General features: G+C 72.5%; 53 protein-coding genes (2 of these 53 running past the window's edge). 31 read left to right on the top strand and 22 right to left on the bottom strand.

The features are described 5' to 3' along the window. On the bottom strand, positions 1 to 370 hold the 5' portion of the coding sequence (locus FVE25_RS15310; protein ID WP_157247497.1) for a TldD/PmbA family protein. 1,124 nt of this gene lie to the left of the window's left edge; the window shows 370 of its 1,494 coding nt (coding positions 1–370); it begins with the start codon at positions 368 to 370; its stop codon lies beyond the left edge, outside the window. Positions 371 to 447: 77 nt separating this feature from the next. Here FVE25_RS15310 and FVE25_RS15305 point away from each other — a divergent pair, with 77 nt between their 5' ends. Together FVE25_RS15305 and fabI are read left to right on the top strand one after the other, a co-directional pair. Continuing rightward, complete coding sequence (locus FVE25_RS15305; RefSeq protein WP_157247495.1) at positions 448 to 1,143, top strand: beta-ketoacyl-ACP reductase; 696 nt, start codon at positions 448 to 450, stop codon at positions 1,141 to 1,143. A gap of 1 nt (position 1,144) precedes the next feature. Next, positions 1,145 to 1,909, top strand: coding sequence for an enoyl-ACP reductase FabI (fabI, locus tag FVE25_RS15300; protein ID WP_157247493.1), 765 nt, complete (start codon positions 1,145 to 1,147; stop codon positions 1,907 to 1,909). 286 nt (positions 1,910 to 2,195) lie between these two features. On the opposite strand, the gene FVE25_RS15295 is transcribed toward fabI, so the two are convergent. Continuing rightward, positions 2,196 to 2,765 carry a hypothetical protein gene (locus FVE25_RS15295; RefSeq protein WP_157247492.1) on the bottom strand — a complete coding sequence of 190 codons (570 nt, stop codon included), beginning with the start codon at positions 2,763 to 2,765 and terminating at the stop codon, positions 2,196 to 2,198. A 286-nt stretch (positions 2,766 to 3,051) separates the two neighbouring features. On the opposite strand from FVE25_RS15295, the gene FVE25_RS15290 reads away from it, so the two are divergent. Further along, the gene (locus FVE25_RS15290) at positions 3,052 to 3,249 is read left to right on the top strand and encodes a hypothetical protein (protein WP_157247490.1); all 198 of its coding nucleotides are present in this window, start codon (positions 3,052 to 3,054) and stop codon (positions 3,247 to 3,249) included. 326 nt (positions 3,250 to 3,575) lie between these two features. On the opposite strand, the gene FVE25_RS15280 is transcribed toward FVE25_RS15290, so the two are convergent. Together FVE25_RS15280 and FVE25_RS15275 are read right to left on the bottom strand one after the other, a co-directional pair. After that, positions 3,576 to 4,427, bottom strand: coding sequence for a hypothetical protein (locus FVE25_RS15280; RefSeq protein ID WP_157247488.1), 852 nt, complete (start codon positions 4,425 to 4,427; stop codon positions 3,576 to 3,578). Positions 4,428 to 4,545: 118 nt separating this feature from the next. Continuing rightward, the gene (locus tag FVE25_RS15275; protein ID WP_157247486.1) at positions 4,546 to 5,493 is read right to left on the bottom strand and encodes an aldo/keto reductase; all 948 of its coding nucleotides are present in this window, start codon (positions 5,491 to 5,493) and stop codon (positions 4,546 to 4,548) included. A 64-nt stretch (positions 5,494 to 5,557) separates the two neighbouring features. Here FVE25_RS15275 and FVE25_RS15270 point away from each other — a divergent pair, with 64 nt between their 5' ends. The 5 genes from FVE25_RS15270 (at position 5,558) to mshC (ending at position 9,627) form a co-directional block, all read left to right on the top strand. Next, entirely contained in the window at positions 5,558 to 6,244 is a 687-nt protein-coding gene (locus tag FVE25_RS15270) for a histidine phosphatase family protein (RefSeq protein WP_157247484.1), read from the top strand. A gap of 9 nt (positions 6,245 to 6,253) precedes the next feature. Beyond that, positions 6,254 to 6,802 (top strand): DUF3090 domain-containing protein, encoded by a 549-nt coding sequence (locus FVE25_RS15265; protein ID WP_157247482.1) that lies wholly within the window; start codon positions 6,254 to 6,256, stop codon positions 6,800 to 6,802. Beyond that, the gene (locus tag FVE25_RS15260; protein ID WP_157247480.1) at positions 6,799 to 7,566 is read left to right on the top strand and encodes an SCO1664 family protein; all 768 of its coding nucleotides are present in this window, start codon (positions 6,799 to 6,801) and stop codon (positions 7,564 to 7,566) included. Before FVE25_RS15265 ends, FVE25_RS15260 begins: the two co-directional genes overlap by 4 nt. Positions 7,567 to 7,756: 190 nt before the next feature. Then, positions 7,757 to 8,413, top strand: coding sequence for an NRDE family protein (locus tag FVE25_RS15255; RefSeq protein WP_157247479.1), 657 nt, complete (start codon positions 7,757 to 7,759; stop codon positions 8,411 to 8,413). Then, complete coding sequence (mshC, locus tag FVE25_RS15250) at positions 8,410 to 9,627, top strand: cysteine--1-D-myo-inosityl 2-amino-2-deoxy-alpha-D-glucopyranoside ligase (protein WP_157247477.1); 1,218 nt, start codon at positions 8,410 to 8,412, stop codon at positions 9,625 to 9,627. The genes FVE25_RS15255 and mshC overlap by 4 nt, the downstream gene beginning before the upstream one ends. Positions 9,628 to 9,697: 70 nt before the next feature. Here mshC and FVE25_RS15245 read toward each other — a convergent pair whose 3' ends face one another. Next, a complete protein-coding gene (locus tag FVE25_RS15245) occupies positions 9,698 to 10,888 on the bottom strand; it encodes a glycosyltransferase (RefSeq protein WP_157247475.1) in 1,191 nt (396 codons plus the stop codon). 157 nt (positions 10,889 to 11,045) lie between these two features. Between FVE25_RS15245 and FVE25_RS15240 the strand changes: the two genes are divergently transcribed. Beyond that, positions 11,046 to 11,636 carry an HAD-IIIA family hydrolase gene (locus FVE25_RS15240; RefSeq protein ID WP_246267041.1) on the top strand — a complete coding sequence of 197 codons (591 nt, stop codon included), beginning with the start codon at positions 11,046 to 11,048 and terminating at the stop codon, positions 11,634 to 11,636. 42 nt (positions 11,637 to 11,678) lie between these two features. Here FVE25_RS15240 and def read toward each other — a convergent pair whose 3' ends face one another. Next, positions 11,679 to 12,158 carry a peptide deformylase gene (gene def / locus FVE25_RS15235; protein ID WP_157247473.1) on the bottom strand — a complete coding sequence of 160 codons (480 nt, stop codon included), beginning with the start codon at positions 12,156 to 12,158 and terminating at the stop codon, positions 11,679 to 11,681. A 178-nt stretch (positions 12,159 to 12,336) separates the two neighbouring features. On the opposite strand from def, the gene FVE25_RS15230 reads away from it, so the two are divergent. The 7 genes from FVE25_RS15230 (at position 12,337) to FVE25_RS15200 (ending at position 21,738) form a co-directional block, all read left to right on the top strand. After that, on the top strand, positions 12,337 to 13,632 hold the full coding sequence (locus FVE25_RS15230) for an MFS transporter (RefSeq protein ID WP_157247471.1): 1,296 nt from the start codon (positions 12,337 to 12,339) through the stop codon (positions 13,630 to 13,632). A gap of 86 nt (positions 13,633 to 13,718) precedes the next feature. Then, positions 13,719 to 15,752: a molybdopterin oxidoreductase family protein gene (locus tag FVE25_RS15225; protein WP_281367850.1), complete on the top strand. Its 2,034-nt coding sequence runs from the start codon at positions 13,719 to 13,721 to the stop codon at positions 15,750 to 15,752. After that, the gene (locus tag FVE25_RS15220) at positions 15,749 to 17,143 is read left to right on the top strand and encodes an FAD-dependent oxidoreductase (protein ID WP_157247467.1); all 1,395 of its coding nucleotides are present in this window, start codon (positions 15,749 to 15,751) and stop codon (positions 17,141 to 17,143) included. The genes FVE25_RS15225 and FVE25_RS15220 overlap by 4 nt, the downstream gene beginning before the upstream one ends. Beyond that, positions 17,140 to 19,557, top strand: a complete 2,418-nt coding sequence (gene nirB, locus FVE25_RS15215; RefSeq protein WP_157247465.1) for a nitrite reductase large subunit NirB — start codon at positions 17,140 to 17,142, stop codon at positions 19,555 to 19,557. Before FVE25_RS15220 ends, nirB begins: the two co-directional genes overlap by 4 nt. Beyond that, positions 19,554 to 19,883 (top strand): nitrite reductase small subunit NirD, encoded by a 330-nt coding sequence (gene nirD / locus FVE25_RS15210; protein WP_157247463.1) that lies wholly within the window; start codon positions 19,554 to 19,556, stop codon positions 19,881 to 19,883. The genes nirB and nirD overlap by 4 nt, the downstream gene beginning before the upstream one ends. Next, complete coding sequence (locus FVE25_RS15205; protein WP_157247461.1) at positions 19,880 to 21,010, top strand: uroporphyrinogen-III synthase; 1,131 nt, start codon at positions 19,880 to 19,882, stop codon at positions 21,008 to 21,010. The genes nirD and FVE25_RS15205 overlap by 4 nt, the downstream gene beginning before the upstream one ends. Next, complete coding sequence (locus FVE25_RS15200) at positions 21,007 to 21,738, top strand: sirohydrochlorin chelatase (RefSeq protein WP_157247459.1); 732 nt, start codon at positions 21,007 to 21,009, stop codon at positions 21,736 to 21,738. The genes FVE25_RS15205 and FVE25_RS15200 overlap by 4 nt, the downstream gene beginning before the upstream one ends. On the opposite strand, the gene FVE25_RS15195 is transcribed toward FVE25_RS15200, so the two are convergent. The 5 genes from FVE25_RS15195 to FVE25_RS15175 form a co-directional block, all read right to left on the bottom strand. Next, entirely contained in the window at positions 21,669 to 21,869 is a 201-nt protein-coding gene (locus FVE25_RS15195; protein WP_157247457.1) for a DUF6186 family protein, read from the bottom strand. The two genes, FVE25_RS15200 and FVE25_RS15195, sit on opposite strands and share 70 nt — an antisense overlap. After that, positions 21,866 to 22,252 (bottom strand): hypothetical protein, encoded by a 387-nt coding sequence (locus FVE25_RS15190; protein ID WP_157247455.1) that lies wholly within the window; start codon positions 22,250 to 22,252, stop codon positions 21,866 to 21,868. Before FVE25_RS15190 ends, FVE25_RS15195 begins: the two co-directional genes overlap by 4 nt. Positions 22,253 to 22,418: 166 nt before the next feature. Beyond that, positions 22,419 to 22,910: a hypothetical protein gene (locus FVE25_RS15185; protein ID WP_157247453.1), complete on the bottom strand. Its 492-nt coding sequence runs from the start codon at positions 22,908 to 22,910 to the stop codon at positions 22,419 to 22,421. 253 nt (positions 22,911 to 23,163) lie between these two features. Further along, positions 23,164 to 24,018, bottom strand: coding sequence for a PAC2 family protein (locus FVE25_RS15180; RefSeq protein ID WP_157247451.1), 855 nt, complete (start codon positions 24,016 to 24,018; stop codon positions 23,164 to 23,166). Between the two features lie 102 nt (positions 24,019 to 24,120). Continuing rightward, the gene (locus FVE25_RS15175; RefSeq protein WP_157247449.1) at positions 24,121 to 24,576 is read right to left on the bottom strand and encodes a universal stress protein; all 456 of its coding nucleotides are present in this window, start codon (positions 24,574 to 24,576) and stop codon (positions 24,121 to 24,123) included. 80 nt (positions 24,577 to 24,656) lie between these two features. Between FVE25_RS15175 and metH the strand changes: the two genes are divergently transcribed. The 8 genes from metH to FVE25_RS15135 all read left to right on the top strand — a co-directional run bounded on the left by metH (position 24,657) and on the right by FVE25_RS15135 (position 35,867). Further along, complete coding sequence (gene metH / locus FVE25_RS15170; protein WP_157247447.1) at positions 24,657 to 28,115, top strand: methionine synthase; 3,459 nt, start codon at positions 24,657 to 24,659, stop codon at positions 28,113 to 28,115. Positions 28,116 to 28,195: 80 nt separating this feature from the next. Beyond that, positions 28,196 to 28,846 (top strand): HAD family hydrolase, encoded by a 651-nt coding sequence (locus FVE25_RS15165; RefSeq protein ID WP_157247445.1) that lies wholly within the window; start codon positions 28,196 to 28,198, stop codon positions 28,844 to 28,846. Positions 28,847 to 28,970: 124 nt separating this feature from the next. Beyond that, the gene (locus FVE25_RS15160) at positions 28,971 to 29,453 is read left to right on the top strand and encodes a cellulose synthase (RefSeq protein ID WP_246267040.1); all 483 of its coding nucleotides are present in this window, start codon (positions 28,971 to 28,973) and stop codon (positions 29,451 to 29,453) included. A 301-nt stretch (positions 29,454 to 29,754) separates the two neighbouring features. Beyond that, positions 29,755 to 30,753, top strand: coding sequence for an ABC transporter permease (locus tag FVE25_RS15155; protein ID WP_157247441.1), 999 nt, complete (start codon positions 29,755 to 29,757; stop codon positions 30,751 to 30,753). Positions 30,754 to 30,812: 59 nt separating this feature from the next. After that, positions 30,813 to 32,582 carry an ABC transporter substrate-binding protein gene (locus FVE25_RS15150; protein ID WP_246267039.1) on the top strand — a complete coding sequence of 590 codons (1,770 nt, stop codon included), beginning with the start codon at positions 30,813 to 30,815 and terminating at the stop codon, positions 32,580 to 32,582. 96 nt (positions 32,583 to 32,678) lie between these two features. Then, positions 32,679 to 33,698 (top strand): ABC transporter permease, encoded by a 1,020-nt coding sequence (locus FVE25_RS15145; protein WP_157247437.1) that lies wholly within the window; start codon positions 32,679 to 32,681, stop codon positions 33,696 to 33,698. Between the two features lie 64 nt (positions 33,699 to 33,762). Beyond that, positions 33,763 to 34,788, top strand: coding sequence for an ABC transporter ATP-binding protein (locus FVE25_RS15140; protein ID WP_157247435.1), 1,026 nt, complete (start codon positions 33,763 to 33,765; stop codon positions 34,786 to 34,788). A gap of 92 nt (positions 34,789 to 34,880) precedes the next feature. Beyond that, the gene (locus tag FVE25_RS15135) at positions 34,881 to 35,867 is read left to right on the top strand and encodes an ABC transporter ATP-binding protein (RefSeq protein WP_157247716.1); all 987 of its coding nucleotides are present in this window, start codon (positions 34,881 to 34,883) and stop codon (positions 35,865 to 35,867) included. A 182-nt stretch (positions 35,868 to 36,049) separates the two neighbouring features. Here the strand turns inward: FVE25_RS15135 and FVE25_RS15130 are convergent, their stop codons facing one another. The 3 genes from FVE25_RS15130 to FVE25_RS15120 form a co-directional block, all read right to left on the bottom strand. Continuing rightward, positions 36,050 to 36,733: a response regulator gene (locus tag FVE25_RS15130; RefSeq protein WP_157247432.1), complete on the bottom strand. Its 684-nt coding sequence runs from the start codon at positions 36,731 to 36,733 to the stop codon at positions 36,050 to 36,052. After that, on the bottom strand, positions 36,730 to 37,908 hold the full coding sequence (locus FVE25_RS15125; protein WP_246267037.1) for a sensor histidine kinase: 1,179 nt from the start codon (positions 37,906 to 37,908) through the stop codon (positions 36,730 to 36,732). Before FVE25_RS15125 ends, FVE25_RS15130 begins: the two co-directional genes overlap by 4 nt. Positions 37,909 to 37,994: 86 nt before the next feature. Continuing rightward, a complete protein-coding gene (locus FVE25_RS15120; protein ID WP_157247430.1) occupies positions 37,995 to 38,855 on the bottom strand; it encodes a RecB family exonuclease in 861 nt (286 codons plus the stop codon). 110 nt (positions 38,856 to 38,965) lie between these two features. Here FVE25_RS15120 and FVE25_RS15115 point away from each other — a divergent pair, with 110 nt between their 5' ends. Both FVE25_RS15115 and FVE25_RS15110 read left to right on the top strand, forming a co-directional pair. After that, positions 38,966 to 40,096 (top strand): site-2 protease family protein, encoded by a 1,131-nt coding sequence (locus FVE25_RS15115; RefSeq protein WP_246267036.1) that lies wholly within the window; start codon positions 38,966 to 38,968, stop codon positions 40,094 to 40,096. A gap of 195 nt (positions 40,097 to 40,291) precedes the next feature. Beyond that, positions 40,292 to 41,929 carry an FHA domain-containing protein gene (locus FVE25_RS15110; protein WP_157247428.1) on the top strand — a complete coding sequence of 546 codons (1,638 nt, stop codon included), beginning with the start codon at positions 40,292 to 40,294 and terminating at the stop codon, positions 41,927 to 41,929. A 7-nt stretch (positions 41,930 to 41,936) separates the two neighbouring features. Here the strand turns inward: FVE25_RS15110 and FVE25_RS15105 are convergent, their stop codons facing one another. The 5 genes from FVE25_RS15105 to FVE25_RS15085 are packed head-to-tail and all read right to left on the bottom strand — an operon-like array spanning position 41,937 to position 46,842. Then, positions 41,937 to 42,761 carry an ABC transporter ATP-binding protein gene (locus FVE25_RS15105; protein WP_157247426.1) on the bottom strand — a complete coding sequence of 275 codons (825 nt, stop codon included), beginning with the start codon at positions 42,759 to 42,761 and terminating at the stop codon, positions 41,937 to 41,939. Further along, positions 42,758 to 43,810 carry a FecCD family ABC transporter permease gene (locus FVE25_RS15100; RefSeq protein WP_157247424.1) on the bottom strand — a complete coding sequence of 351 codons (1,053 nt, stop codon included), beginning with the start codon at positions 43,808 to 43,810 and terminating at the stop codon, positions 42,758 to 42,760. Before FVE25_RS15100 ends, FVE25_RS15105 begins: the two co-directional genes overlap by 4 nt. After that, positions 43,807 to 45,006: a FecCD family ABC transporter permease gene (locus FVE25_RS15095; RefSeq protein ID WP_246267034.1), complete on the bottom strand. Its 1,200-nt coding sequence runs from the start codon at positions 45,004 to 45,006 to the stop codon at positions 43,807 to 43,809. Before FVE25_RS15095 ends, FVE25_RS15100 begins: the two co-directional genes overlap by 4 nt. Continuing rightward, positions 44,987 to 45,865, bottom strand: a complete 879-nt coding sequence (locus tag FVE25_RS15090; RefSeq protein ID WP_157247422.1) for a siderophore-interacting protein — start codon at positions 45,863 to 45,865, stop codon at positions 44,987 to 44,989. Before FVE25_RS15090 ends, FVE25_RS15095 begins: the two co-directional genes overlap by 20 nt. An 8-nt stretch (positions 45,866 to 45,873) precedes the next feature. After that, the gene (locus tag FVE25_RS15085) at positions 45,874 to 46,842 is read right to left on the bottom strand and encodes an ABC transporter substrate-binding protein (protein WP_157247420.1); all 969 of its coding nucleotides are present in this window, start codon (positions 46,840 to 46,842) and stop codon (positions 45,874 to 45,876) included. Positions 46,843 to 46,998: 156 nt separating this feature from the next. Between FVE25_RS15085 and FVE25_RS15080 the strand changes: the two genes are divergently transcribed. Continuing rightward, positions 46,999 to 48,639, top strand: coding sequence for an ABC transporter ATP-binding protein (locus FVE25_RS15080; RefSeq protein WP_157247418.1), 1,641 nt, complete (start codon positions 46,999 to 47,001; stop codon positions 48,637 to 48,639). Next, on the top strand, positions 48,636 to 50,414 hold the full coding sequence (locus FVE25_RS15075; RefSeq protein ID WP_157247416.1) for an ABC transporter ATP-binding protein: 1,779 nt from the start codon (positions 48,636 to 48,638) through the stop codon (positions 50,412 to 50,414). Before FVE25_RS15080 ends, FVE25_RS15075 begins: the two co-directional genes overlap by 4 nt. A 23-nt stretch (positions 50,415 to 50,437) precedes the next feature. Here the strand turns inward: FVE25_RS15075 and FVE25_RS15070 are convergent, their stop codons facing one another. Next, entirely contained in the window at positions 50,438 to 53,101 is a 2,664-nt protein-coding gene (locus FVE25_RS15070) for a LuxR C-terminal-related transcriptional regulator (RefSeq protein ID WP_157247414.1), read from the bottom strand. Between the two features lie 53 nt (positions 53,102 to 53,154). Here FVE25_RS15070 and FVE25_RS15065 point away from each other — a divergent pair, with 53 nt between their 5' ends. Then, the gene (locus FVE25_RS15065) at positions 53,155 to 54,276 is read left to right on the top strand and encodes a DUF4145 domain-containing protein (RefSeq protein WP_157247412.1); all 1,122 of its coding nucleotides are present in this window, start codon (positions 53,155 to 53,157) and stop codon (positions 54,274 to 54,276) included. A gap of 51 nt (positions 54,277 to 54,327) precedes the next feature. Then, positions 54,328 to 54,681, top strand: a complete 354-nt coding sequence (locus FVE25_RS15060) for an effector-associated constant component EACC1 (protein WP_157247410.1) — start codon at positions 54,328 to 54,330, stop codon at positions 54,679 to 54,681. Positions 54,682 to 54,683: 2 nt separating this feature from the next. Here FVE25_RS15060 and FVE25_RS15055 read toward each other — a convergent pair whose 3' ends face one another. Together FVE25_RS15055 and FVE25_RS15050 are read right to left on the bottom strand one after the other, a co-directional pair. Continuing rightward, positions 54,684 to 55,190, bottom strand: coding sequence for a hypothetical protein (locus FVE25_RS15055; protein ID WP_157247409.1), 507 nt, complete (start codon positions 55,188 to 55,190; stop codon positions 54,684 to 54,686). 90 nt (positions 55,191 to 55,280) lie between these two features. Further along, entirely contained in the window at positions 55,281 to 56,387 is a 1,107-nt protein-coding gene (locus FVE25_RS15050; RefSeq protein WP_181019594.1) for a GNAT family N-acetyltransferase, read from the bottom strand. A gap of 54 nt (positions 56,388 to 56,441) precedes the next feature. Between FVE25_RS15050 and FVE25_RS15045 the strand changes: the two genes are divergently transcribed. Next, on the top strand, positions 56,442 to 56,605 hold the 5' portion of the coding sequence (locus FVE25_RS15045; RefSeq protein ID WP_157247404.1) for a tRNA (adenine-N1)-methyltransferase. 685 nt of this gene lie beyond the right edge of the window; the window shows 164 of its 849 coding nt (coding positions 1–164); the start codon lies at positions 56,442 to 56,444; its stop codon lies beyond the right edge, outside the window.

Genomic DNA, 56,605 nt, shown 5'->3' with positions numbered 1-56,605 from the left:
ACGGCGAGACCCAGGTGACGTCTGCGTAGACCGGCTCGGGCGCCAGCTCGACCGGCTCCCGGTTGATGGGCGCGCTCACCTCGGCCACCCGCACCGCCTGCTCGGCCACGCGCGCCGCCGCCTCGGGGGTCAGCTCGATCCCGGAGGCGAAGCCCCACGTGCCGCCCTTGACCACCCGGACGGCGAAGCCGAGGTCGTCGGCGTCCACGGCGCCTTCGAGCCGCGTGTCATACAGGCTCAGGGATTCGCCCCTGATGCGTTCGAGACGGAAGTCGGCATGCTCGGCGCCCAGGTCGTGAGCGCGCTGCAGAGCGGCGTCCGCGAGCTGCCGCAACGGCAGCGCGAGGAAATCAGGGTCGATTTGACGCATGTCAACGATCCTAGCCCTGTGATCTTGTACGCCCCGGACAAGTGGCTACCGGCCGGTAGCCGATAGCGTCTGGTCCCATGGCACGTTCAGTACTCGTCACCGGAGGCAACCGGGGCATCGGCCTCGCGATCGCCCGCGAACTCGCCGCGGCGGGCGATGCCGTCGCCGTCACCTACCGATCGGGCGAACCCCCCGAGGGTCTCTTCGGCGTCCGCTGCGACGTGACCAGCACGCAGGACGTCGAGGCCGCCTTCGCCAAGGTCGAAGCCGAGCAGGGGCCGGTGGAGGTGCTCGTGTCCAACGCGGGCATCACCAAGGACACCCTGCTGGCGATGATGAAGGAGGACACCTTCACCGACGTCATCGACGCCAACCTGACCGGCGCCTACCGGGTCGCCAAGCGGGCCATCCGCCCGATGATGAAGCTCAAGCGCGGCCGCATCATCCTCATCTCCTCGGTCGTGGGCCTGTCCGGCCAGGCGGGCCAGGCCAACTACGCCGCCTCCAAGGCCGGCCTCGTGGGCTTCGGCCGCTCCCTCGCCCGCGAGTACGGCTCGCGCGGCATCACGGTCAACGTCGTCGCCCCCGGCTTCGTCGAGACCGACATGACCGCCGACCTCGACGCCGAGGCCATCGTCAAGAACATCCCGCTGGGCCGCCAGGCGCAGCCCGCGGAGATCGCCCGCGTCGTCCGCTTCCTGGCCGGTGACGACGCCTCCTACATCACCGGGGCCGTGATCCCCGTCGACGGCGGACTCGGAATGGGGCACTGACATGGGCATCCTCGAAGGCAAGCGCATCCTGGTGACCGGCGTGCTGACCGACGCCTCCATCGGCTTCGCCGTGGCCAAGATCGCCCAGGAGGAGGGCGCCCAGGTCGTGCTGACCGGCTTCGGCCGCCTCAGCCTGGTCGAGCGCATCGCCAAGCGCCTGCCGCAGCCGGCGCCGGTGCTGGAGCTCGACGTCCAGAACACCGACCACCTCGACAGCCTGGCCTCCCGGGTCGGCGAGCACGTCGACGGCCTGGACGGCGTCGTCCACTCCATCGGCTTCGCCCCCCAGACCGCGCTCGGCGGCAACTTCCTCAACACCACGTGGGAGGACGTCGCCACCGCGCTGCACATCTCCACCTACTCCTACAAGTCGCTGGCCGTGGCCTGCCTGCCGCTGATGAAGGAGGGCGGCTCGGTCGTCGGCCTCGACTTCGACGCCTCCAAGGCGTGGCCGGTCTACGACTGGATGGGCGTGGCCAAGGCGGGCCTGGAGTCGGCCAACCGCTACCTCGCCCGCGACCTGGGCAAGCAGGGCATCCGCGTCAACCTGGTCGCCGCGGGCCCGCTGCGCACGATGGCCGCCAAGTCGATCCCGGGCTTCAAGGAGTTCGAGGACAGCTGGCCGGAGAAGGCGCCGCTGGGCTGGGACCTGGCCGACACCGCCCCGGCGGCGCGCGCGTGCGTGGCGCTGATGTCCGACTGGTTCCCGGCCACGACGGGCGAGATCGTCCACGTGGACGGCGGTGTCCACGCCATCGGCGCGTAGCGCTCCCTTCCCGTACGGCCCTTGGCGGTCTGTGCGGTCCCTTGGCCCTGGCGTCTGTAAGGCATCCTGACGTCTGTGCGGCTTTCCGGCTTTTGTACGGCGGAGCCGCCTTGCCGCCTCCGCAGTCGTGGGTTGCGCCCGGTCATCGGGCGCTTCTCACGTCGGACGTGGTCCTCGCCGCCACGACGCCCTCGTAGCCACCCGCCGTGCTCAGTCGTCACCCGGCCCTGACGGCAGAAGCCTCCCCAGGCCCGGCACAGGCACTTTCCCAGGCCGGCCCGGCGTCTCAGAAGCCTTCCCTTGACCTCGGCGGCGGGCCGGACGCCTTCCTCGCGGCGTTCCTGCCCGTCCCCCTGGGCTCCCTGCCGCCTCCTCCCGCGCGCACGTTGCGGTACTCGGCCAGGGCGTCGGCCAGTTCCTCCATCGCCCTGTTCTTCGGCGGGGTAATGCACCCAGAGTTATCCGACCTGCCAATATTTCGGGCTATTTCCCGCATTCGGCCCTCGGTGCCGCTGGAAAGCCGGATTCCGGACGCCGACATGCCGCTCGCCTTCGCGAGGACGGCCAGCGGATAGGGACGAGGCCGGACGAAGTGCCGCGCATAGACGAACAGGTCGCGAATCTGTTCATCGAGCTGCTCCCTGGCCCGCACCAGTTGCGTGAGTTTGTAGAGCAATGGGTCGAAAGGCGGGACGCCCTCATGGGCTTCCTTCGCTTCGATGAGTTCCTGTTCCAGGCGAGTTCTGCCCTGCGAAGCCTGGTGCAGTCTTTCAAAGAACGTGAAATCCTTTCCGGTTTCCGGCTCGTCCGGCCACTGGTGGAGCACGCGGATGATGTCGCTGATGATCGAGTCCATCGCCCCTGCTCGATTCTGTTGTTTCGTGCACTGGCTGCACATCCTGGCACGTGGCGCTGGAGCCGGGGCCTGCTGAGGCGGGTGCGGGAATAGGTCTTTCCCACCAGGTGGAAGAAAAGAAATTCCGGAAGAGATCCAGAGCCGGATGACAACGTTCGGGATCTTGTGGCAATTTTGGTGGATGGCGGTCTCATATATCGCCGTCACGACAAAGAGAACGGCCCCCGCCGGTAACGAGGGCCGTTCGGTACCTGTCCTCCTCCTGATGAAAAGAAAGCAGGTCCTCATGACATTACCGGCACGGCACGACGATGGGGAAGACAACGACCGTCCCCGTCGCGCGGAGCGACTGCCACTGCGGTGGGCGGTGATCCTGATCGGCGGTGCGGCGATGGGCATCGGCGGCGGCGTGCTCGCCGGCGTGGCCGTGGGAATCGCCACCACGATCGCCTCGATCGGGCTGCTCCACCGGATTCTCAGGTAGCGGCCGGGGCGCGGCCGCCCGGCGGCCGCGCCCCATCGAGGCGCCCCGCCCCCGGTAGAGGTCGCCCACGGCCCGGACCGCCGCCTGCAAGCAGTCGTCCTGGGTCCCGCGGTCGCCCGCGGCGTCCCTGCCGCGCCGGACGAGGTGCTGACCGAGATCGTGGACGAGGGGTTCCTGCCGCTGGTACGGCAGCGCGGTTAGAAGCCATCCGGTCCGGCGGCGCGGCCAGAAGCCATGTGATACGGCAAGCGCGGACGGGACACCGGTGGGTCCGGCGGTGCAGCTAGAAGCCATGTGCCGTAGAACCCGGTCAGGCCGGTGCGACCTCAGGCCAGGCGGTGCCGGCCGCCCACGCGGGCGGGCTCGAACGGGATGGAGTCGTGTTGCTCCGCCCTGCGCCTGCGCTGGTGGGCCACGCGGGTGGCGAGGATCGCCGAGGCCAGCAGGAGGGCGGTCAGCGCGGTGCCGACGGCGTCGGAGGCCGGCGGGCTGGGCCGTACCAGCCGGCGGTCCTGCAGCGGGACGGCGAGGTCCTCGGCGAACGGGTTGGGCCACAGCAGGTCGATGCGCGGCTCGTCGGTGTCGGCCGTGCGGCGTTCCCCGACGGGCTGCGGGGTGTCGATGAGGTACGGCTCGCTCGGCGGCGGCGGCGTGGGCGCCGCCGTGGGCAGGACCTGGGTCTCCTCGCGCCGGTGGGTGGGCCGGGCGGACGGCGTGGGGGAGGGGCGCGGCTCGCGGGTCGTGGCGGGCTGCGCCGGGCCGGGGGTCAGCCGGTCGAGGACGCTCTGGTCGTCGCAGGCGAGCACCGGCAGGCACACCTCGCTCAGGGTGGTCGGCAGCAGCTCGGAGCTCTTGCCGGGACTGGGCTGCCCGTCGCCGGCCGTGGGAGTGGGCGTGGGGCTGTGTTTGCCGGAGGGCACGGCCCCGCCGACCTTCCCCATGACGTCGCCGGTGGTCTCGTCCACGCCCTTGGTGACCGGCTCGGCGGCCTTGCCCGTTAACCCGTCGACCGTGTCGGTGACCGCGTCGACCACCTCGCACAGGCTGTTGGTGACGCCCGAGAGGAGCCCGCCGCCTTTGGTGCAGTCCTGGACGGCCGCGGCGGCGGGTGCCGCGACCGGAACGGCGGCCAACGCCACGGCGAGTACACCCGTCGTGAATGCGGCCCTGCTCCTCATGCGCCCTCCTACTTCGCCTCGGAGGAAATCTTTATGGACATCACCGCCGAGAGGCAGGTGTTTCTCGGCGAAAGTTGCGATTCGGTATCGACTAGTGATACGCGAGTGGGACTCTCATTCAGTCCGGCGACGAGACGTCGTCCAGGGCCTCCCTGATCTCCCGCGGCAAGATCACGTCCTCCGACAGGAGGATCGCCGAGAGCTGCGCGTGGGTGCGGGCGCCGACGATCGCGGTGGCCACGCACGGCTGGTCGCGCACCCACGACAGGGCCACGGCCAGCGGCGAGACGCCCAGCCCGTCGGCCGCGGTCATCACCGACTCGACCACGCGGCGGGAGCGCTCGTCGAGGTAGGGCCGGACGAACTCGGCGAAGTGCGGGGTGGCGGCGCGCGAGTCGGAGGGGATGCCGGTGCGGTACTTGCCGGTCAGCACGCCCCTGCCCAGCGGCGACCAGGCCAGCATGCCCGCGCCCACGTGCTCGGCGGCGGGCAGCAGCTCCCGCTCGGGCTCGCGGGCCAGCAAGGAGTACTCGGCCTGGGCGGAGGTGATGGGGATGCGGCCGGGCACCGCGCGCTGGGCGATCGCGGCGGCGGCCAGCTGCCAGCCCGAGTAGTCGCACACGCCCGCGTAGACGGCGCGGCCGGAGGTGACGATCGCGTCCATCGCCGCCAGCGTCTCCTCCAGCGGCACCTCCGGGTCGAAGGTGTGCAGCTGCCAGAGGTCGACGTAGTCGAGGCCGAGCCGGTTGAGCGAGGCGTCGCAGGCGGCGATGAGGTGGCGTCGCGAGGCGTCGCGCGGGCGCCGCCCGGCTGGGGTGACCACGGCCTTGGTGGAGATGACCAGCTCGGAGCGGGGCACGGAGTCACGGAGCATGCGGCCGAGCAGCCGCTCGGCGTCGCCGCCGGTGTAGACGTCGGCGGTGTCGACGAGGTTGCCGCCCGCGTCGAGGAACGTGCGCAGCTGCGCCGCCGCGTCGTCGGCGTCGGTGTCACGTCCCCAGGTCATCGTGCCGAGTCCGAGCCGGGAAACCGACAGGCCACTGCGGCCCACATAGCGCTGCTCCATGATCCCGCCAGGGTACCGTCCAGCCGTGTCGAAGATGGGGATAGACGCCTGCGACACTTGCGTGGTGACCACGCTTCTCCTGGCCCGTCACGGGCTGACCGATCTGACCGGTCCTGTGCTGGCCGGGCGTACTCCCGGCGTGCATCTCAGCGAGGCCGGGCGGGCGCAGGCCGAGGCTCTGGCCGGGCGCATCGCCGGGGTCCGGCTGGACGCGATCGTCTCCAGCCCGCTGGAGCGCTGCCAGGAGACCGCCGGGGCGGTGGCGGCCGGGCGCGGCCTCGCCGTACAGACCGATGAGCGGTTCGTCGAGTGCGGCTACGGCGAGTGGACCGGGCGGCCCCTCAAGGAGCTCGCCGAGGAGCCGCTGTGGAAGGTCGTGCAGGCGCATCCGAGCGCGGTGGTCTTCCCCGGCGGGGAGGCGCTGGCGGAGGTGCAGCGGCGCGCGGTGGCCGCGGTGCGTGACTGGAACGACCGGCTGGGGTTGAAGGGTATCTACCTCGTCTGCAGCCACGGAGACGTGATCAAGGCGATCGTCGCCGACGCTCTGGGGCTTCACCTGGATCAGTTTCAACGGATAACATCCGATCCTGCGGCTCTTACCGTGATTCGCTATGCCCCACTGCGTCCCTTTGTTATAAGACTTAACGATATGGGGGAATTGCGGCTCTCCGAGGATTCGGAGGAGAAAGACGGGGGAGAAAAACTCACCGGGAGCGATGCCGCCGTCGGCGGCGGATCCGGGACCACGTAAGGTCAGGCTATGCCGGTCTTCGACTACGACCCACCAGAGAGGTTCGTGGCCGGTGCCTTGGGGCAGCCGGGGGCGCGAGCCTTCTTCCTGCAGGCCCGTGCCGAGGGCAGGCTGACCACGGTTGCGCTGGAGAAGCTCCAGGTCGCGGCGCTCGCCGGCCGGCTCGACGAGCTGCTCGACGAAGTGCTGCGGCGCAGCGGAGGCACCGCCCAGATCCCCGCGATCGCCCCCAATGACCTCAATGACGACGCCCCGCTCGACCTGCCCGTGGACGAGGACTTCCGCGTGGGCACGATGGCGCTGGCCTGGGACTCCGACACCTCCCAGGTCGTCATCGAAGCCCAGGAGGTCGTCGACGAGGAGGACGAGGAGGCTCCCGAGCCCGCCCTGCTGAGGGTGCGGATCAGCGCGGGGGCCGCCCGCGCCTTCACCGCGCGGGCTCTGCGTATCGTCGCAGCCGGACGGCCGCCCTGCCCCTTGTGCGGCCAGCCGCTCGACGCCGACGGACATGTGTGCGTGCGCCTGAACGGATACCGCGGGGGTGAGGCAGCATCGTGAGCAGTGCCCAGGAGAGCGAGCCGGTACTCAAGAGCTCCCCGCCCTCGGCCGTCCAGGACGAGGGAGCGTTGAGGTTGCTGCGCGACGGCCGCCTCGATGTGGCCGGCCGCCTGGTCGAGGCCACCAACATGACCCTGTACTGCTCGGTGACGCTGGCCGGGCGCACCGCGGCCTGCGTCTACAAGCCGGTGCGCGGCGAACGGCCGCTGTGGGACTTCCCCGACGGCACCCTCGCCGCCCGTGAGGTGGCCGCCTTCGAGGTCTCGCAGGCCACCGGCTGGGGCATCGTGCCGCCCACGGTCTACCGCGACGGGCCGTTCGGCCCCGGCATGTGCCAGCTGTGGATCGACACCGAGCACGAGATCGACCTCATGCGCCTGGTCCGCAGCCGCCATCCCGGGCTGCGCCGCATGGCCGTCTTCGACGCGGTGGTCAACAACGCCGACCGCAAGGGCGGGCACCTGCTGCCGCTGCCCGACGGGCACGTGTACGGCGTGGACCACGGCGTCTGCTTCGCCGCCGAGGACAAACTGCGCACCGTCCTGTGGCAGTGGCGGGGCAAACCGCTGGCCAGGGACGCGGTGGCGGTGCTGGCCAAGATCGAGCGGGACATCGAGTCCGGAGCGCTCGGCCGCCGCCTGCGCCAGCTCCTGACCCTGGCCGAGGTCGAGGCCACCTGGACCCGCGTACGCCGCCTGCTCGACACCGGCGTCCACCCCTACCCCTCGGAAGACTGGCCCGCCATCCCCTGGCCCCCCATCTGAGCACCGGAAGCCCTCCCCTGACCCGCCAACCCCCTCCCAGCCACCGGCCTGAGCGTCCTGAACCCCAGCCGACTCCCTGGTCGCCGATTCGAGCCCGCTGCCTCTCCTCCCGAGTCGGCCGGCCACCCCCTGGCTACCGATGTGAACCCCGCCTCCGGCCGGGTTATGGGTGTTTATTACGCTGTGCCCCATGTGCACGGTGATCGTGAGGACCGGTGCCCCCCTGACCCTGATGGGCGTGCGCGACGAGCTCGCAGACCGCCCCTGGGAAGGTCCGGGTGAGCACTGGCCCGAGTACCCCGGTGTCGTCGGCGGCCGTGACCTCAAGGCGGGAGGCACCTGGCTGGCCGTGGACCCCGCCACCCGCCGGGCCGCCGCGCTGCTCAACGGCCGCGGCACCGCCGCCCCCGACAACGTGCGGGTCTCACGCGGCGACCTCCCGCTGAAGGCCCTGGCCGCGGGCGGCCTGCCCGACGTGGACCTCGCCGCCTACGACCCCTTCCACCTGCTCCTCGCCGACGTCTCCGGCGCCCGCCTGTGGAGCTGGGACGGGGTACGGCAGGCCGCCCGCACCCTGCCCGAGGGCGTCTCCGTGATCGTCAACACCGGCCTGGACCCCGGCGACCCCCGCGTCCAGGCCCAGCTGCCCCGCTTCAGCGCCACCACGGACTGGTGGCCCCTGACCGACGGGCCGCACTCCCCGGCGCCGGGCGCGCTGATCCTGCGCCACGACCTGCCCGACGGCAGGCTCTACGCCTCGCTGTCGGTGACCATGGTCAGGCTCTCCGCGGACGCGGTCACCACCGAGTTCCGCGACCTCACGAGCCGGATAGGCTCACAGGCATGAGATCGTGGTCTGCCCCGAATATTGCTGAACTGCCCGGCGAGAGCGTCCCGCTGCGGCTGTACGACACCGCCGCGCGGCAGGTGAGGCAGACCGAGCCGGGCCCCGTGGCCCGCATGTACGTGTGCGGCATCACCCCCTACGACGCCACCCACCTGGGCCACGCCAACACCTACCTCGCCTTCGACCTGGTCGGCCGCGTCTGGCGGGACAACGGGCTCGAGGTCCACTACACGCAGAACGCCACCGACGTCGACGACCCGCTCCTGGAGCGCGCGGAGCAGACGGGCGTCGCCTGGCGTGACCTCGCCGAGCGCGAGATCGAGCTGTTCCGCACCGACATGGAGGCGCTGCGCATCGTGCCGCCGCGCGAGTACGTGGGCGTGACCGAGGTCGTGGACCAGGTGGCCGAGCTGATCGAGCGGCTCAAGCCGTACACCTATGCGCTCGACGGCGACGTCTACTTCAGCAGGGCGGCCGCGCCGAAGTTCGGTGAGGTGTCCGGGTACTCCGAGGAGGAGATGCTGGAGCTGTTCGCCGAGCGGGGCGGCGACCCCGGGCGTGAGGGCAAGCGGGACCCCCTCGACTGGCTGTTGTGGCGGGCCGAGCGGCCCGGCGAGCCCGCGTGGGAGACCGTGCTCGGGCGCGGGCGTCCCGGGTGGCACGTGGAGTGCACCGCGATCGCGCTGGCGAACCTGGGCCCCGGGTACGACGTGGCCGGCGGCGGTTCGGACCTGATCTTCCCGCACCACGAGTGCGGGGCCTCCGAGGGGCACGCGGCCACCGGGGAGTGGCCGTTCGCCCGCTTCTACACGCATGCGGGCATGGTGGCGCTGGACGGCGAGAAGATGTCGAAGTCCAAGGGCAACCTGGTCTTCGTCTCCCGGCTGCGCGAAGGGCACGACCCCATGGCCATCCGCCTCGTGCTGCTGGCCCACCACTACCGCGAGGACTGGGAGTACACCCCGGCCCAGCTCGCCGCGGCCGAGACCCGGCTGGCCCGCTGGCGGGAGGCCGCCGCGCTGCCCGCCGGGCCACAGGCCGGGGAACTGCTCCGGGAGGTGCGGGAGCGGCTGGCCGATGACCTGGACGCCCCCGGCGCGGTGGCGGCCGTGGACGCCTGGGCCGAGCGCGCCCTCAAGGAGGGCGGCACGGACGCCACCGCCCCCGCCCTGGTCCGCGACCTCACCGACGCTCTGCTGGGCGTCCGGCTCTAGACCCCGGCCGAGCCGGCTCAGGAGCAGCCGCCAAGGGGCGGCCGGTCGGGAGCCGGCCCGGGAGAGCCGGTCAGGAGCAGCCGTCCAAGGCGGTCAGGCCCACGGGGCGGCCGTCCAGGACCTGGCGGTAGACGGCCTCGGTCTGCTCGGCGACGCGCGGCCAGCCGTACCGGAGCGTGGCCCTGCGCGCGCCGGCCGCGCCCAGGGCCGCGCGTCCCGCCGGGTCGTCACGCAGCTCGCGCAGCGCCCTGGCCAGGGCCTTCGGCTTCCTGGCCGGGACCAGCACGCCGCACCCGGCCACGGTGTCCAGGTGCCCGCCGACGGCCGAGGCCACGACGGGCACCCCGCAGGCCATCGCCTCGATCGAGACCATGCCGAACGGCTCGTACCACGGCACCGCCACGACGACCGAGGCCGAGCGCATGAGGCAGGGCACCCTCTCGCGCGGCACGCTGCCGATCAGGCTGACCCGGCCGTCGAGGCCGTGGCGGCGGGCCAGGTCGCGCAGCCGGCCGGCCTCCCGGTCCGTCTGCGCGCCGCCGGCGACCACCAGGTCCGCGCCCTGGACCTCGGCCAGCGCCCGGACCACGGTCTCCACGCCCTTGCGCGGCACCAGCCGGCTGATGCACAGCACCTGGAACCCGCGAGGGCGCTCGCCTTCTGGCGCGGGGTGGAAGCGGTCCAGGTCGACGCCGCAGGGCACGACCGCCACCCGGCTGCCGTGCGCGCCCATCGCCCGCAGCTCGGCGACCTCGTCGCTGCACGTGGCCAGGATCGCGTGCGCCCTCAGGGCGATCTCGCGCTCGGCGGCCAGGCGCTGCGGCGGGCTGCTGTCCGCGCCGCCCTGCCAGCGCCGCTTGACGACGCCGAGCGCGTGGTAGGTGTGCACCACCGGGATGCCGTCCGCGGCGGCCAGCGCGGCCAGGCCGCTCATCCAGAAGTGCGCGTGCACGACGTCCGGCCGGGTTCGCGCCCAGCGCAAGGCCAGCCGGCGGGTGAATTCCGGCATGTACCGCGGAAGCTCGTCCTTCGGCACCGGGACCGGAGGGCCGGCGGCCAGATAGGAGACGGTGACGCCCGGTGCCAGGGGCACCTCGTCCCGCTGGGCGGGATCGGTGCGGCGTGTATGGACGACGACGTAGTGCCCGCGGTCGGCGAGGGCGGCGGCCAGCGCGGCGACGTGGACGTTCTGCCCGCCCGCGTCGACGCCGCCGACCGCCGCCAGCGGATCCGCGTGTTCGGAGACCAGGTCGATGTTCATGTGCTCAGCTCCCTCACAGTCGATGAGGAGGTGACCGCCGGTCACCGGGACTTCGTCTGCCCGGTGTGACCGGCGGCATGCGAACCGGTGGCTTGAGCGGGGGTGTAGCCGGGGTGCGGGCGGGTAGCTGGGCGGCATTCTGACGGAGGTGTGCGACGTGTTCGATCGTCATCGCCCGGCGGCCGTGCTCTTCGACCGAGACGGGACGCTGATCCGTGGCGGGGATCCGCGGTGTGTCAAGCCGCTGCCGGGCGCGCGCCGGGCGCTGAGCCGGTTGCGGCGGGCCGATGTGCCGGTGGGTGTGGTCGTCAACGAGCCGGGACTGGCCGAGGGGTGGCTGACGCCGGACGAGATGGACCGGGTCAACAACCGGGTGGAGGAGGCGATGGGGCCGTTCGACGCCTGGGCGATCTGCGTGCACGGCGTCACGGACGGCTGCACGTGCCGGATGCCCGGGCCCGGCCTGGTGATCAGGGCGGCGGCCATCCTGGACGTCAGCCCGCGCGACTGCCTGCTGGTGGGCGGCTCCGGCGTCGACATGCAGACGGCGCGGGCCGCGGGGGCACGCGGCATCCTGGTGCCGTCCTCGCCGGACTCCCGGCCGGCGCTCACGCTCACGGACGAGGTGGCCGGGAGCATGGAGGAGATGGCCGAGCGGGTGCTGAGCGAGCCGGTCCCGGTGGCGGCCGGCATCCGCGGCGGCGGCCTGGCCGAATGGGCGCGGGCCGTCGGGTGGAACCGCTGGTGACCCGGTGACGCACGGTACGTGGGGGGCCGTACCCGCGCGAACCTAGGACGACACGGTGGCCAGGAACCGCGCACGCTCGTCGGCGGGCAGATGGTCGCTGAACAGGACGCCCTCCAAGTGGTCGCACTCGTGCTGCAACACGCGCGCCAGCACCCCCAGGGCGCGCACGGTGACCGATTTGCCGAACATGTCGCGACCACGGGCGGTGACCATGTAGGAACGCTCCAGCGGCCACCAGACGCCGGGCGCCGACAGGCACGCCTCGTCCGCGGTGATCCTGCGCTCCGACGGCTCCAGCCGGGGGTTGACGAGGTGCCCCGCCTTGCCGTCGTAGTCGTAGACCACCACGCGCAGCGGCACCCCGATCTGCGGGGCGGCCAGCCCCGCGCGCCCGGCGCCCGCCCGCATGGTCATCGTCAGGGACTTCACCAGCCCCCGCAGCTCCCGGTCGAACTCTTTGACCGGCTCGGCCACCTCTCGCAGCACCGGATCGCCGAACAGCCGGATGGCATGGACCGTCACACGCAACTCCCCGAGATCTCGCGCGATGTCAGGGGAGAGTTTCCCAGCAATGATCGCCGCCAACCTGGAGGCGGGCGTTACATCCGTGTTGCCGGGGTTGCGGCGGTGAGCCGGGCGTAACCTTCGCACGGTCACGGCCCGTCATCGTGCGTAACGAGCGCTGCCTACGGTCACGCCCATGACCCGATGGATCCATGACTGGCACCCCGACGATCCGGCCTTCTGGGCGCGCACCGGCAGGAAGACCGCCCGGCGCAACCTCGTCTTCTCCGTCTTCGCCGAGCATCTCGGCTTCACCGTCTGGACGCTGTGGAGCGTGGTGGCCGCCAACATGGGCCGCCTCGACCTGTCCACGGACGAGCTGTTCTGGCTGGTGGCGCTGCCGAACCTGATCGGCTCGGCGTTGCGCCTGCCGTACACCTTCGGCCCGGCGCGCTTCGGCGGGCGCACCTTCACCGTGGTCAGCGCGCTGCTGCTGCTCATCCCGGCGGTGGCGCTGGGCTTCGCGGTGAGCGATCCCGGCACGCCGTTCTGGGTGCTGCTGGTGATCGCGGCCCTGGCCGGGCTGGGCGGCGGCAACTTCGCCTCGAGCATGGCCAACATCACCTACTTCTATCCGCAGAGTAAGCAGGGCTCGGCGCTGGGGCTGAACGCGGCGGGCGGCAACATCGGGGTCAGTTCGGTGCAGCTCGTGGTGCCGCTGGTGATCGGCTCACTGGGGCTGGCGGCGGCGGGCTGGTTCTGGGTGCCGTTCATCGTGGTCGCGGCGGTGTGCGCCTGGCTGTTCATGGACAACCTGGCGACGGCGAAGGCCGATCCGCGCGAGCAGCTCGCGGTGGCCGGCAGCGCGCAGACCTGGGTCATGTCGTTCCTCTACATCGGCACGTTCGGCTCGTTCATCGGCTACTCGACGGCCTTCCCGCTGCTGGCCAAGAGCTTGTACCCGCAGGCGCCGTGGGCGGCGGTCGCCTTCGCCGGGCCGCTGGCGGGCTCGCTGATCCGGCCGGTGGGCGGCTGGCTGGCCGACCGGCTCGGCGGCGCCCGGGTGACGGTCTGGACGTTCGCGGCGATGGGCGCGGGCGTGCTGCTGACGTGGGCGGCCGTCTCCGGCGGCGGGTTCTGGGCCTTCTTCGCCGCCTTCCAGCTGCTCTTCGTCACCGCCGGCATCGGCAACGGCTCCACCTACCGCATGATCCCGGCCATCTTCCTGGCCACGGCGCTGGCCGAGCGCGGCGCGGACGCCCAGGAGTACGGCAGGCGGCAGGCGTCGGCGGCGATCGGCATCATCTCGGCGGTCGGCGCCTTCGGCGGCTTCCTCATCAACCGGGGCTTCGGCATGTCGTTCGCGGGCACCGGCAGCCCGGCCGCCGCTTTCGCGGCCTTCGCCGCCTTCTACGCCGCCTGCGGCGCGCTCACGTGGTGGTGCTACCTGCGCACGGTCGGCGTCGCGAGCCTGGCCCACGCCCGCGTGTGATGCTCACACCCGCGGTGAGCGCCTGTTAGCACAGCGGTTACAGAAGGGACCCAAGGGTGAAACCACCCGAAAGCACGATCGACACCGTGAACGATGCTCCCGTGAAGACGCACTGCCCGTACTGCGCGCTGCAGTGCGGCATGACCGTCTCCACGCGCGACGGCGAGGTGGTCATCGCCCCCAGGACCGACATCCCCGCCAACGCCCAGGGCGCCCTCTGCCAGAAAGGCTGGACCGCCGCCGAACTCCTCAAGCCGGGAGCGCGCCTGACCACCCCCCTCCTGTACGGCCGGCCGTCCACCTGGCACGCGGCGCTGTCCCACGTGGCCGGGCGGCTGGCCGGCGTCCGCGCCGAGCACGGTCCCGACGGCGTGGCCGTGTTCGGCGGCGGCGGGCTCACCAACGAGAGCGCCTACCACCTCGGCAAGCTCGCCCGGGTCGCCCTGGGCACCAGCCAGATCGACTACAACGGCCGCTTCTGCATGTCCTCGGCGGCGGCCGCGGCCAACCGGGCGTTCGGGCTGGACCGGGGCCTGCCCTTTCCGCTCACCGATCTGGCCGGGGCCGACGTGGTGCTGCTGGCCGGGGCGAACGTGGCCGAGACCATGCCGCCGCTGGTCCGCCACCTGGCCGGGCCGCGGCTCATCGTGGTGGACCCCCGGCAGACGCCGACGGCCAGGCTGGCCGCGCTGCACCTGCAGCCTGCCCCGGGCACCGACCTGGCGCTGGCGCTCGGGCTGCTGCACCTGGTGGTGGCCGAGGGGCTGGTGGACCGGGAGTACGTGGCGGCCAGGACGTCCGGGTTCGAGGCGGCCGCCGCCGCGGCGGGGGCGTGGTGGCCGGAGCGGGCGGAGCGGGTCACCGGGGTGCCGGTGGCCCGGATGCGCTCCGCCGTACAGCTGCTGAAATCTGCTGACAAGGCGTACATCCTCACCGGGCGCGGCGCCGAGCAGCACGCCAAGGGCACCGACACCGTCACCGCCTTCATCAACCTCGCGCTCGCCCTCGGCCTGCCCGGCACCCGCGGCAGCGGCTACGGCTGCCTGACCGGGCAGGGCAACGGCCAGGGCGGGCGCGAGCACGGGCAGAAGGCCGACCAGCTGCCCGGCTACCGCAAGATCGACGACCCCGCCGCGCGGGAGCACGTGGCCGCCGTGTGGGGCGTCGACCCGGCAGACCTGCCCGGCCCGGGACGCTCGGCCCAGGAGCTCCTGGACGCGCTCGGCACACCGGGCGGGCCGAAGGCGCTGCTGCTGTTCGGCTCCAACCCGGTCGTCTCCGCGCCCCGCTCGGGCGCCCTGGCCGAGCGGCTGCGCCGCCTGGACCTGCTCGTCGTCGCCGACGTGGTGCTCTCGGAGACCGCCGCGCTGGCCGACGTCGTGCTGCCCGCCGCCCAGTGGGCCGAGCAGGACGGCACCATGACCAACCTCGAGGGACGCGTGCTGCTGCGCCGGCGGGCCCTGGCGCCGCCGGAGGGCGTCCGCACCGACCTGGAGATCATCCAGGGCCTCGCGGCCGGGCTCGGGCACGCCTGGAGCGCCGACCCGGACGAGGTCTTCGGCGAGCTGCGAAGGGCCAGCGCGGGCGGCCCGGCCGACTACGCCGGCATCACCCGCGCCCGGATCGCCGCCGAGACCGGCGTCTTCTGGCCCTGCCCCGCCGAGGACCACCCCGGCACGCCCCGCCCGTTCCTCGACGGCTTCGCCACCCCCGACGGCCGGGCCCGGTTCGTCCCCGTCGAGCACCGCCCGCCCGCCGAGGAGATCGACGAGGACTACCCGGTGCACCTGACCACCGGCCGCGTGCTGGCCCAGTACCAGAGCGGCGCCCAGACCCGCAGGATCGCCGCCCTGGTCGAGGCCGCGCCGGAACCCTTCGTCGAACTCCACCCCGACCTGGCCGAGCAGCTCGGCATCGGCCCCGGCGACCTGGTGCGCGTGCACAGCCGCCGCGGCAGCGCCGACGCCGTCGCCCGCATCACCGCCGGCATCCGCCGCGACACCGTCTTCATGCCCTTCCACTGGGAGGGCGCCAACCGCCTCACCAACCCCGCGCTCGACCCGGGCTCCCGCATGCCGGAGTTCAAGGTGTGCGCCGTACGAGTGGAGAAAGCGGCATGACGCGGATCGTCGTGGTGGGCAACGGCATGGCCGGATCCCGGCTGGCCGGCGAGCTCCGGGCCCGCGACCCGGACGCCGGGATCACCGTCTTCGGCGCCGAACCCTGGCAGCCCTACAACCGGGTGCTGCTCTCCAACGTCCTGGCCGGGAGCTCGGGGCCCGGCCAGGTGCGCCTGCTGGACGCCCACTGGTACGGCGAGCACGGCGTGCACGCCCATCTGGGCGCCGAGGTGGTCCGGATCGACCGCGACGCCCAGGCGGTCGTCACCCGCGACGGGCGGCGCGAGCCGTACGACGTGCTGGTGCTGGCGACCGGCAGCGAGGCGATCGTCCCGCCCATCGCCGGGGTGGAGCGGGCGCTGCCGTTCCGCACGCTGGGCGACTGCCAGAAGATCGTCGCCGCGGCGGACGGCGCCCGGCGCGCGGTCGTCATCGGCGGCGGGCTGCTCGGCATCGAGGCGGCCCGCGGGCTGGCCGGCCGCGGCCTGCCCGTCACCCTCCTGCACCTGGCCGGCCACCTCATGGAACGCCAGCTCGACGCCGAGGCCGGGCTCATGCTCGGCGAGACGCTGCGCGGGCTCGGCGTCGAGATCCGCACCGGCGTGAACGTCACCGCGATCACCGGCGAGGGCGTGCTCGCGAGCGGCCGGACGGTGGCGGCCGACCTGGTCGTGCTCGCCTGCGGGGTGCGCCCGCTCACGAACCTGGCCGCGGAGGCGGGCCTCGAGGTACGGCGGGGCGTCGTCGTCGACGACGAGCTGCGCACCGGCGACCCGGCCGTCTTCGCCGTCGGCGAGTGCGCCGAGCACGACGGCACCGTCTACGGCCTGGTCGCCCCCGCCTGGGAGCAGGCCGCCGTCGCCGCCGACGTCATCACCGGCGGCAAGGCCCGCTACCGGGGCTCGCGCCTGGTCACCCGGCTCAAGGCGCGCAGCGTCGAGCTGGCCGCGATGGGCGAGACCCAGCTCGGCGAGGAGCAGGCCGAGGTGGTGCGCTTCAGCCACCGCGCCCGGGGCACCTACCGCAAGCTCGTCATCCGCGACGGCCGCCTGGTCGGCGCGATCCTGCTGGGCGACAGCGACGCCGTCGGCACGCTCACCCAGCTCTACGACCGCGGCGCGCAGGTCCCGGGCGACCGCGCGGGCCTGCTGTTCGGCGGCCCGCCGGGCGGCGCGGCGGCCGGCAGCCCCGTGCGCATGCCGGACGCCGCCAAGGTCTGCCACTGCAACAACGTCACCAAGGGCCAGATCCGCGCCTGCTGGGAGGCAGGCGCCCGCGACCTGGCCGCGGTCAGCGCGGCGACCAGGGCCACGACCGGCTGCGGCACCTGCCGCGAGGCCGTCGAGGGCATCGTCGGCTGGCTGTGCGAGCAGGAAGGTGTGAACGCATGAACAGGCTCGTGGTCGCCGGGTACGGCCCGGCCGCCCACCGGCTGCTGGAGGCGCTGGCCGAGCGCGGCTTCTCCGGGAGCGTCACCGTGCTGGGGGAGGAGCCGCTGCCCGCCTACGACCGGGTGGCGCTGACCTCCTACCTCAAGGGGACGAGCCTGGCCGAGCTCACCTATCCGGTCCCTCCGGGCGTCGTCACCCGGCTCGGCGCCCGGGTCACCTCCATCGACCGCGCCGCCCGGACCGTGACCACGTCGGACGGGCACGTGGAACCCTACGACACGCTGGTGCTGGCCACCGGCTCCGCGCCGTTCGTGCCGCCCCAGGCCGCCGGCGCCCTCGTCTACCGGACCGTCGCCGACCTGGACGCCCTGCGCGCCGCCGCCGCGGGCGCCGCCACGGGCGTCGTGATCGGCGGCGGGCTCCTCGGCCTGGAAGCGGCCGACGCGCTGCGCGGCCTCGGGCCGGCCACCTCCATCGTCGAGCCGGCCCCCTGGCTCATGCCTCGCCAGGTCGACGAAGGCGGCGGGGCCGTCCTGCGCGGCCACATCGAGGCGCTGGGCATCGGCGTGCACTCCGGCGTCTCCCTGGCCGCCGTCCGGCCCGGGCGCGTGGTGCTGGCCGACGGCGCCGAGGTGCCCGCCGACGTCGTGGTCGTCTCCGCCGGCGTACGGCCGCGCGACGAGCTGGCCCGCGCCTGCGGCCTGGCGGTCGGCGAGCGGGGCGGCATCGTGGTGGACGCCGGCATGCGCACCTCCGACCCGGCCATCTACGCGGTGGGGGAGTGCGCGCTGGCCGGCGGGCGGGTCTACGGGCTGGCCGGGCCGTGCAACACGATGGCCGAGGTGGCCGCCGACCGCATCACCGGCGGCTCGGCCGCCTTCACCGGGGCGGACCTGTCGACCAGGCTCAAGCTGCTCGGCGTCGAGGTGGCCCAGTTCGGCGCCATGGAGGGGGCGCTGGACGTCACCTACATGGATCCGGTGGCCGGGGTCTACAAGAAGCTGTTCGTCTCCGACGACGCCGCGACGCTGCTGGGCGGCATCTGCGTCGGGGACGCCGGGCCGTACGCGACCTTGCGGCCCTTCGTCGGCAAGGCGCTGCCCGCCGCGCCGTCCGACCTGCTGTTCACCGGCGGCGGGCCCGCGCTCGACCTGCCCGACGACGCGCAGGTGTGCTCGTGCAACAACGTCAGCGCCGGGCGGGTGCGCTCGGCCGTCGCCGGGGGCGCCTGCGACGTGCCCGCCCTGAAGGCGTGCACCCGCGCCGGGGCGACCTGCGGCTCGTGCGTGCCGATGCTGAAGAAGCTGCTGGAGAGGTCCGGCGTGGAGCTGCCCAAGGCGCTGTGCGAGCACTTCGCCCACAGCAGGGCCGAGCTGTTCGACATCGTGCGGGTGCGCGGGATCACCACGTTCTCCGAGCTCATCGCCGCGCACGGGACCGGCAGGGGCTGCGACGTCTGCAAGCCGACCGTGGCCTCGATCCTGGCCTCCCTGCACAGCGGGCACGTGCTGGAGGGCGAGCGGGCCGCGCTGCAGGACACCAACGACCACTTCCTGGCCAACATCCAGAAGAACGGCACCTACTCCGTCGTGCCCCGCGTGCCCGGCGGCGAGATCACCCCCGGCAAGCTCATCGCCATCGGCGAGGTCGCCCGCGACTTCGGCCTCTACACCAAGATCACCGGCGGGCAGCGCATCGACCTGCTCGGCGCCCGGGTCGAGCAGCTGCCGCACATCTGGCGGCGGCTGGTCGAGGCCGGCTTCGAGTCGGGGCACGCCTACGGCAAGGCGCTGCGGACGGTGAAGTCGTGCGTCGGCTCGGCCTGGTGCCGCTACGGCGTGCAGGACTCCGTCGGGCTGGCCATCGCCCTGGAGCTGCGCTACCGGGGGCTGCGCGCGCCGCACAAGCTCAAGTCGGCCGTCTCCGGGTGCGCCCGGGAGTGCGCCGAGGCGCGCTCCAAGGACTTCGGGGTCATCGCCACCGAGAGCGGATGGAACCTCTACGTCGGGGGCAACGGGGGTTTCACCCCCCGCCACGCGGACCTGCTGGCGGCCGGCCTGTCCACCGACGGCCTGGTGCGGACGATCGACCGGTTCCTCATGTTCTACGTCCGCACGGCCGACCGGCTTCAGCGCACCTCGGCCTGGCTGGAGGGGCTGGAGGGCGGGCTGGCCTACCTGCGCGCGGTCGTCGTGGACGACTCGCTGGGCATCTGCGCCGACCTGGACGCGCAGATGGCGCGGCACGTGGCCGGATACGCGGACGAATGGCGGGCCACCCTGGAGGACCCCGGCAAGCTGGCCCGCTTCGTCAGCTTCGTCAACGCGCCGGGGACGCCGGACCCGTCCATCTGCTTCGAGACCGTGCGCGAGCAGATCCAGCCCGTCCCGATCCGTTTGGAGGTCGTGCGATGACCCTTGCCCCGTGGACCGCGGTCTGCCGGTACAGCGAGCTGCTGCCCGAGCGTGGCGTGTGCGCGCTGATACAAGAGCACCAGATCGCCATATTTCGTGATTACGGGGGCCTCGTGTACGCCATCGGCAACCGGGACCCCTTCAGCGGCGCCCAGATCCTGTCCCGCGGCATCGTCGGCACCCGCGCCGGTGAGCCCACCGTGGCCTCGCCCATGCACAAGCAGGTCTTCTCCCTGGTCACCGGGGCCTGCCTGGACGACGCGACGGCCACCGTACCCGTCTATCCGGCGCGCCTGCGCGGCGCGCACGTGGAGGTGCGCGCATGACCGCCGCCCTGGAGACGGCGCCGGACTCGCTGGCCGGATTCACCGTGGGCGTGACCGCGACCCGGCGCAGGGAGGAGTTCCGGGCGCTGCTGGAACGGCGCGGCGCCCGCGTGGTCAGCGCCCCCGCGATCCGGCTGGTGCCGCTGGCGGAGGACGCCGGCCTGCTGGCGGCCACCCGCCGCGCGCTCGCCGCCCCCCTGGACGACGTCGTGATCACCACCGGGGTCGGCTTCCGCGGCTGGATGGCCGCCGCCGACGGCTGGGGACTCTCGGGCGACCTCGCCGTGCGCCTCACCGAGGCCCGCCTGCTCACCCGCGGCCCCAAGGCGCGCGGCGCGGTGCGGGCGGCCGGTCTCAACGACCACTGGACCCCCGCCACCGAATCCTGCGGCGAGGTCAAGGACCACCTCCTCGCCCAGGACCTCACCGGCCGCCGCATCGCCGTGCAACTGCACGGCGAGCCCCTGGACGGCTTCGTCGCCGCCCTGCGCCAGGCGGGGGCGGAGGTCATCGAGGTGCCCGTGTACCGCTGGATGCCCTACCGCGACAGCTCGCCGCTGCGCCGCCTGGTCGCCCAGGCCGTCGGCGGCGCCGTGGACGCGGTCGCCTTCACCAGCGCGCCCGCCGTCCTCGCCATGCTGCGCGAGGCCCGCGCGCACGGCCAGGAGGAGGCGCTGCTGGGCGCGTTCGCCGGCGCGGTGGTGGCCGCCTGCGTGGGCCCGGTGACCGCCCAGCCCCTGGAGGAACGCGGCGTGCCCACCCTCCGGCCGGAACGCTCCCGCCTCGGTGCGCTCGCCCGCGCCCTGGCCCGCCACCTGCCGGAACACGGCGTCACCCGGATGACCGCCGGAGGCCATCGCCTGGAGATCCGCGGCCACGCCGTGGTCGTCGACGGCGACCTGCGCCCCCTGCCGCCCGCTCCGATGGCCATCCTGAAGCGCCTGGCCACCAAACCCGGACATGTCATCACCCGAGCGGATCTGCGGCTGGTCCTGCCCGGCAGCCCCGCCCGCGAGTCGGCCGAGCACGCGGTGGAGATGGCCGTCACCCGCCTGCGCCGCGCCCTGGGGCCCGCCGGCATCGTGGAGACCGTGGTCAAGCGCGGCTACCGCCTGGCCGTCCAGTGAGGCGACGGCCGCATGGCACGCTCGTCCTGGCGGCGCACGGCACGCGCGATCCCCGCGGCGAGAAGGTCCTGCGCGAGGTGGCCGCCGCCGTGGCCCGCCGGCGCCCCGGGCAGCGGGTGGAACTCGCCTACCTGGAGATCAGCCGCCCCCTGCTGGCCGGCGTCCTGCCGGAGGCGCCCGGGCCGGTGACGGTGGTCCCGCTGCTGCTGGCCGGCGGCTACCACGCGCACGTGGACCTGCCCGAGGTCGTCGCCCGCACCCGCCCGGACGCCCGGATCGCCGCCGCGCTGGGCCCGCACCCGCTGCTGGCGGAGGCGGTGGCCCGCCGCCTGTCCGCCGCCGGGCTGCGCGCGCACGACCGCGTGGTGCTGGCCGCCGCGGGCTCCTCCGACCCGGCGGCCCTGGACGACGTGCGCGCCGCCGCGGGCCTGCTGTCGGTACGGCTCGGCCGCCCGGTCACCGCCGCCTTCGCCGCCGCGGGCCGGCCCACGCTCGAGGAGGCGGTCACCCGCAGGCACCGGGTGGCGCTCGCCTCCTACCTGCTGGCCCCCGGCTTCTTCCACACGCGCCTGCTGACGGCGGGCGCAGACCTGGTCAGCGACCCGATCGGCGCCGGCCCCGCCCTGGCCGCCCTGGTCTGGCACCGGCACGACGAGGCTCAGCGGGCCAGGAAGTGCCAGCCGATCCACCACCACGACAACACCACGAGCAGCCTGCCCGCCGGATGACGCATCACCCGGGCCAGGCACTCCCCGGCGGTCGGCAGCGTGGACCCGGGCCATCGGGCCGCGATCTCCAGCACCAGCATGGCCACCAGCGCCGCCCCGTAGACGACGACCGTGAGCGCCCACGTCGTCATCGCCGCACCAGCCCCCATCCGGTCACGAGCCAGGCCACCCAGAACAAGCCCCGCCACTCCGGCGCGAGCAGCACCGGATCCATGAGGTCGCTGAAGGTCGGCCACGCCGGATCACGCACCACCAGCGCCCAGACCTCCACCAGCCCGAACGCGCCGGCCGGCACCGCCCAGAACACCCACCCGGGCAGCCGCCCGCCCGCCGCGGGCGCACGATCCGCCCGTGGCCAGAACGCCGCCGCCACCGCCACCGCGCCGATCGCGATCACGACCGCGTAGGTGACCCCGGCGAACGACGGCAGCCGCCCCCCGGCCAGCCAGGCCGCCACCAGCACGGCGCCGCCGAGCACCCATCCCCGGCCGGCCCGCCGTTCGCCCGTCTCCACGCCCGTCCTCCTCATGTGCACGGCGGACAGCGTGCCCGCCCGGCACGCTCCGGGGCAAGCGCAAGACAAGCCGAGGGTACGGCGCGGCGCCGCCGTACCCTCAAAAAGGCTTATTTCCCCCGATAAACAAGAAAGTGCTGGAAAAACCCCTAAAAGCCCGATAGGGCTATGATCTACCAGGTTCCAGGCGGAGTTCGCGGACGATTTCCTCCGCGCTCACGTCCCGCGTGGGCCCGGCGTCGGCGCCGAAGACCATCTCGTTGTAGGCGTGCCGGAAACAGCCGGCCAGCAGCAGCCGGGCGCTGGCCTCCGGATCGGCCTCGCCGTTCACCCGGCCCAGGCGCTGCTCGGCGGCGAGATAGGCGGCCAGCGGAGCGGTCTCGGCCAGCGGCCCCAGCCCGTTGTCGCGGATCGCCTCCCGGAAACGGACCGTGACACTGGGGGAGGTGAAGGCGGGCAGCGCCGCCGACTGGATCTCCGCGTAGTAGTCGATGCCGGCCCGGGTGATCGGCAGCAGGTTGTCGTTGACCCGTCCCTTGCCGACGAGGTGCGACAGGTCGTGCAGGATGCGGAGCCAGAGCGGAAGGCGGTCCTGGAGCAGGGCGAGGAAATGATCCACGGGCCCGCCGGTGCGGTCGTCGCGGAGCGAGACGGCCATCTCGAGTACGCGGCGCCTGGTGTCCTGGCTTCTTTGGTGCGGATCTAGATGGGAAGTCGCCATGGTTGGCCTTACGTGCGCAGTCACATGGGTAGGTTCGACGTGGCACCCGGCTAATTCGCCGTTGTTATGGAGCCGTGTTTCTCCTGGTTATGCAATTGTTGCCAGCTGGTGTTCCGTCTCGGGGCAATTGGCGCGGATCACTGATTATTACCTGAAATCCTGGAGAAAACCGGTGATAAAACCCTGAGAGTCAGCTGTCAGTGTCGCGGTCGCGCCGGCGCAGATAGCGCTCGAACTCGGCCGCGATCGCGTCGCCGCTCGCCTCGGGCAGCTCCGCGGCGTCCTTGCGTTCCTCCAGCTCCTTGACGTACTCGGCGACCTCGCTGTCCTGCGAGGCCAGCTCGTCCACGCCGTGCTCCCAGGCCCGCGCCTCCTCGTCGAGGTCGCCGAGGGGCATCGGGATCTCCAGCACGTCCTCGATCCGGCGCAGCAGGGCCAGCGTGGCCTTCGGGTTGGGCGGCTGGGCCACGTAGTGAGGCACCGACGCCCACAGGGAGATCGCGCTCATGCCCGCCTTGGCGAAGGCGTGCTGCAGCACCCCGACGATGCCCGTCGGGCCTTCGTAGCGGCTGAGCTCCAGGTTGAGCGAGCGGGCCAGTCCCTCGTCGGAGGCGGTGCCGAGGATCGGGACCGGGCGGGTGTGCGGGGAGTCGTTGAGCAGCGCGCCCAGCATGACCGTGGTCTCGATGCCCAGCTCGCGGCAGACCTCGATGATCTCCGCGCAGAACGACTTCCAGCGCATGTTGGGCTCGATGCCGCGCAGCAGCACCACGTCACGCTCGGAGCCGGGCGGCCGGGTCAGCGAGAAGCGCGTCGTCGGCCAGATGATCTGCCGGTCGACGCCGTCGGACAGCTCCACCACGGGCCGGGTCACCTGGAAGTCGTAGTAGTCCTCGGGATCGAGCTCGGTGAGCGGCTCCGCCTTCCAGGCGCTCTCCAGGTGGGTGATGACACCGCTGGAGGCCTCGCCCGCGTCGTTCCACCCCTCGAACGCGGCGATCAGCACCGGGTCGACGAGCTCGGGGAACCTTTCGAGCTCGATCACGTGTCGCCTCCTCCTCTAACCGGCATTCAGCTAAGCCTATGCCGTGGAGGGCCACTCGCGTCACTGATCTCCTGCCGATGCGATTGCGCCACGGGCGTAGCGTCAGCGCCCCGAGGTGGTGTGCACGATCAGCACGTCACAGGCCGCCCGGTGGGAGACGCCGGACGGCACCGAGCCCAGCAGCCGCCCCGCCAGGGAGTTCAGCCCCCTGTTGCCGACGACCAGCAGGCCGGACGCGTGCTCGGCGGCCAGCCTCACCAGCACGTCCACAGGGTCGCCTTGCTCGGCCGCCAGCACAATGTCACCGGCGCCCGCGGCCACCGCGCGCTCCCTGGCCGCGCGCAGCGCGTCGTCGGCCGGCGTCGACCCGCTCACCTTGTACGCCAGGTCGCCCAGCCGGTCGGCGGCCGCGGCCCGCTCGCTCTCGCGCATCGGCAGGTAGGCGCAGGCCAGGATCAGACGTGCCCCGGTCGCCGCGGCCAGCCCGGCGGCGGCGGTGACGGCGCGGAATGAGGAGGAGGAACCATCGGTTCCGACCAGGACGGTCCGATAAACCATGACGTCCTCCTATTGGACGACTGGTGGAATTCCTTCCACGGCACCCTAGCGCCTCGACGTCAGCCGATAAGCTGGAGCCCATGAGCAACTCCCCATCGTTTCGAGAAGTCCTGTCCCAGCGGGTGATGGTCGCCGACGGGGCCATGGGGACGATGCTGCAGGCCGCCGATCCCACCCTCGAGGACTTCCAGGACCTCGAAGGGTGCAACGAGGTCCTCAACGTCACCCGGCCCGACATCGTGCAGAGCGTGCACGACGCCTACTTCGCGGTCGGCGTCGACTGCGTGGAGACCAACACCTTCGGCGCCAACCTGGCCGCCCTGGGCGAGTACGACATCCCCGAGCGCGTCTTCGAGTACTCCGAGGCCGGCGCCCGCATCGCCCGCGAGAGCGCGGACCGCTGGTCCACGCCCGACCAGCCGCGCTTCGTTCTCGGCTCCATGGGGCCCGGCACCAAGCTGCCCACCCTGGGGCATCTGCCGTACGAGAAGCTGCGCGACGCCTACCAGGACAACGCGGCGGGCCTGATCTCCGGCGGCGCTGACGCGCTCATCATCGAGACCTGCCAGGACCTCCTCCAGGTCAAGGCGGCCGTCATCGGCGCCAAGCGGGCCGTGGCCGAGGCCGGGCGGGACGTGCCGGTCATCGCCCAGGTCACCATCGAGACCAACGGCGCCATGCTGCTCGGCTCCGAGATCGGCGCCGCTCTCACCGCCATCGAGCCGCTGGGCGTCGACGTCATCGGCCTCAACTGCGCCACCGGCCCCGCCGAGATGAGCGAGCACCTGCGCTACCTGGCCCGCCACTCGCGCACCAGGCTCTCGTGCATGCCCAACGCCGGCCTGCCCGTGCTGACCGCCGACGGCGCCTACTACCCGCTGTCGGCCGAGGAACTCGCCGACGCCCACGCGGCCTTCACCCGCGACTACGGCCTGTCCCTGGTCGGCGGCTGCTGCGGTACCACCCCCGACCACCTGCGCCAGGTGGTCGAGCGCGTGCGCGGCCACGAGGTCGCCGCCCGCCGCCCCCACCCCGAGCCCGGCGCCTCCTCGCTCTACCAGACCGTCCCCTTCCGCCAGGACACCAGCTACCTGGCCATCGGCGAGCGCTGCAACACCAACGGCTCCAAAGCCTTCCGCGAGGCCATGCTCGAAGGCCGCTGGGACGACTGCGTCGAGATGGCCCGCGACCAGGCCCGCGACGGCGCCCACATGCTCGACCTGTGCGTCGACTACGTCGGCCGCGACGGCGTGGCCGACATGAAGGAGCTGGCCTTCCGCTTCGCCACCGCCTCGACGCTGCCGATCATGCTCGACTCCACCGAGCCCGCGGTGCTGCAGGCCGGCCTGGAGATGCTGGGCGGGCGCGCCGCGGTCAACTCCGTCAACTACGAGGACGGCGACGGCCCCGACTCCCGCTTCCAGAAGATCATGAGCCTGGTCAGCGAGCACGGCGCCGCGGTCGTCGCCCTGACCATCGACGAGGAGGGCCAGGCCCGCACCGCCGACTGGAAGGTGCGCGTGGCCGGCCGCCTCATCGAGGACCTGACCGCCAACTGGGGCATGCGCGTCGAGGACATCATCGTCGACACCCTCACCTTCCCCATCGCCACCGGCCAGGAGGAGACCCGCCGCGACGGCATCGAGACCATCGAGGCCATCCGCGAGCTCAAGCGCCGCTACCCGGGCGTGCAGACCACGCTCGGCCTGTCCAACATCTCCTTCGGCCTCAACCCGGCCGCGCGCATCGTGCTCAACTCGGTCTTCCTCAACGAGTGCGTCAACGCCGGGCTCGACTCGGCCATCGCGCACGCCTCCAAGATCCTGCCGATGGCGCGCATCCCCGACGAGCAGCGCCAGGTCGCGCTCGACATGGTCTACGACCGCCGCCGCGAGGGCTACGACCCGCTGCAGCGCTTCATGGAGCTGTTCGAGGGCGTGGACGCCACCGCCCTGCGCGCGGGCAAGGCCGCCGAGCTGGCCGGGATGCCGCTGTGGGAGCGGCTGAAGCACCGCATCATCGACGGCGAGAAGAAGGGGCTGGAGGCCGACCTCGAGGACGCGCTGAGCCAGCGCCCCGCCCTGGAGATCATCAACGACGTGCTGCTCGACGGCATGAAGACGGTCGGCGAGCTGTTCGGCTCCGGCCAGATGCAGCTGCCGTTCGTCCTGCAGTCGGCCGAGGTCATGAAGACCGCCGTCGCCTACCTCGAGCCCCACATGGAGAAGGTCGAGGGCGAGACCAAGGGCCGCATCGTGCTGGCCACCGTCAAGGGCGACGTGCACGACATCGGCAAGAACCTCGTGGACATCATCCTGTCCAACAACGGCTACGAGGTCGTCAACCTCGGCATCAAGCAGCCGGTCAGCGCCATCCTGGAGGCGGCCGACGAGCAGAAGGCCGACGTGATCGGCATGTCCGGCCTGCTGGTCAAGTCGACCGTCATCATGAAGGAGAACCTCGAGGAGATGAACTCCCGCGGCATCTCCGAGCGCTATCCCGTGCTGCTCGGCGGCGCCGCCCTCACCCGCGCCTACGTCGAGCAGGACCTGGCCTCGCTGTTCCAGGGCGAGGTGCGCTACGCCCGCGACGCCTTCGAGGGCCTGCGGCTCATGGACGCCTTCATGTCCCACAAGCGCGAGGGCGTCCCGCTGCCCGCGCTGCGCGAGCGCCGCGTCAAGACCGGTGCCACCCTCGTCCGCACCCCGGTCGAGGAACTGCCCGCCCGCAGCGACGTGGCCACCGGCAACCCGGTCCCGGTCGCGCCGTTCACCGGCGACCGCATCGTCAAGGGCATCTCGCTGGCCGACTACTCCGCCTTCCTCGACGAGCGGGCGCTCTTCCTGGGCCAGTGGGGGCTCAAGCCCACCCGCGGCGGCGACGGTCCCGGATACGACGAGCTGGTCGAGACCGAGGGCCGCCCGAGGCTGCGCATGTGGCTGGAGCGCATGCAGACCGAGGGCCTGCTGGAGGCCGCGGTCGTCTACGGCTACTTCCCGTGCGTCAGCGACGGCGACTCGCTGATCATCCTCGACGACGCCGGCAACGAGCGCACCCGCTTCACCTTCCCGCGCCAGCGGCGCGACCGGCACCTGTGCCTGTCGGACTTCTTCCGCTCCAAGGACTCCGGCGAGGTCGACACGGTCGCCTTCCAGGTGGCCACGATGGGCGGCAAGATCTCCGAGGCCACCGCCGAGCTGTTCGCCAAGGACGCCTACCGCGACTACCTCGAGCTCCACGGCCTGTCCGTGCAGCTGACGGAGGCGCTGGCGGAGTACTGGCACGCCCGCGTGCGCGCGGAGTGGGGCATCGGCGGCCAGGAGTCGCTGGACGACATGCTCAAGGTCAACATCACCGGCTGCCGCTACTCCTTCGGCTACCCGGCCTGCCCCAACCTCGAGGACCAGGTCCAGCTCTTCCAGCTCCTCGACCCCGAGCGCATCGGCGTCACCCTGTCGGAGGAGTTCCAGCTCCACCCCGAGCAGGCCACCAGCGCCCTCGTCGCCCATCACCCGGAGGCGAAGTACTTCAACGTCTGAGCCGGGAATGCCGCGCGGCGCCGCCGCCGTTGAATCTTGCCCCGGCACCGGGGGAACCACGGATCGGGAACGGGGGATGGATGCACGCGGCGTTCTTCGACATGGACGGCCTGCTGGTCGACAGCGAGAAGGTGTGGCTGGAGGTCGAGACCGACGTCATGGCCCGGCTGGGCGGCGAATGGAGCGCCGAGCACCAGACCCACCTGGTGGGCGGCTCCATGGAGCGCACGGTCGCGTACATGCTGGACGTCTCCGGCTCGCCGGTGTCGCCGCAGACGCTGCGCACCTGGATGATCGACGGCATGGTGGCCCGCCTGTCCGGCGGCGTGCGGGTGATGCCGGGCGCGCTCGAACTGCTGGAGGCCCTGCGCGCCGAGGACGTCCCGGTGGGCCTGGTGACCTCGTCGCTGAAGGAGATCGCCGAGGCCATCCTGTCGTTCGTCGGCCGTGACCGCTTCGACGTCGTCATCACGGCCGACGACGTCACGCGCACCAAGCCGGACCCGGAGCCGTACCTCACGGCCGCGGCCCGCCTGGAGGTCTCCCCGGCCCGCAGCGTGGTGCTGGAGGACTCGCCGAACGGCGTGGCCGCGGGCACGGCCGCCGGGTGCGCGGTGGTCGCCGTGCCGAGCCTGCTGCCGATCGAGCAGGCTCCGGGGCGGCTGGTCGTCTCCTCGCTGACCGAGGTCACCACCGGAGTGCTCCGAGATCTGGTCGCCCGGCACGGCTGAGCCCCGCCGTACCCGTGGAACCTCCCCTAGGGGACGGGCCGTTCTTAGGGATGAGGGGGTGGCAGGCCGCGGCGTGCCACGATGGGTGTAACCGAGAGCTAGGGGTTAGGGCATGTTGACTACCGTGACCTGGTTGCTGCTGTGTGGCGGCGCCACGGGGTTGGGACTGGTGCTGAGCTTCCTGGCCTGGCGGCGCAGGGGAGCGGCGGCGGGCATCCGGGGGACGGCGTGGTCGCTGCTGCCGATCGCGGCGTACCTGACGGGCGCGTACGTGCTGATCGGGGGGATCGCCGGGTCGGTCGTGCAGTTCGTGACGGGGCTGATCGCGGGCATCATCAGCCCGCTGGTGTGGGCGGGGGTCGCGCTGGCGGGCCTGTCGGCGGTGTTGTTCGTGGCCTCCGGCGTGATGCGCGCGCGCGGCGCCGGCGGCGGACGGCCGAGGCAGCGGAAAGTCAAGGACGGGGTCAAGACCGGAGAGGTTCCGGCCACGCAGGCGCCGGCCGCGCCGCAGCCCGTCAATCCGGCTCCCGCCCCCGCGAAAAAGCGGACGAACGACGATGACTTCTCCGATATCGAGGAGATTCTGAAGCGGCGCGGTATCGGGTGATATCTGTGCAATGTCACAGTTCCGAGACCCAACCGGGACTGCCCGTAGACATACGGGTAAAGATCGATACGAATGAGTTTCGCGCGAATCACAGTTGAGCCACATAGCGGGTCGAGGGACTAGTCAGCGCAGCTCAGCGCATACATTCTGCACCCTGGGGCCGTACACGGCGGCCCTCGCAAGCATCGGGGGGTCCCTGACCGGGAACCGCCCGTACGGACGATGTCGTCTGCAACCCAGGGGGCCGGAAGCCAATGCGCACAGCTTCGGGCATAGCGGGTGCGGGCGAGGGAGGGCGCGCATGACCGCACCGCTTGATGTTCCCGACTCGGCACGGGAAGCCGTTCCCGAAGCCGTGGTGGCGGGCGCGGATCGCCAGGCGATCCAAGGGCGCTCACTGGGGCAGATCGCGTGGTTGCGCCTGAAGCGCGACAAGGTCGCGATGGTCGGCGCCGGCGTCATCATCTTCCTGATCCTGGTCGCGGTCTTCGCGCCGCTGATCGTGAGCTGGTTCGGCCACCCGCCGCTGGAGTTCCACCGCGACATGATCGACCAGGAGACCCAGATCCCGAAGGACCGCTTCGGCGGCATCAGCTGGGACTTCCTGTTCGGCGTCGACCCGCAGTGGGGCCGCGACATCTTCAGTCGCGTCGTCTACGGCGCCCGCATCTCCCTGCTGATCGCCTTCCTGGCCACGCTGCTGTCGGTCGGCATCGGCACCATCCTCGGCGTCACGGCCGGCTTCTTCGGCGGCTGGGTGGACACGATCATCAGCCGCCTGATGGACGTCTTCCTCGCCTTCCCGCTGCTGGTGTTCGCCATCGCCCTGGCCGGCGTGGTGCCCGACTCCGCGTTCGGGCTCTCCGGCGACGCGCTGCGCGTCTCACTGCTGATCTTCATCATCGGCTTCTTCAACTGGCCCTACATCGGGCGCATCGTGCGCGGCCAGACACTCTCCCTGCGCGAGCGGGAGTTCGTCGACGCCGCCAGAAGCCTGGGCGCCCGCGGGCCGTACATCATCTTCCGCGAGGTCCTGCCGAACCTCGTGGCGCCGATCCTGATCTACTCGACGCTGCTGATCCCGTCGAACATCCTGTTCGAGGCGGCGCTGAGCTTCCTCGGCGTGGGCGTGCGCCCGCCGACCCCCACCTGGGGCGGCATGCTCTCCGACGCGGCGCGCATCTACACCGTCCCGCACTACGCGATCTTCCCAGGTCTGGCGATCTTCCTCACCGTGCTCGCCTTCAACCTCTTCGGTGACGGCCTGCGCGACGCGCTCGACCCGCGCGGCAACCGCTGATCTTGCTCGACCACCGCAAATTCCCTGGCTCCTACCTACAAGGGGTGTAGTAACAGATGATGAGAAAGCCCGCACTGGGGACGGCCGCGATCATCGCGGCCCTCACCATGGGCCTGGCAGCCTGCGGAGGCACCAGCACCACGACTCCGCCCAAGGCCGGCGAGTCAGGTACCGGCGCTGCCGCCGCCAAGGACGAGTTCAACGCCGCCGTGACGGGGGTGTTCAACCCTTCCACGAAGAAGGGCGGCACCCTCAAGCTGGCGAACTCGGGTGACTGGGACTCCCTCGACCCCGCCGACACCTACTACGGCTACTCGTGGAACTTCATCCGCCTGTACGGCAGGGCGCTCATGATGTTCCCCGGCAAGCCGGGCGCCGAGGGCGCCAAGCCGGTGCCGGACCTCGCGGCCGAGCCCGGCCAGGCCAGCGCCGACTTCAAGACCTGGACCTACAAGCTGCGTGACGGCCTGAAGTACGAGGACGGCACCCCGATCGTGGCCAAGGACGTCGCCTACGCGGTGGCCCGCGCCTACGACAAGGTGACCTTCCCCAACGGCCCCACCTACCTCAACGACATGCTGAACTGGCCCAAGGACTACAAGGGCCCGTACAAGTCGAAGGGCGCCGACTTCAGCTCCGCGGTCTCGGCTCCGGACGACAAGACGGTCGTCTTCCACCTCAAGGAGCCCTACAGCGGCTTCGACTACATCGTCCAGATGTCGCCGACGATCCCGGTCCCCGAGGCCAAGGACACCGGTGCGAAGTACCGCGAGCACGTGATCTCCTCCGGTCCGTACATGTTCGAGAAGAACGAGATCGGCAAGGGCTTCACGCTGGTCCGCAACCCGAACTGGAGCGAGGCCGTCGACCCCAACCGCCCGGCGCTGCCGGACCGGTACGAGGTCTCGACGAACGTCAACGCCGACGACATGGACAACCGGGTCATCTCCGGTGACCTCCACGTCGCCATCGAGGGCACCGGCGTGCAGCCGGCCGCGCTGAGCAAGGTCCTGCCGGACCCGGCTCTGAAGGCGCGCGCCGACAACATCACCATCCAGCGCCTGTGGTACACCTCGATCAACCCGACGGTGAAGCCGTTCGACAACAAGGACTGCCGCATCGCCGTGCAGTACGCGATGGACAAGACCGGCTACGTCGCCGCCTACGGCGGCCCGACCGGTGGCGAGATCGCGACCAACCTGCTGCCGCCGACGATCCCCGGCGCCCAGAAGATCGACCTCTACCCCTCTCCCGAGGGCAAGGGCGACATCGCCAAGGCCAAGGAGCACCTGACCAAGTGCGGTCAGCCGAACGGCTTCGAGACCTCCGTCTCCTACCGGGCCGAGCGCCCGAAGGAGAAGGCGACCGCCGAGGCGATCAAGGACTCGCTGGCCCGCGCCGGCATCAACGTCACCATCAAGCCGTACCCGCTGAAGGACTACTTCTCCAGCTTCGCCGGCAAGCCGTCCTTCGTCGTGAAGGAGGGCCTCGGCCTCGTCGTCAACGGCTGGGGTTCCGACTGGCCCGACGGCTACGGCTTCCTGCAGCAGATCACCGACAGCCGCGTCATCCGTGAGGGCGGCGGCTCCTCCAACACCTCCGTTCGCATCCCCGACGTCGACACCATGCTCGACAAGGCCCGCGTGGAGCCGGACGCCGCCAAGCGCGAGGCCATGTGGCCGGAGATCGACAAGCGGGTCATGGAGGAGTCCGTGATCATGCCGGGCATCTGGGCCAAGTCGCTCCTCGTGCGCGGCAAGGGCGTGACCAACGTGCTCATCTCCGACGGTCAGCAGATGTACGACTACGTCGCGATGGGCGTCCAGTAGGTCCTTCCTTTCCCAGGTTAACGAGTAGCTAAGGCAGGTGAAGGCCACGGGTGGCCGCCGGGAGAGACGCTCCCGGCGGCCACCGGGCCGGGCACTGTGGTCACTTACATCATCAGGCGTGTGATCGGCGCAGTGGTCATGCTCGCGATCGTCAGCATGGTCACCTTCGCGATCTTCTTCCTCGTGCCGCAACTCGCCGGCGCCACCCCCGAGGGCATGGCCAGCCGTTACGTCGGCCGGACCGCCACAGGGGAGACCGCCAAGCTCGCGGCGGAACGACTCGGGTTCACCGACCCCCTGGTCGTCCAGTACGGGAGATACGTCAGGGGCATCGTCGCCGGAGCCGAGTACGACTACGGCGCCGGTGTCGAGCACTGCCCGGCCCCCTGCCTGGGGTACTCCTTCATCACGCAGCAGCCGGTGTTCCCCGATCTCATGAACCGCCTGCCGGTCACGCTCTCGCTCGCCTTGGGCGCGGCCGTCCTGTGGGTGGGGATGGGTGTGGGCATCGGTGTGCTGTCGGCGTTGCGAAGAGGCAGCGTCTTCGACCGGACGGCGATGGTCATCGCCCTGGCCGGAGTCTCGCTGCCGATCTTCTTCACCGCGCTCATCGCGCTGCAGATCTTCTCCTACGGCAACCCCTTCTCCTTCGCCGCCCAAGGCGGCACCTACACCACCATCCAGGACTCCCTGCCCCTCTGGGCGTACGCGCTGCTGCTGCCCTGGGTGACGCTGGCCTTCCAGTTCGCCGCCGGGTACGCGCGGCTGACCCGGGCGGGCATGCTGGAGACCATGGGCGAGGACTACATCCGCACCGCCCGGGCCAAGGGCCTGCGCGAGCGGAAGGTGGTGCTGAAGCACGGGCTGCGCGGGGCGCTGACCCCCATCATCACGATCTTCGGACTCGACTTCGGCCTGCTCATCGGCGGCGCCGTCCTCACCGAGAGCGCCTTCTCCCTCAACGGGCTCGGCAAGTACGCCATCCAGGCCATCACCGACCAGGACCTGCCCAAGGTCATGGGCGTCACCCTGCTGGCCGCGCTCTTCGTGGTCGTCGCCAACCTGGTCGTCGACCTGCTCTACGCGGTCGTGGACCCGAGAGTGAGGCTGTCGTGAGCGAGCGCAGCGAGCACACCATCAGACACAGCACCATGGTCGCGAGGCCGACGAAGGAGGACTCGTGACCTTCCTCGAACTGAAGGACCTCAAGGTCCACTTCCCGACCGACGACGGCCTGGTCAAGTCCGTCGACGGCCTGAGCTTCAGCCTCGAGCGCGGCAAGACGCTGGGCATCGTGGGCGAGTCCGGCTCGGGCAAGTCCGTGACCAGCCTCGGCATCCTCGGCCTGCACAAGGGCGGCCGGGCCAAGATCTCCGGCGAGATCTGGCTGGACGGCGAGGAACTCGTCTCGGCCACCCCCGAGCACGTGCGCGGCCTGCGTGGCAAGAAGATGGCGATGATCTTCCAGGATCCGCTGTCGGCCATGCACCCGTACTACACGGTCGGCGACCAGATCATCGAGGCGTACCGCATCCACCACGACGTCACCAAGGCGGTGGCCCGCAAGCACGCCATCGACATGCTCGGCCGCGTCGGCATCCCGACGCCCGGCAAGCGCGTCGACGACTACCCGCACCACTTCTCCGGCGGCATGCGCCAGCGCGCCATGATCGCCATGGCCTTGTCGTGCGACCCCGAACTGCTCATCGCCGACGAGCCGACCACCGCGCTCGACGTGACCGTGCAGGCCCAGATCCTCGACCTCATGCGCGACCTTCAGCGGGAGTTCAACTCCGCGCTGATCATCATCACCCACGACCTGGGCGTCGTCGCCGAACTGTCCGACGACATCCTGGTGATGTACGGCGGCAAATGCATCGAGTACGGCACCGCCGAGGACATCTTCTACCGTCCCGAGCACCCCTACACGTGGGGTTTGCTGGGATCGATGCCGCGGCTGGACCGCGAGCCCACCGAACGGCTGCTGCCGATCAAGGGCTCGCCTCCTTCGCTCATCAACGTGCCCGGCGGCTGCGCCTTCAACCCGCGCTGCCCCTACGCCGACCGCACGGACGGCAAGTCCACCACCGAGGTCCCGGCCCTGCTGGAGACCGAGGGCGGACACATGGTGCGCTGCCACATGAGCAAGACCGAGCGGCGGACGCTGTGGGAGAATGAGATCAAGCCAGTGCTGGAGACCCAGTGAGCGAGCGTAGCGAGCGAACCAACGAACACGCGTTCACTGACGAGGCCGGAGGCTTTGTCAGTGAAAACGAGCCCCTGCTGTCCGTGCAGGACATGCAGAAGCACTTCCCCGTGACCAAGGGCCTGTTCAAGCGCCAGGTCGGCGCGGTCAAGGCCGTCGACGGCATCTCCTTCGACGTCTTCAAGGGTGAGACGCTGGGCCTGGTCGGCGAGTCCGGCTGCGGCAAGTCCACCACCGGCCGCCTGGTCACCCGCCTCATCGAGCCCACCGGCGGCAAGGTCGTCTTCGAGGGCGAGGACATCACCCACATGCCGCAGGGCAGGCTCCGCCCGCTGCGCCGCGACATGCAGATGATCTTCCAGGACCCGTACTCGTCGCTGAACCCCCGGCACACGGTCGGCGCCATCGTCGGCGCCCCGTTCCGCATCCAGGGCATCAAGACCGACGGCGGCATCAAGAAGGCCGTCCAGGAGATCCTCGAACTCGTGGGCCTCAACCCGGAGCACTACAATCGCTACCCGCACGAGTTCTCCGGCGGCCAGCGCCAGCGCATCGGCATCGCCCGCACGCTCGCCCTGAAGCCCAAGCTGATCATCGCCGACGAGCCCGTCTCCGCCCTGGACGTCTCCATCCAGGCCCAGGTCGTCAACCTCCTGGAGGACCTGCAGAACGAGCTCGACCTCACCTACGTGGTCATCGCCCACGACCTGTCGGTGGTGCGCCACATCAGCGACCGGGTCGCGGTCATGTACCTCGGCAAGATCGTCGAGATCGCCGACCGCAAGCGCCTGTACAGCGCGCCCATGCACCCCTACACCAACGCGCTGATGTCGGCCGTGCCCGTGCCCGACCCGAAGGCGCGCAGGGACCGCGAGCGCATCCGGCTGGCCGGCGACGTCCCCAGCCCGCTGAACCCGCCGCCCGCCTGCCGCTTCCACACCCGCTGCTGGAAGGCGCAGGAGATCTGCAAGACGGTGGAGCCGCCGCTGGAGGAGATGGCCGGCGGTCACAAGGTCGCCTGCCACTTCCCCGAGAACGCCCCCGCCGCGGCCCTCACCGGCGAGGCCGCCGCGTCATAGCGGGACCTCTCCTGGAGAGTGTGTACGGCGAGGCCAGGTGGGCGCCTCCCGCCGCCGTGCGTCGCGCCCGGTCATCGGGCGCTTCTCACGCCGGACGTGGCGCCCGCCGCCACGACGCGCGGTCACCGGCCGCCGTGGCCCGCCGTACCCCCCACTCACGAGAGCGGGAGCCGGAGGGCGGGTCAGGACAGGGCGCCCGGGGTGATGAGGCCGGTTTCGTAGGCCAGGACCACGGCCTGGACGCGGTCGCGGAGGCCGAGCTTCGTCAGCACGTTGCCCACGTGGGTCTTGACCGTGGTCTCGCTCACCACCAGCTTGGCGGCGATCTCCGCGTTGGACATGCCCTTGGCGATCAGCCGGAGCACCTCCAGCTCCCGCTCGGTCAGCCGGTCGAGCCGGGCGGGGGTGCTCTCCTGCTGGGCGGAGGGCAGCTTGGTGGCGAAGCGGTCCAGCAGGCGGCGGGTCACGCTGGGCGCCACGATCGCATCGCCCGCCGCCACCACGCGGATCGCCTGCACGAGCTCGTCCGGTGGCACGTCCTTCAGCAGGAAGCCGGAGGCGCCGGCCCGCAGCGCCTCCACGATGTACTCGTCGAGGTCGAACGTCGTCAGCACCAGCACCTTCGGCACGTGCGCCCCGGACGCCGCCTCGCGGACGATGCGCCGGGTGGCCTCGATGCCGTCGACGCCGGGCATGCGGATGTCCATCAGCACCACGTCGGGCAGCAGCGCCCTGGTCTGCTCCTGCGCGTCCTTGCCGTCTCCGGCCTGGCCCACGACCGTGATGTCGGGCTCGGCCTCGAGAATCAGGCGGAAACCGGTGCGCAGCAGCGGCTGGTCGTCCACCAGCAGCACTCTGATCGTCATCTTCCGTCCTTCAGCGGGAACCTTGCCCGCACCTCGAAGCCACCCCCCGGCCGCGGACCGATGCTCAGAATTCCACCATAAAGCGCCACCCGCTCGCGAATTCCCACCAAACCATGCCCTGCCCGCGCGGACACCCCCGCCGCGCCGCGGCCGTCGTCCTCCACCCGCACGTCCAGCTCGCGCGGCTCGTGCCGTACGGTCACCACGGCCTCCGCTCCGGGCCCGGCGTGGCGCAGGCTGTTGGTCAGCCCTTCCTGAACCAGCCGGTAGGCGGCCAGGTCGATCCCGGCCGGGACGGAGATCGCGTCCCCTTCGACGGTCAGGCGCGTGATCAGCCCCGCCTCCCGCATCTGCTCCACCAGCGCCGGCAGCGCCGACATGCCCGGCTGCGGGCCCAGCTCCGCCGGTGACCCGGCGCGCAGCACGCCCACGATGTCGCGCATCTCGGCCATCGCCTTGCGCCCGATGTGCTCGATGGCCGACAGCGCCTCCTCGGCCAGCTCCGGGTCGGCGGTCAGCACCTTGCGCGCCGCCGCGGCCTGCACGGTCATCACGCTGACGTGGTGGGCGATCACGTCGTGCAGTTCCCGCGCGATCCGCGAGCGCTCCTCGGCCCGCGCCGCCCGCGTGTCGGCCTCCCTGGCCCGCTCCAGCCGCGCCGCCCGGTCCTTGAGCTCCTCGAAGTAGGCCCGGCGCAGCCGGATGGCCCGCCCGACGCCCCACGCGCCCGACAGCAGGATGACCACGACCAGGTGATCGGCCCAGGTGAAGGAGGTGAACGAGCTGAACATCGCCCCCGTCGCGTAGGCGAGCAGCGTGAACAGCAGCGCGCCCAGCGCGACCGCCAGCCCGCGGCGCGCGGCCACCGAGTAGATCAGCACCAGCCCGGCGACGCTGGTCAGCCCCACGGAGTACCCGAGGGTGTTGATCAGGGTGTCGGGCACCGCGCTGGCCACCAGCGCGCCCATCGGCCAGCGCCGCCGCACCGCCACCGGCGCCGCCGTCAGCACCACCAGGACGCCGCCCAGCAGGTCGGGTGAGCGTACTCCGTCGGTGGGCTGGCCCTGCTGGGCCAGCCACGCGGCCGCGTCGTAGAAGACGAACAGCGCGAGCGAGCCCGCGGCCAGCACCACGGCCAGGGCCGTGTCCCGGAACAGGGCTCGATCGTTACGCACGAATTCACTGTAGGACCAGCTCAGGCCGCGGATCCTCCTCCCGAGGGAGGAATCACAACGGTCCTGGCGGCGTATGCGCCCACCCGCTACAGCTCGTCGGTGGCCGAACGGCGGGTGCGGCGCGTGGTGTCGCCGGGCCGGCGGTCGGGCAGCGGCGGGGGAGCGCCGCCGAACTCCGGGCACAGCGCCTGATAGTCGCACCAGTCACACAGCCGCGAGCGCCGGTGGCGCCACTCGCCGCTCTCCAGGGCGCGCTCGATGGCCGTCCACAGCGCCTCGACCTTCCGCTCGGTGGCCCGCAGATCCGCCTCGTCGGGGGCGTAGCGCAGCACCTCGCCCTCGCCGCCCAGATACACCAGCTGCAGCAGGCGGGGCACCGACCCGCGCAGCCGCCACAGCACCAGCGCGTAGAACTTCATCTGGAACAACGCCTTGGCCTCGAAGTCGGGCCCCGGCGCGGCGCCGGTCTTGTAGTCGACCACGCGCACCTCGCCGGTCGGCGCCACGTCCAGCCGGTCGACGTAGCCGCGCAGCATCAGGCCGCTGTCGAGGACCGCCTCCACGTACAGCTCCCGCTCGGCGGGCTCCAGCCGGGTCGGGTCCTCCAGGGTGAAATACCGCTCCAGCATGCCCCGCGCCTGCTCCAGCCAGGCCCGCTGCTCGGCCTCGTCGGCGAACATCTCGGCGTAGGCGGGCTCATCGGCCAGCAGCCGCTCCCACTGCGGCGCCAGCAGCTCCAGCGCCGCCCGCACCGACCTGCGCGGCGCAGGCAGGTCGTAGAGCCGCTCCAGCACCGCGTGCACCACCGTGCCGCGCACCGCCGCCGGGGACGGCTTCTCCGGCAACTGGTCGATCACGCGGAAGCGGTACAGCAGCGGGCACGTCATGAAGTCGCCCGCCCGGGAAGGGGAGAGGGCTCCGATGATCACGGGTTCGGTCAACGTCATGCACCGCACTGTAGGTCAAGACCCCGACAGAAAGGGGGCCGCGAAACCAGGATCTGCCCATCCGCCGCGTAGCATCAAGGCAGCAACAGCACGATCTCAGAAGGAGTCCAGTGAGCGACCAGCGGCCGCGGCAGGAGTTCTCGGGTCTTCGCATGGGAAGCCCGTTCGGCATCCCCGTGTACGTGTCGTGGACCTGGCTCATCATCGCGGGCTTCATCACGATCACCTTCAAGGACGTCTTCCAGCTGGAGTCCATGAGCGACCTCGAGGGGTACGGCGTGGCCTTCGCCTTCGCCGTCCTGCTCTACCTGTCGGTGCTGTTGCACGAGCTGGCCCACAGCGTCCTGGCCAAGTGGTACGGCCTGCCGGTCCGCCGGATCACGCTCTACCTGCTCGGCGGCGTCTCCGAGATCGAGCAGGAGCCGCCCACGCCGGGCAAGGAGTTCATGATCGCCGCGGCGGGGCCGGCCCTGTCGCTGGGCCTGGCCGGGATCGGGATCGTGGCCGACGTGTTCGTGGTCCACGGCGCGGGCATCCCGCAGGTCCTCATCCAGCAGCTGTGGTGGTCCAACCTGATCGTCGGCATCTTCAACCTGCTGCCCGGCCTGCCGCTGGACGGCGGGCGCATGCTGCGCGCGGGCGTGTGGAAGCTGACCGCCAGCTCCGGCCGTGGCACCCTCGCCGCCGGCTGGACCGGGCGCGGCCTGGCCGTCGTGCTGATCCTGGTGCCGCTGCTGATGTCGCTGCTGAGCGGCCGGGAGATCGTGCCGGTCCAGCTCGTCTGGTCGGTGGTGCTGGCCTCGTTCATCTGGATGGGCGCCAGCCAGGCGCTCAACGTCGCCCGCATCCGCGCCCGCATCCCGCAGGTCAACGCCCGCCAGCTGGCCCGCAGGGCGATCCCGGTGACCGCGTCCACGCCGTTGTCGGAGGCGCTGCGCCAGGCGGGCGAGGCACGGGCCGGGGCGATGGTCGTCGTCGACCACGAGAGCCGCCCGGTGGCCATCGTCCACGAGGCCTCGGTCCAGGCGACGCCCGAGCACCGCCGCCCCTGGGTGGAGGTGGGCACCCTGGCCAAGACGCTCGAGCCCGCCATGGTGCTGGCCGCCGATCTTGCCGGAGAGCCGCTCATCGACGCCATGCGCGAGTCGCCGGCCGCCGAGTATCTGCTGGTGGAGCGGGGTGGCGAGATCTACGGCGTGCTCGCCACGGCGGACGTCAACCGGGTCTTCTCGGGGGTCTGACGGTTTCCCCCTGCTGCCCTGGCCGATAGGGTGCCTTTTGGACAGGCTTGCACCAGTGCGGGGTTTGCCGCGGTCCGGGGGTTTCACCGAATCGAGACCTTGGCCCCGCGGCCGACTGGGTATGCGTAAGGCTGGCGGCCAGCACGATTGATGCGGGTGCCGCACAACCGCCGGCTTCCGGGGAGGAGAGGTTCAGTGACGGACCAGGGCTTCGGAGTGGTGCGTCCGCTTCCTGGCAACGGGCTGGTCGCCTACGTGGGCGGGCTGCTGCTGGCATGCGACGACGCGTCTGAGGCGGCCGCCACCGACCTGATCGAGGCACTGCGCGAGACCGCGGCGACCGGCGGCGACGGCAGGGCCCTGGCCCGCCGCGCGGCCCAGGCGCTGGCCCGCTCCATGACCGGCGACCCCGCCACCTGCGCCGTGGCCGGACCGGTGAGCGGCGGCGTCGCCGTACTCGTCAGCGGAGCCGCCTCCGCCACGGTCGTCACCGCGGAGGGTGAGACGCGGCTGTCCGGAACCGACTCCCTGACCTGGGCCGACCGCCTGATCACCGGCCAGGTGCAGCGGGTCGAGCTCAGCCTGCCCGGCGCCGGGCGCCCCCATCCCGCCGTGGGGTTCGACGGCGGGATCGTCGGTGGCGCCGGTCTCATCGCCGACATGGTCGACGCCCCCGGCCCGCGGGCCGGGTCCAGGTCGCGGACGGATGCCGGCGCCCTCGACGCGCGGCCGCTGACCGAGGAACTGCCCAACACGGCGCTGCACTTCGAGCCCGACCTGATGCCGCAGCCGCCGTCGGGACCCCAGCCTCAGCCACAGGGGCAGTCCCAGCCGCAGGTGCAGCCCGCGCCCGTGCAGATGGCGCCCTACCCGATGCCCAGCCCGGAACCGCCGCGGGCCGAGAGCCCGTCCTCCGGCCCGCAGGCGCCGCCCGAGCCGCCGCAGTACGAACCGCCGCACTTCGACCCTCCGGCCTACGAACCGCCCTTCGAGCCGCAGCAGTCGGGCGGCTTCGACCAGCAGCCGGGCGGGTTCGAGCAGGGTCCGCCGCCGGGCTTCGACCAGGGTCCCCAGCCGGGGTTCGAGCAGGGACCTCAGCCGGGGTTCGAGCAGGGCCCGCCGCCCGGCTTCGACCAAGGTCCCCAGCAGGGCTTCGACCAGGGCCCGCCGCCCGGCTTCGAGCAGGGACCTCAGCCGGGGTTCGAGCAGGGCCCGCCGCCCGGCTTCGACCAGGGGCCGCCGCCCGGCCAGCAGCCGCCGGTCCAGGACCCGTGGGGCCCGCCGCCCGGGGTGCCGGCCGGCGCCATGACCCCGCCGGACGCCGCCGCGCCCAACGGCGCCGCCTCCGAAGGCGACCAGCGGCCCATGGTCTACGGCGTGGACTGCAAGAACGACCACTTCAACGACCCGCGCGTGCCGTACTGCGCGGTGTGCGGGATCGCGCTCGTCCAGCGCACCCTCGTCCCCTACAAGGGCCCGCGCCCCTCGCTCGGCGTCCTGATCCTGGACGACGGCATGGCGCTGCCCCTGGAGTCGGACTACCTGCTCGGCCGCGACCCCGAGCGCGCCCCCGAGGTGGCCGGCGGCACGGCCCGCCCCGCCAAGGTGACCAGCCCCGACGGCTCCGTCTCCCGCCGCCACCTGCGCGTCGCGCTGGACGGCTGGGACGTCAACCTCGTGGATCTCGGCTCCGTCAACGGCACTCAGATCCAGCCTCCGGGCGACCCCAACTTCTACGACATCCCGCCGAACGAGCCCGTCACCATCACGCCGGGCACCACCGTGCGCGTCGGCGTCTCCCGCACGATGCGCTTCGAGGCGCACCGGGGATAGGCCGGGGTCAGCGTTCGCGCTTGGCGGGGAGCATCATGGGCAACCCGGTGAGCGGGTCGGGGAACACCGCGCACTCGAGGGCGAAGACCTCGCCCATCAGCTGCGCGGTGACGATCTCCCGGGGGTCGCCGCAGGCCACGACCCGCCCCTCACGCATCACCACCAGGTCGGTGGCGTAGCGGATCGCCTGGTTGATGTCGTGCAGCACGGCGACCATCGTCCGGCCGCCGCGCTGCAGATCGGTGAAGAGCTCCATCAGCTCCACCTGGTGGGCCACGTCCAGATAGGTCGTGGGCTCGTCGAGCAGCATGATCGGGGTCTGCTGGGCCAGCGCCACCGCCACCCACACGCGCTGCTGCTGGCCTCCGGACAGGTCGTTGACGCGCCTGGCCGCCAGGTCGAAGGTGCCGGTGGCGGTCAGCGCCTCGTGCACCGCCCGCTCGTCGGCCTCGGTCCACTGCTGGAAGAGGCCCTGGTGGGGGAAGCGGCCCCGGGCCACGAGGCCGGCGACGGTGATGCCGTCGGGCGCGATCGAGCTCTGGGCCAGCACGCCGATCTCGCGCGCCACCTGCCGGGGGCCGAGCCGGTGCAGGTCGCGCCCGCCGAGCAGGACGCGGCCGGCGCGCGGCGGCAGCAGGCGGCCGAGGCCGCGCAGGAGCGTGGACTTGCCGCAGCCGTTCGGGCCGATGACGACGGTGAACGAGCCGGCGCGGATCGTCAGGTCGAGCTGCTCCACGACCAGGCCGGCGCCGTACCCCAGGGAGAGGCCCTCGGCGGTGAGGGGGGCCGCGCCGGTGGCCGAGGGGCTGTCTGCCGAGCGGGTGATGGTCACAGGCGTCTCGCTTCGCGTACCAGGAGCCAGATCAGGTAGAGGCCGCCCAGGCAGACCGTGACGACGCCCACGGGCAGTTGGACGGGCAGGAACGCCGCCCGGGCGACGGTGTCGCCGAACAGCAGCAGGAGGGCGCCGACCAGGCCGGCGCCGACCGGCGCCCAGCCGCCGCGGCCGGTCAGCCTGGCGGCGATCTGCGGCGCCACCAGCGCGATGAAGCTGATCGGCCCGGCCACGGCCGTGGCCACGGCGACCAGGCCCACACCGGTGGCCGTGAGCACCACCTGGGTACGGCGCACGCGCACGCCGAGCGCGGCGGCCGCCTCCAGCCCCATCTCCAGGGCCCGCACGCGCGAGCCGTACAGGACGGCGGCGGCCGAGAAGACGGCGGTGCCCGCGATCGCGACGGGCAGGGCGTCCGGGGCGACGGAGTTGAGGCTGCCGTTGCCCCACAGCGCGGCGGTCATCGCCACCTGGAGCTCGGTCTTGGCCATGATCCAGGTGTTGAGCGCGCTCAGGATCGCGCTGACCCCGATGCCGACCACGATGAGGCGGAAACCGCGCAGACCGCCCCGGTAGGACAGCGCCAGCACGATCGCGGCCACGACCAGCCCGGAGGCCAGCGCGCCCGCGGAGACGACGGCGGTGGGCGCGTGGAAGACGGCGATGAGCACGATGGCGCCGGTGTAGGAGCCGGTGGTGAAGCCGATGACGTCGGGGCTGCCGAGCGGGTTGCGCGTGAGCGACTGGAAGACGGCGCCGCTCACGGCCAGCCCGAAGCCCAGCACCAGGGCCAGCAGCACCCGGGTGAGCCGCCACTGCTGCACCACGATCGTGTCCATCCGGGAGCCGCCGCCGTGAAAGGTGGCGAACACGTCGGGCAGCGGCACGAAGATGTCGCCGAGGCCGAGGGCGGCCAGCGCGGTGACGACGATGACGGCGGCCAGCGCGCCGTTCACCAGGAAGGCGCGGCGGTCGAGGCGGGCCGACAGCAGCGGGGTGCGGACGGTCCACTCGCGGCGGCCGGTGTTCGGCTTCCGGGGGATCACAGGCCGCTCGCCTCCTTGCGCCGGGCCAGCACGATGAGGAAGGGCGCGCCCACGAACGCGGTGACGATGCCCGCGGGGAGCTCGCCCGGCCAGAGCACCACGCGGCCGGCGGTGTCGGCCACCAGCAGCAGCACCGCGCCCAGCACGGCGCTGAAGGCGGCGATCCAGCGCTGGTCCACGCCGAACAGCCAGCGCACCACGTGGGGGATCATGAGACCGGCGAACCCGATGGGACCGGCCAGCGCCGTCGTCGCGCCGCAGAGCAGGGTCACCGCGACGACCACGCCGGCACGGACCGGGCCGAGCCGTACGCCGAGGGCACGGGCGGGGCCGTCGCCGAGGACGACCGCGTTGAGCGACGGGGCCAGGACGAAGGCCACGGCGAGCCCGACACCGATCAGGGGCAGAATCTGCACGACCATCGCCAGCGTCCGGTCGTTGAGCGCGCCGGTCTCCCAGTGGCGCATCAGGGTGAACGCCTGGGGGCGCAGCATGGTGATGGCGCCGGCCAGGCCCTGCAGCACGGCGCCGAAGGCCAGCCCGACCAGGACGAGCGTGATCGGGCCCGCGGTGCGGGTGCGGCTCATGGAGCCGAGCAGGTAGACCACGGCGGCGGCCGCGGCGGCCCCGGCCAGCGCGGCGGCGATGCGGCCGGGCAGCCCGGACACGCCGAGAAAGGCGACGGCGAGCGCCACGGCGAAACCCGCCCCGGCGTTGACGCCCAGGATCCCGGGGTCGGCCAGCGGATTGCGGGTGAGCGCCTGGATGAGGGCGCCGGCCACCGCGAGGCCGGCGCCTGCGGCCAGGGCCAGGATCGTGCGCGGCACTCGCAGCTCGAGCACCGTCCTGGCCTCCACCGAGTGCGCCTCGCCCGCCAGGGCCGTCAGGACCGTCCCCGGCGAGATGGGCGCCGCCCCGACCATCAGGCTGAGCAGCACCGCCGCCAGCAGGAGCACGACACACCCGAACAGCCAGACCACCGGCGGGACGGCCGCCCGACCCAGCCGCCCGCTCGCCCCGCCGGCCGCCGCGGCCCGCGCGAGCCGTCCGCCCTGGGCGCCGTCCGCGGCCCGCGCGGGCCGTCCGCCCTGGGCGCCGTCCGCGGCTTGACCGGGCCGTTCGTCCTTCGCGATGGGTACGGCCGGCGTCGCGGGGCCGGGCCGCCCGCCGTGCCGGTCAGAGGCCGAGCCGCTCAAGCTCGTCCTCGTAGTCGTCCCGGAGCTCCTCCTCGTCGCGGCCGGTGTCCTCCCAGATCGCGTCAAGCCTTCGCAGAACGTCGGCGGGCAGCGACCGGAAGCGCTCGGCCCACGCCTCCCCGTTGGGCGTCCAATACCCGATGATCTTGTAGTGGCGGCCCGGCAGGCCGCGCTCCTTGCGCAGGTAGCGGCGGACCGCCCGCATCGTGTCCGCCGGCCCGGCCGCCCAGACGTAGCCGCCGTCGAGGGAGCGGCTGACGGGTACGGCGGCGCGGACGGCGTCGGCTAGCGCGCTGGGCCCGTGCCCGTTGCCCGCGTGCAGCCAGGTCACCTCGACGTTCGGCCGCTCGGGCAGGTCCAGGAGCGAGTCGTCGTCCGGGATCTCGGCGATGACCTTCGTGGTGACCGTCTCGGGCACGCCCTCCAGCAGCCGGGCGAGGGCGGGCAGGCCGGTGAGGTCGGCGGCCAGCAGCTGCCAGCGCAGCCCCGCGGGCGGGTCGTACAGGCCGGTGGGGGAGTTGAGGCCGAGGACGTCGCCGGGCCGGGCGCCGAGGGCCCACTGGGCGGCGATTCCGCCCTCGTGCACGACGAAGTCGACGACCACCTCCCCGGGCCGGGCCGCGCGGACGGTGTAGGTGCGCATGGGCGCCTCCGGACGGCCCTCGGGGGTGCGCCAGCGGTCGCCGTCGGCCTCGGGCAGGGAGACGTCGCGCCGGTCGGCGCCGTGCGGGAAGAACACGCGCACGTACTCGTCCCCGACGCCGGTGGTCGGGAAGTCCTCGTCCGGCGCCAGCGTGATCCGGATCATGGTGGCGCTCAGGCGGGTGACGGTCTTCACCTCGGTGCGGAAGATGCGCATGGCCGCGCTCACCCGCCGAGGCGGGGGTTGGCGGTCAGGTCCTTGCGCACCTGTTCCAGGAACGCCTGCTGACCGCTCGGCGAGCCGTAGGCCATCTCCATGTTGTAGGTGAAGATGCGCTTGCCCTTGACGAACGGCAGCGCCCGCCAGGCGGGACTCTGGCCGAGGGTGTCGAGCATGGTCGTGAGTTCCTTCTTGCCCTGCTCGCCGACGCCGACGGAGACCCAGACCGCGTCGATGTCGCGGAGCCTGCCCAGTTGCTCGGGGCTGAAGGTGAGCTTGTCGTCGTCGCTGAGCGGGCTGCGCTTGAGGCCGAGGTCGTCGAACGCCTTGCAGGCGACGCCGGCGTAGCAGGCGATGCTGCCGTTGCCCTCCCAGTAGCCGAACGTGGCCACGGTGAGGCCGGAGTTGCCGGCCTCGGCGATGCCGGTCCTGGCCTCGGCGGCCTGCTTGGTGTAGGCGTCCTTCCAGGCGGTGTACCGGTCGGTGCGGCCGAGGTCGCGGGCGGTGCGCTCGAAGTGGGTCTCCCAGTTCTTGCCGTCGAAGGCGTCGACGGTGTAGGTGGGCGCGATCTGGCCCAGCCGGGGGTGCACCTTGTCGTCGTAGCCGAGGCCGTTGAGGATGAAGTCCGGTTCGGCGCGCAGGACCTGCTCGTAGTTGTACTCGGGGTAGTTGGCGAAGGGTTCGACGTCCTTGAGCGGGGCCGTTGGGAAGTAGTCGGGGAAGGTGGTGAAGCCGCTGTCGCCCCGGATCGGCTGGCTCTTGGCGAGCGGGATGCCGAGGGTCATCAGGATGTCGACGTCGGTGGTGTAGAAGCCCAGGGCGGCTTTCGGCTGTTGCGGCATGGCGACGGGGTGGCCCTGCGGGTCCTTGATCGTGGTGGCCGTCGCGGCCGGGCCGCTGGAGGCCGCCGCGCCGCATCCGGTCAGGAGCAGGGCGAGGACGAGCGCGGTGGCTCCCATCGAGGTGGAAGACATGGGGTCCGATCTCTCATTTCGGGCTGGACGGGCTGGCGCCGCCCAGGGCTGAGAGGGAACTTAGCATAGGCTAACCTAACCTACCGCGTGTCCTTATTGGATCAATGCCCAGGTTAGCCTTGCCTAACCTTGTGTCGATGTGTGCAGGAGTGTCAGGTGAAGTCAGGGCGGGACGTACTCTCGCATGCCATCAGAAGCCAGCGCGGCAGGCTGATCGGAGGATCGGTCCTCGGCGCCGGGCACCAGGCCGGTGAAGCCCTGGTGCCCGTGCTCGTCGGCCTGGCCGTCGACCAGGCCGTCGCCGAGGCCGGCTGGGGCCGGTTGCTGATGTGGCTGGCCGTACTGGCCGTCGTCTACGTCGGACTGTCGTTCAGCTACCGCTTCGGCGCCCGCGCCGGAGAGCACGCCGCGGTGGAGGCCGCCCACGACATCCGCGCCCAGGTGGTCGCCCGCGTCCTGCACCCGGGCGGCGGCGCCGACGCGGACCGGCTGCCCGGCGAGCTGACCGGCATCGCCACCGAGGACGCGCGGCGCGCCGGCATGGTCGTGCTGGCGGTGCTCACCGGGATCGCCGCCTTCTCCGGCCTGGCCGTGGCCACCGTCGTGCTGCTCAGCACCTCCGTGCCGCTCGGGCTCATCGTCCTGCTCGGCACGCCCGCCCTGCTGTGGCTGGGACACCTGCTCAGCAAGCCGCTGGAACGCCGCAGCGAGGTCGAGCAGGAGCGCGCCGCCCACGCCTCGGGAGTGGCCGCCGACCTGGTCGCCGGGCTGCGGGTGCTCAAAGGCATCGGCGCCGAGTCCGCCGCCGTCGAACGCTACCGGCGCACCAGCCGCACCTCCCTGGCCGCCACCCTGCGCGCCGCCCGCGCCGAGGCCACCCAGAACGGTGTCGTCATCGCGCTGACCACCGCCTTCATCGCACTGCTCGCCCTGGCCGGCGGCAGGTTCGCGCTCGACGGCACGATCACCCTCGGCCAGCTCGTCGCGGCCGTCGGCCTCGCGCTCCACCTCCAGGGCCCCCTGCAGATGCTCGCGTGGGTCAACGCCGAACTCGCCCAGGCCCGCGCCTCCGCCACCCGCCTGGCCGCGCTGCTGTCCGCACCGCCCGTGGTCACGCCCGGCGGGCGCGAGCTGCCCGCCGCGATCGAAGGCGCGGTACGGCTCAGCGGCGTCACCCACGGCCCCCTGCGCGACCTGGACATCGACATCACCCCGGGCGAACTCGTCGGCGTCGCCGCCACCGACCCCGCGGCCGCCGCCGGTCTGCTGCGCTGCCTGGGCCGCCAGATCGACCCGGAGTCGGGCACCGTCGAACTGGACGGCATCCCGCTGCGCGAACTCGACCCCGCCAGGCTCCGCGAAGCCGTCCTGGTGGCCGAGCACGACGCGGTCCTGTTCGAGGGGACGGTCGCCGACAACGCCGGCGACCCCGACGCCCTGGCCGCCGCCGGCGTCGCCGACCTGTCCGCCGGCACCCCGGTCGGCGAACGCGGCGGCTCGCTGTCCGGCGGCCAGCGGCAGCGGGTGGCCCTGGCCAGGGCACTGGCGGCCCGCCGTCCCGTCCTGGTCCTGCACGACCCGACCAGCGCCGTGGACGCCGTCACCGAGGCGCGCATCGCCGCCTCCGTCCGGCGGATGCGCGACGGCCTCACCACCGTCCTGGTGACCACCAGCCCCGCGCTGCTCGCGGCGGCGGACCGGGTCCTGCTCCTGGACGGCGGCCGTGTCACCGACGCCGCCCCCCACGCCGACCTGCTACGCCGCAACCCCGACTACCGCAAGGCGGTGCTGGCATGACGTCCCCTCTGTCTTCCGACGACGACGCGAACCACCCCCGCACCCCGGACGGCGCCGGTGGGAAGGAGCTTCTTCCCACCGCCACGCCCGCCCGCACCCGCGCCGCCGTCTACGAGGTCATGCGACCGCATCGCGCGGTGGCCGCCGCCGGTTTCGCCCTGCTGGTGGTCGCCACCTCCGCAGGGCTCGCGGTCCAGCCGCTGCTCGGCCAGGTCGTGGACCTGGTGGCCGGGCGCGCCCCCGCCGCCGCGCTCACCACGCCGGTCGCGTTGCTGGCGCTGGCCGGACTGGTTCAGGGCGCGCTGACCGCCTGGGGGCTGGTCCTCGTGGCCAGGCTCGGCGAGACCGCCCTGGCCGAACTGCGCGAACGCTTCGTCGAACGAGCCCTGACCCTGCCCCTGGACCAGGTCGAACGCGCCGGCTCCGGAGACCTCACCGCCCGCGTGACCGGCGACGTCGCACGCGTGGCCGAGGCCGTGCGATCGGCGCTGCCCGCGCTGGCCCGCTCGCTGCTGTCGATCGTGCTCACGCTCGTGGCCATGGCGCTGCTGGACTGGCGCTTCATGGTCGCCGCCCTGCTGGCCATCCCGGTGCAGGTGCACACAGGCCGCTGGTACGTCCGCAACGCCGTACCCCTGTATGCCGCCCAGCGGGTCGCGACCGGCGAGCAGCAGCAGCAACTGCTCGACACCATCGTCGGCGCCCCGACCGTGCGGGCGCTGCGCGCCGAGGCCGAGCACGCCGGCCGCGTGGACGCCAGCTCGCGGGCGGCCATGGACCTGACGAAACGCGGCATCCACCTCGTGCTGCGCTTCTACAGCCGCCTGCACATCGCCGAGTACACCGGGCTGGCCGCCGTCCTGGCCGCGGGGGTGCTGCTGGTGCAGAACGGCTCGGTGTCGGTCGGTACGGCTACCGCCGCCGCGTTGTACTTCCTCAACCTGTTCGGCCCGATCAACACGGCACTCGCCCTCCTGGACGACGCCCAGGCGGCGAACGCCAGCCTGTCCCGCCTGATCGGCGTCGCCGACCAGGCGGCCCGGGCCGAAGCCGCCGTCGGGGACGACGGCCGGATCAGCGTCCGCGGGCTCGGTCACGCCTACGAGCCGGGACGTCCGGTCCTGCACGACGTCGACCTCGACATCGCACCCGGCGAACGCGTCGCCCTGGTGGGGCCGAGCGGCGCCGGCAAGACCACGCTGGCCAAGATCGTCGCCGGGGTGCACGAGCCCACGTCCGGCATGGTCCGGACGCCGGGCGGGGTGGCCATGGTGACGCAGGAGGCCCACGTGTTCGCCGGCCCGCTCGCCGACGACCTGCGGCTGGCCCGCCCGGACGCCACCGACGCGGATCTCCGCGCCGCCCTGTCCAGGGTGGGCGCGCTCGGCTGGGCGGAGGCGCTGCCCGGCGGCCTGTCCACGGTCGTCGGCCACGGCGGCCACCGCCTGACCGGCGCCCAGCGCCAGCAGCTCGCCCTGGCCCGGCTGGTCCTGGCCGACCCGGCCGTGGCCGTGCTCGACGAGGCCACCGCCGAAGCCGGCAGCACCGGCGCCGACGCCCTGGAACGCGCCGTGGAACAGGCCATCGACGGCAGAACCGCCCTCATCGTCGCCCACCGCCTCACCCAGGCCGCCACGGCCGACCGGGTCGTCGTCATGGAGAACGGCCGCGTGGTGGAACACGGCCCCCACGACACCCTGCGCGCCGCGGGCGGCCCCTACGCGGGCCACTGGGCCGCCTGGACCAGCCACCACCCACCCAAGGACACCCCGTAGCCGCCGGCCGGCCCGAGGCCGGGCTAGTGGCGGGTCAGGGCTCGGGCGAGTTCGGCGGGAGAGTTGACGCCCAGCTTCCAGTACGCCTGGTTGCGGTGGTTCATCGCCGTGCGGATGGCGATGCCCAGGCGCTCGGCGATCTCGCGGTGGGTGAGGCCGGCGGCGGTCAGCTTGGCCACCTGGAGTTCGCGGTTGGTCAGGTTCGGTGCGGCCAGTCCGCGCAGGGCCGGGGTGTCCACGCCCTGGCAGGCGCCGGCCAGCGACCACGCCTCGGTCGCCGCCGCACGGGCCGCCTTCTCACCCCTGGTACGGCGGAGCAGCGCGGCGGCCTGGGCGGCGGACTCGGCCGCGTGCAGGCGCAGCCCCAAGGTGTCGAAGCCGGAAGCCACCTCCAGCAGGCCGCCCGGGTCGCCGGCGGCCAGGGCGCGGGCGTGGCGGGCCGCCAGCCGTACCCTTGGGCCGTCCACCACCGCGGCCAGCTCCTCCAGGCGGGGCAGGGCCGAGTGCGGCGCCCCGAGGCGTACCACGTCGTGCAGCGCCACCGACTCGAACGCCGCCAGCCCCGCGGCCCGGCTGTCCGCCGCGGCGGCCAGGGCCAGGTCGACGGCGTGTTCGTGCTCGCCCGCGGCGGCGGCGATCCATACCCGGGTCAGGGCCACCCAGCGGGTGAACGCGGTCCAGGTCGCCCGGTTGCGTTCCAGGGCGGCGCGCAGCGTCTCCCGCGCGGCCGGGGCGTCACCGCGTAGCGCCTGAACCGCCGCATACGCCCCCATGCAGCCGCCCACGGTCACCGCCGTCTCGTGGTTGGCCGGGGAGTGCAGGATGAGCAGCGCGGCCCCCAGCTCACCGCGTAGCGTCGCCGCGTGACCCCGTGACAGCGCCAGGCTGCCCTCGCCTCTGGACCAGCCGCGCTGCCCGGCGAGTTCGGCGCGCATGGAGGCGATGGCGGCGTCCATGACGGGGAGCTCGCCGGCGAAATAGCCGCACATGGCCCACGTGGAATGCAGGGGCGAGACCAGCGCCGGGATGCCGTCCCGCCACGCCGCCTCCGCACTCAGAACCTCGCGCACCAGGTCGGCGGCCTCGTGGGCGCGCCCGGCGTAACACAGGGCCAGGGCCCGCGAGCTGAGCACCTGCGCCCGTAGCACCGGCCCCAGCTCCACGGCCCCGGGCCCCGCCGCACGGGACGCCCAAGCCCCGGGTACGGCGGGCCGCGCCGTACCCGGCAGGAGGGACGCGCTGAGGCGGAGGGCGTCGGCGGGGCGGGCGGCGGAGGCGGACAGGGACAGGCGCTGGGTGGCCAGGTGGAGGCGGAGGGCGGGGTCGGTGAGGGCGGGTTCGGTGGTGGCCAGGAGGTCGAGGGCGTCGCCGAGGCGGTCCATGCCCCAGGCGAGGTTGCTGGCCACGGCCTGGGCGAGGCGGGCCCGGCCGGGTTCGTCGGCGGGCGGCGGGACGGCGTCCAGGACGGCGCGGGCCCGGTCGGGCTGCTGGGCGTAGTCGAGGACGGTGGCGAGCTGGACGGCGGCCCCGGCGTCGCCGCCCGCCTCCAGGGCGGCCTCGCCCAGGCGGATGGCGGTGGGGTAGTCGTGGGCGGCCCAGGCCAGGCGGCAGGCGGTCAGGAGGGGTTCGGGGGCGGCGCCGAGGCCGGCGGCCAGGCGCCAGACGGTGACGCGGACCAGGTCCTCGACGCGGCGCAGGCCGGTGGGTTCGAGGGCGGCGACGAGGTCGGCGTGCCTGCGACGGCGGCGGAGTTCTGGGCAGTGCTCGCGGGCGACCTCTCCGTAGAGCGGGTGGCCGAGGCGGGCGACCTCCCTGCGGCGTTCCACGCTCACCTTGATGAGGCCGCGTTCCTCGGCTTCCAGCACCGCCTCCTCCGAGCACAGGGCCGACAGGGTGCGGGCGCCCACGGGCTCGGCGAAGGCGGTGTATTCGAGGACGGCCTTCAGGGACGCCGACAGGGCGCCGATGCGCTCGTGGATGAGGTCGGCCAGGCGCGGCGCGAGGGGCGGGTCGCCGGTCAGCTTCCATACGCCCTGGATCGGGTGGAGCGCTCCAGAGGCGCGGGCGGCGGTGACCACCTCGTGCAGGAACAGCGCGTTGCCCTCGGTGATCTCGCCGAGGCGGCGGGCGGTGGCGTCGTCGGGCGGGCCGCCCAGGGCGGCGGTCAGGACGGCGACCAGGTCGGCGTCGGTGAACGGCACGACGTCCAGGCGGCGCACGTGGCCGTCGCGCCACAGGCCCGTCACCGAGTCGGGGGCTGGTTCGCCGGTGCGCAGGGTGGCGACCAGGCGGGCCAGCCGGCCGCGGACCAGGGAGGCGATCACCTCGGCGGAGTGGCTGTCGAGCAGGTGGGCGTCGTCGACGGCCAGGACGAGGACGCGGCCGCGGGCCTGCTTGAGGAGTTCCTCGCCGGCCCAGCGCAGGGTGTTGACGAGGTGGGGCGGGTGGTCGCGGGGGATGAGGTCGGCCAGGGCGCCGTTGGGGATGGCGGCGGCCGCCTTGGTGGCGGTGACGGGGAGCAGGGTCACCTTCGCGGGGCGGAAGGCGTCGAGCGTCTTCGCGGCGAGCCGGCTCTTGCCGACTCCGGCCGGCCCGGCGATGAGCACGCCCTGGGCGGTCGGGTCGCGCGCCAGGCGTGCCAGGTGCTCCAGCTCCTGCCTGCGCCCGGCGAAGGGCCAGGTCTTCATACTGGGAGATTACGCCCTTGATACGCTTTATGTGATCGAATATCTTGCGTTCTGTGGCGCGGTGGGGGGCGAAATTCGACGTCGATTGCCCGGGTTGCGGCCGGCAGACGCTGGCCCGTGAAGCGGACGCCCCTCACCGGGTTTTCCTGCCGGCCGAATTACGGCCGTTCGCGCTGGCCGCCTGCCAGAGCTGCGGGCAGGCGATGTTGCTGCTGTCCGGCGAGGAGGAACCGGACGCCGACCCCGACGACCTGCCCGCCCGCCCCGCGGAGGTGCTCTGGCCGGCGCCGGGACGGGAGATCGGCGAGCAGGTCCCGGACGTCGTGCGCACCGAACTGACCCAGGCCAGAACGGGCCTGCGCGCGGGCTCGCCGGCCGCGGCCGTCCTGCACGTGCGCCGCCTGCTGGAGGCCGTCTGCGCCGACCACGGCGTCACCGGCCGCACCCTCTTCCACGCCCTGCACGAGCTGCGGGCACGCGGGCTGATCGACGGCCGGCTGCTCGGCTGGGCCGAGGAACTGCGCGAACTCGGCAACGAGGCCGCCCACCTGGGCGCCGCCGCCCTCACCCGCCGCGAGGCCGCCGACGCGGTGGAACTCGCCGAAGCACTCATCGACTACTTATATGTCTTTTCGCCGAAATATCAGCATTTTCAGGTACGGCGGGCCAGGGCGGCCCCGAATACCCGGAAAAGCCGCGCAGTACGCGTCGAGACCCCGGCCATGCGCATTCTTCGCAAAACCCGGACCCCATTCGTCGTTCACCCCTATCCGCACGATCCCGCCCACACCAAGTCCCGGGCCGCCGTCGCACGGGCCCTCGGCGTGCCGCCGCCGCGCATGCTGAAGGCCGTCCTGCTCTACCTGGGCCACCACGCCGTCCTGGCCATCGCCCCCATCGAGGGCCGGATCGACGAACACGCCCTGGCCGCCGCGTTCGGCGCCGCCGCCGCCCGGGTCGCCGAACGCGCCGACGTGGCCAGGATCGGCGAGGCCATCGCCGCCGACGTCCTCAGCCCGGTGGCTCTGCCGTACCTGCCGTCGGTGCTGGACGCGGGGGCGGCCGGGCAGGACAGCGTCTTCATCCCCAGCGGCCGGCACGGGCTCGAGCTGGAACTCGCGCCGGGCGACCTGATCCGCGTCACTGCCGCCAGAACCGCCCAGATCATGAAATGACCGCCCCGATCCAGGCCCCGGCCCCAATCCCGAGTCCGAGGTGAGACGCACGTGCCCGACATCACGCTGGAGGCCGAGGCCGACCTGCTGCACTCCCTGGAGGAGTGGCTGCGCGACGTGGACGCGCTGCGCGGCAGGGTCCGCCTGCTGACGCCGCCGCCCGCCCCCGGCCGGATGGGCGCGCCGCCCGAGCTCAGGGTCGCGGTCGAGACCGGCGCCCAGGCCACGGCGCTGAGCCGGACCGTCGAGCTGTGGCTGCGGGTGCGCGGCGCGGGTGTCACGCTCAAGCTGCGGGTCGGCCGGCGCGTCACCGAGCTCGACCTGCGCGGCGAGGTGGACGTGGACCGGCTCGCCCGCCAGGTGGACGCCGTCCTGCGCGAGGCGCTGCACGCCGCCGGGCAATGACGTCAGGCTCCGGCGGGGGTGCGGAAGGTCTGCACGCCGCGCAGGAGGCGGACGGCCGCCTCCATGCCGCTGGCCGCCTCCAGGGCGCGGCCGGCGGCGGTGGCGAAGCGGCCGAGCAGGTGGGCGTCGGTGTCGTCGAAGTCCCGCCCGGCCGCCCACAGGAAGGCGTGCTCCCGGGTGGCCAGCGGGACCGGGACGGCCAGGAAGCCGGGTTCGCCCACCGCATGGTCGCGGGGCAGGACGACGGGCCGGGCGTAGGCGGCCAGTTCCTTCAGGACCCCGGACTCGGCCAGCCAGGCGCGGACCCGCAGCGGGTCGCCGCGCGGGGCGTGCAGGGCGACCGAGCGGGCGAGTTCCCGCAGCGGGTCCACCTGGACGAACCCGGCGTAGCCCACGCCGGTCACGGCGGCGGCCGACCAGGTCAGGAGGTCGGTGAGCGCTTCCGCGTCCACGCGGGAGAATGCCTGGATGAGCTCGTCCACAACAGCGTCGGTGCGGCTTGGTCTCATGAGGTTCCCCATGGCCGGGCGGTGCCTGGTGGGTCGGTGATTCCGACTAATACCCCCCAAAACCGCCCTTGGCCATACCTTCACAAGAAATCAGGATTTTTCCCCCAACTTCGGATGCAGGAGCTCCCACGTGACGTCGTCGGCCCAGCCGCCGTCCACGCTGGGGATGATCTGGCGATGCACCGACTCCCTGGCGAACCCGGCACGTTCCAGCACCCGGTGGGAGGGCGCGTTGTCCACGTTCGTGCCCGCCGTCAGCCGGCGCAGCGGCGTGGCCGAGAAGGCCCAGTCCACCAGCAGCGCCAGCGCCCGGCTCATGAAGCCCCTGCCGTGGAAGGACGGCATCAGCGCGTAGCCGACCATCGCCTGGTGCAGCACCTGCGTCACGTTCACCAGCTGCACGTGCCCGGCGAACGCCCCGGTGGCCGCATCGGTGATCGCCAGCTCCACCCGCTGCCCCGACATCCACCAGAAGCCGGTGTAGCGGCACCGCCGTACGTGCTCGGCCAGCGGCGACGGCGGCATCAGCGAATAGCGCCGCACGACCGGCTCCTCCAGCATGGCCATGAACGGCTGGGCGTGCTCCTCGGCCATCGGCGCCAGCCGTACCACGCCGTCGGTCAGGTGCCCGTCCCGGAAGAAGGGGAAGTACGGCCCGGCCGTCTCCACCGCCTCGCCCGGAAGCCGGCCGAACGTCACCAGGTCCGAGCGGCGGCCGTCGCGCAGCGCCTTGGCCTCGCGCCGGACGCCCTCCTGGCGGAACCCGGCCTTGTAGGCGACACGCAGGCTGCCGAGGTTCTCCACCTCGGCCTCCAGCTCCACGCGGCGGGCCCCGTGGTCGAGCGCCCAGTCGGCCACCGCCCTGGCCGCCGTGCCGGCCACGCCGGCGCCCCGCGCGGCGGGCGCCACCCAGTAGCCCATCGAGACCGTGCCCCAGCGGTCCGGCGGCGTCAGGCCGATCGCGCCGACGTGCCGGCCGTCCCGGGTGACGGTGAACTCGGCGCCGCCCTCGTCCCACCGCCGGGCCGCCAGCGCGAGGTACCCCTGGGCGTCGGCCGTCGTGTAGGGGCTGGGCAGGAGCGGCATGAACCGGGCCATCACCGGGTCGTTGGACGCCTCGACGATCGCCCCGAGATCGCCGTGGGAGGGGGGCCGGAGCAACAGCGGACCGGCGGAGAGCACATCGCGCGGGAACATCCCCCCTTCATATCGCGCGTCTGGGCCAGTCGAAATCCCTATAACCTTGCCGCCATGGGTTTCCGCAGGCATGGGCCTTTCCAGGCGGGGGATCAGGTGCAGCTCACCGACCCCAAGAACAAGCGCCACACGATCACGCTCAAAGAGGACGGCGTCTTCCACACCCACAAGGGCGCCATCCCGCACAGCGATCTGATCGGGCAGCCCGAGGGCTCCGT

It is taken from the genome of Nonomuraea typhae (assembly GCF_009760925.1).
GTDB classification, from domain to species: Bacteria; Actinomycetota; Actinomycetes; order Streptosporangiales; family Streptosporangiaceae; genus Nonomuraea; species Nonomuraea typhae.
The sequence above is the reverse complement of the archived record's forward strand: the minus strand, read 5'-3'. Positions and strand labels throughout refer to the sequence as shown.

Bases quoted from the DNA above. Each gene is read 5' to 3' on its own strand.
- FVE25_RS15165 (WP_157247445.1), top strand. From the start codon at position 28,196: ATGCACGCGGCGTTCTTCGACATGGACGGCCTGCTGGTCGACAGCGAG.
- FVE25_RS15075 (WP_157247416.1), top strand. From the start codon at position 48,636: ATGACGTCCCCTCTGTCTTCCGACGACGACGCGAACCACCCCCGCACC.
- FVE25_RS15305 (WP_157247495.1), top strand. From the start codon at position 448: ATGGCACGTTCAGTACTCGTCACCGGAGGCAACCGGGGCATCGGCCTC.
- mshC (WP_157247477.1), top strand. From the start codon at position 8,410: ATGAGATCGTGGTCTGCCCCGAATATTGCTGAACTGCCCGGCGAGAGC.
- FVE25_RS15245 (WP_157247475.1), bottom strand. From the start codon at position 10,888: ATGAACATCGACCTGGTCTCCGAACACGCGGATCCGCTGGCGGCGGTC.
- FVE25_RS15220 (WP_157247467.1), top strand. From the start codon at position 15,749: ATGACGCGGATCGTCGTGGTGGGCAACGGCATGGCCGGATCCCGGCTG.
- FVE25_RS15290 (WP_157247490.1), top strand. From the start codon at position 3,052: ATGACATTACCGGCACGGCACGACGATGGGGAAGACAACGACCGTCCC.
- FVE25_RS15090 (WP_157247422.1), bottom strand. From the start codon at position 45,865: ATGCGCATCTTCCGCACCGAGGTGAAGACCGTCACCCGCCTGAGCGCC.
- fabI (WP_157247493.1), top strand. From the start codon at position 1,145: ATGGGCATCCTCGAAGGCAAGCGCATCCTGGTGACCGGCGTGCTGACC.
- FVE25_RS15130 (WP_157247432.1), bottom strand. From the start codon at position 36,733: ATGACGATCAGAGTGCTGCTGGTGGACGACCAGCCGCTGCTGCGCACC.
- FVE25_RS15265 (WP_157247482.1), top strand. From the start codon at position 6,254: ATGCCGGTCTTCGACTACGACCCACCAGAGAGGTTCGTGGCCGGTGCC.
- FVE25_RS15155 (WP_157247441.1), top strand. From the start codon at position 29,755: ATGACCGCACCGCTTGATGTTCCCGACTCGGCACGGGAAGCCGTTCCC.
- FVE25_RS15055 (WP_157247409.1), bottom strand. From the start codon at position 55,190: ATGAGACCAAGCCGCACCGACGCTGTTGTGGACGAGCTCATCCAGGCA.
- FVE25_RS15280 (WP_157247488.1), bottom strand. From the start codon at position 4,427: ATGAGGAGCAGGGCCGCATTCACGACGGGTGTACTCGCCGTGGCGTTG.
- metH (WP_157247447.1), top strand. From the start codon at position 24,657: ATGAGCAACTCCCCATCGTTTCGAGAAGTCCTGTCCCAGCGGGTGATG.
- FVE25_RS15150 (WP_246267039.1), top strand. From the start codon at position 30,813: ATGAGAAAGCCCGCACTGGGGACGGCCGCGATCATCGCGGCCCTCACC.
- FVE25_RS15275 (WP_157247486.1), bottom strand. From the start codon at position 5,493: ATGGAGCAGCGCTATGTGGGCCGCAGTGGCCTGTCGGTTTCCCGGCTC.
- FVE25_RS15230 (WP_157247471.1), top strand. From the start codon at position 12,337: ATGACCCGATGGATCCATGACTGGCACCCCGACGATCCGGCCTTCTGG.
- FVE25_RS15205 (WP_157247461.1), top strand. From the start codon at position 19,880: ATGACCGCCGCCCTGGAGACGGCGCCGGACTCGCTGGCCGGATTCACC.
- FVE25_RS15175 (WP_157247449.1), bottom strand. From the start codon at position 24,576: ATGGTTTATCGGACCGTCCTGGTCGGAACCGATGGTTCCTCCTCCTCA.
- nirD (WP_157247463.1), top strand. From the start codon at position 19,554: ATGACCCTTGCCCCGTGGACCGCGGTCTGCCGGTACAGCGAGCTGCTG.
- FVE25_RS15255 (WP_157247479.1), top strand. From the start codon at position 7,757: ATGTGCACGGTGATCGTGAGGACCGGTGCCCCCCTGACCCTGATGGGC.
- nirB (WP_157247465.1), top strand. From the start codon at position 17,140: ATGAACAGGCTCGTGGTCGCCGGGTACGGCCCGGCCGCCCACCGGCTG.
- FVE25_RS15070 (WP_157247414.1), bottom strand. From the start codon at position 53,101: ATGAAGACCTGGCCCTTCGCCGGGCGCAGGCAGGAGCTGGAGCACCTG.
- FVE25_RS15120 (WP_157247430.1), bottom strand. From the start codon at position 38,855: ATGACGTTGACCGAACCCGTGATCATCGGAGCCCTCTCCCCTTCCCGG.
- FVE25_RS15085 (WP_157247420.1), bottom strand. From the start codon at position 46,842: ATGTCTTCCACCTCGATGGGAGCCACCGCGCTCGTCCTCGCCCTGCTC.
- FVE25_RS15295 (WP_157247492.1), bottom strand. From the start codon at position 2,765: ATGGACTCGATCATCAGCGACATCATCCGCGTGCTCCACCAGTGGCCG.
- FVE25_RS15135 (WP_157247716.1), top strand. From the start codon at position 34,881: ATGCAGAAGCACTTCCCCGTGACCAAGGGCCTGTTCAAGCGCCAGGTC.
- FVE25_RS15195 (WP_157247457.1), bottom strand. From the start codon at position 21,869: ATGACGACGTGGGCGCTCACGGTCGTCGTCTACGGGGCGGCGCTGGTG.
- FVE25_RS15185 (WP_157247453.1), bottom strand. From the start codon at position 22,910: ATGGCCGTCTCGCTCCGCGACGACCGCACCGGCGGGCCCGTGGATCAT.
- FVE25_RS15050 (WP_181019594.1), bottom strand. From the start codon at position 56,387: ATGTTCCCGCGCGATGTGCTCTCCGCCGGTCCGCTGTTGCTCCGGCCC.